At 70.7% G+C, this 53,040-nt stretch carries 58 protein-coding genes (2 of these 58 running past the window's edge); 29 read left to right on the forward strand and 29 right to left on the reverse strand.

What is annotated here, in order from left to right; genetic code table 11:
• Positions 1-1,429, forward strand: the 3' portion of a protein-coding gene (gene acnA, locus VIL67_RS03585; protein WP_332047470.1) for an aconitate hydratase AcnA. 1,259 nt of this gene lie to the left of the window's left edge; only the last 1,429 of its 2,688 coding nucleotides appear in the window; the start codon falls outside the window, past its left edge; it ends in the stop codon at positions 1,427-1,429.
• Positions 1,430-1,563: 134 nt separating this feature from the next.
• A complete protein-coding gene (locus tag VIL67_RS03590; protein WP_332047471.1) occupies positions 1,564-2,259 on the forward strand; it encodes a DUF1223 domain-containing protein in 696 nt (231 codons plus the stop codon).
• A 13-nt stretch (positions 2,260-2,272) separates the two neighbouring features.
• Here the strand turns inward: VIL67_RS03590 and VIL67_RS03595 are convergent, their stop codons facing one another.
• Positions 2,273-3,007, reverse strand: a complete 735-nt coding sequence (locus VIL67_RS03595) for a hypothetical protein (protein WP_332047472.1) — start codon at positions 3,005-3,007, stop codon at positions 2,273-2,275.
• A 375-nt stretch (positions 3,008-3,382) separates the two neighbouring features.
• On the opposite strand from VIL67_RS03595, the gene VIL67_RS03600 reads away from it, so the two are divergent.
• Positions 3,383-3,718 (forward strand): DUF2794 domain-containing protein, encoded by a 336-nt coding sequence (locus tag VIL67_RS03600; RefSeq protein ID WP_332047473.1) that lies wholly within the window; start codon positions 3,383-3,385, stop codon positions 3,716-3,718.
• A 114-nt stretch (positions 3,719-3,832) separates the two neighbouring features.
• Here the strand turns inward: VIL67_RS03600 and VIL67_RS03605 are convergent, their stop codons facing one another.
• Positions 3,833-4,585, reverse strand: a complete 753-nt coding sequence (locus VIL67_RS03605) for a Bax inhibitor-1/YccA family protein (RefSeq protein WP_332047474.1) — start codon at positions 4,583-4,585, stop codon at positions 3,833-3,835.
• Positions 4,586-4,781: 196 nt separating this feature from the next.
• Here VIL67_RS03605 and VIL67_RS03610 point away from each other — a divergent pair, with 196 nt between their 5' ends.
• Together VIL67_RS03610 and thpR are read left to right on the forward strand one after the other, a co-directional pair.
• On the forward strand, positions 4,782-5,429 hold the full coding sequence (locus tag VIL67_RS03610) for an arylesterase (protein ID WP_332047475.1): 648 nt from the start codon (positions 4,782-4,784) through the stop codon (positions 5,427-5,429).
• 9 nt (positions 5,430-5,438) lie between these two features.
• Complete coding sequence (thpR, locus tag VIL67_RS03615) at positions 5,439-5,975, forward strand: RNA 2',3'-cyclic phosphodiesterase (protein ID WP_332047476.1); 537 nt, start codon at positions 5,439-5,441, stop codon at positions 5,973-5,975.
• Position 5,976: 1 nt separating this feature from the next.
• On the opposite strand, the gene VIL67_RS03620 is transcribed toward thpR, so the two are convergent.
• Together VIL67_RS03620 and VIL67_RS03625 are read right to left on the reverse strand one after the other, a co-directional pair.
• Complete coding sequence (locus tag VIL67_RS03620; RefSeq protein ID WP_332047477.1) at positions 5,977-6,537, reverse strand: DUF6624 domain-containing protein; 561 nt, start codon at positions 6,535-6,537, stop codon at positions 5,977-5,979.
• A gap of 143 nt (positions 6,538-6,680) precedes the next feature.
• Positions 6,681-7,064: a DUF2237 family protein gene (locus VIL67_RS03625; RefSeq protein ID WP_332047478.1), complete on the reverse strand. Its 384-nt coding sequence runs from the start codon at positions 7,062-7,064 to the stop codon at positions 6,681-6,683.
• A gap of 62 nt (positions 7,065-7,126) precedes the next feature.
• On the opposite strand from VIL67_RS03625, the gene VIL67_RS03630 reads away from it, so the two are divergent.
• Positions 7,127-7,987, forward strand: coding sequence for an HpcH/HpaI aldolase/citrate lyase family protein (locus tag VIL67_RS03630; protein ID WP_332047479.1), 861 nt, complete (start codon positions 7,127-7,129; stop codon positions 7,985-7,987).
• Between the two features lie 4 nt (positions 7,988-7,991).
• Complete coding sequence (locus VIL67_RS03635) at positions 7,992-8,630, forward strand: hypothetical protein (RefSeq protein ID WP_332047480.1); 639 nt, start codon at positions 7,992-7,994, stop codon at positions 8,628-8,630.
• 2 nt (positions 8,631-8,632) lie between these two features.
• On the opposite strand, the gene VIL67_RS03640 is transcribed toward VIL67_RS03635, so the two are convergent.
• Complete coding sequence (locus VIL67_RS03640; RefSeq protein ID WP_332047481.1) at positions 8,633-9,052, reverse strand: HIT family protein; 420 nt, start codon at positions 9,050-9,052, stop codon at positions 8,633-8,635.
• Between the two features lie 108 nt (positions 9,053-9,160).
• On the opposite strand from VIL67_RS03640, the gene VIL67_RS03645 reads away from it, so the two are divergent.
• The gene (locus tag VIL67_RS03645; protein ID WP_332047482.1) at positions 9,161-10,147 is read left to right on the forward strand and encodes a malate dehydrogenase; all 987 of its coding nucleotides are present in this window, start codon (positions 9,161-9,163) and stop codon (positions 10,145-10,147) included.
• A gap of 73 nt (positions 10,148-10,220) precedes the next feature.
• Here the strand turns inward: VIL67_RS03645 and VIL67_RS03650 are convergent, their stop codons facing one another.
• Positions 10,221-11,078: a lysozyme inhibitor LprI family protein gene (locus VIL67_RS03650; protein ID WP_332047483.1), complete on the reverse strand. Its 858-nt coding sequence runs from the start codon at positions 11,076-11,078 to the stop codon at positions 10,221-10,223.
• 86 nt (positions 11,079-11,164) lie between these two features.
• Positions 11,165-12,412 carry a hypothetical protein gene (locus VIL67_RS03655; protein WP_332047484.1) on the reverse strand — a complete coding sequence of 416 codons (1,248 nt, stop codon included), beginning with the start codon at positions 12,410-12,412 and terminating at the stop codon, positions 11,165-11,167.
• A 67-nt stretch (positions 12,413-12,479) separates the two neighbouring features.
• Between VIL67_RS03655 and VIL67_RS03660 the strand changes: the two genes are divergently transcribed.
• Complete coding sequence (locus VIL67_RS03660) at positions 12,480-13,082, forward strand: GNAT family N-acetyltransferase (RefSeq protein WP_414696178.1); 603 nt, start codon at positions 12,480-12,482, stop codon at positions 13,080-13,082.
• Here the strand turns inward: VIL67_RS03660 and VIL67_RS03665 are convergent.
• The 5 genes from VIL67_RS03665 to VIL67_RS03685 form a co-directional block, all read right to left on the reverse strand.
• Positions 13,079-13,723 (reverse strand): response regulator transcription factor, encoded by a 645-nt coding sequence (locus tag VIL67_RS03665; RefSeq protein ID WP_332047486.1) that lies wholly within the window; start codon positions 13,721-13,723, stop codon positions 13,079-13,081. The two genes, VIL67_RS03660 and VIL67_RS03665, sit on opposite strands and share 4 nt — an antisense overlap.
• Positions 13,724-13,799: 76 nt before the next feature.
• On the reverse strand, positions 13,800-14,963 hold the full coding sequence (gene dnaJ / locus VIL67_RS03670) for a molecular chaperone DnaJ (protein ID WP_332047487.1): 1,164 nt from the start codon (positions 14,961-14,963) through the stop codon (positions 13,800-13,802).
• A 178-nt stretch (positions 14,964-15,141) separates the two neighbouring features.
• A complete protein-coding gene (gene dnaK, locus VIL67_RS03675) occupies positions 15,142-17,058 on the reverse strand; it encodes a molecular chaperone DnaK (RefSeq protein ID WP_332047488.1) in 1,917 nt (638 codons plus the stop codon).
• Between the two features lie 193 nt (positions 17,059-17,251).
• Positions 17,252-17,716: a hypothetical protein gene (locus VIL67_RS03680; protein WP_332047489.1), complete on the reverse strand. Its 465-nt coding sequence runs from the start codon at positions 17,714-17,716 to the stop codon at positions 17,252-17,254.
• Between the two features lie 49 nt (positions 17,717-17,765).
• Entirely contained in the window at positions 17,766-18,182 is a 417-nt protein-coding gene (locus VIL67_RS03685; protein ID WP_332047490.1) for a hypothetical protein, read from the reverse strand.
• A gap of 130 nt (positions 18,183-18,312) precedes the next feature.
• On the opposite strand from VIL67_RS03685, the gene VIL67_RS03690 reads away from it, so the two are divergent.
• Positions 18,313-20,739: a DNA translocase FtsK gene (locus VIL67_RS03690; RefSeq protein ID WP_332047491.1), complete on the forward strand. Its 2,427-nt coding sequence runs from the start codon at positions 18,313-18,315 to the stop codon at positions 20,737-20,739.
• A gap of 4 nt (positions 20,740-20,743) precedes the next feature.
• On the opposite strand, the gene VIL67_RS03695 is transcribed toward VIL67_RS03690, so the two are convergent.
• A complete protein-coding gene (locus tag VIL67_RS03695; protein WP_332047492.1) occupies positions 20,744-20,992 on the reverse strand; it encodes a UvrB/UvrC motif-containing protein in 249 nt (82 codons plus the stop codon).
• A gap of 103 nt (positions 20,993-21,095) precedes the next feature.
• Between VIL67_RS03695 and VIL67_RS03700 the strand changes: the two genes are divergently transcribed.
• Together VIL67_RS03700 and xth are read left to right on the forward strand one after the other, a co-directional pair.
• Positions 21,096-21,716: a LolA family protein gene (locus tag VIL67_RS03700; RefSeq protein WP_332047493.1), complete on the forward strand. Its 621-nt coding sequence runs from the start codon at positions 21,096-21,098 to the stop codon at positions 21,714-21,716.
• A gap of 230 nt (positions 21,717-21,946) precedes the next feature.
• Positions 21,947-22,753, forward strand: coding sequence for an exodeoxyribonuclease III (gene xth, locus VIL67_RS03705; RefSeq protein WP_332047494.1), 807 nt, complete (start codon positions 21,947-21,949; stop codon positions 22,751-22,753).
• A gap of 25 nt (positions 22,754-22,778) precedes the next feature.
• Here the strand turns inward: xth and VIL67_RS03710 are convergent, their stop codons facing one another.
• Complete coding sequence (locus tag VIL67_RS03710; RefSeq protein WP_332047495.1) at positions 22,779-23,462, reverse strand: response regulator transcription factor; 684 nt, start codon at positions 23,460-23,462, stop codon at positions 22,779-22,781.
• A gap of 56 nt (positions 23,463-23,518) precedes the next feature.
• Between VIL67_RS03710 and VIL67_RS03715 the strand changes: the two genes are divergently transcribed.
• Positions 23,519-24,028: a L,D-transpeptidase family protein gene (locus VIL67_RS03715; RefSeq protein ID WP_332047496.1), complete on the forward strand. Its 510-nt coding sequence runs from the start codon at positions 23,519-23,521 to the stop codon at positions 24,026-24,028.
• A 7-nt stretch (positions 24,029-24,035) separates the two neighbouring features.
• Here the strand turns inward: VIL67_RS03715 and VIL67_RS03720 are convergent, their stop codons facing one another.
• Complete coding sequence (locus VIL67_RS03720) at positions 24,036-24,713, reverse strand: YggS family pyridoxal phosphate-dependent enzyme (RefSeq protein ID WP_332047497.1); 678 nt, start codon at positions 24,711-24,713, stop codon at positions 24,036-24,038.
• 19 nt (positions 24,714-24,732) lie between these two features.
• Between VIL67_RS03720 and VIL67_RS03725 the strand changes: the two genes are divergently transcribed.
• Positions 24,733-25,329, forward strand: coding sequence for a thiamine phosphate synthase (locus tag VIL67_RS03725; protein ID WP_332047498.1), 597 nt, complete (start codon positions 24,733-24,735; stop codon positions 25,327-25,329).
• On the opposite strand, the gene VIL67_RS03730 is transcribed toward VIL67_RS03725, so the two are convergent.
• Complete coding sequence (locus tag VIL67_RS03730; RefSeq protein ID WP_332047499.1) at positions 25,326-25,709, reverse strand: NtrZ family periplasmic regulatory protein; 384 nt, start codon at positions 25,707-25,709, stop codon at positions 25,326-25,328. The two genes, VIL67_RS03725 and VIL67_RS03730, sit on opposite strands and share 4 nt — an antisense overlap.
• A 266-nt stretch (positions 25,710-25,975) precedes the next feature.
• Between VIL67_RS03730 and VIL67_RS03735 the strand changes: the two genes are divergently transcribed.
• The 5 genes from VIL67_RS03735 (at position 25,976) to VIL67_RS03755 (ending at position 31,854) form a co-directional block, all read left to right on the forward strand.
• Positions 25,976-26,440: a DUF3576 domain-containing protein gene (locus VIL67_RS03735; protein WP_332047500.1), complete on the forward strand. Its 465-nt coding sequence runs from the start codon at positions 25,976-25,978 to the stop codon at positions 26,438-26,440.
• 86 nt (positions 26,441-26,526) lie between these two features.
• Positions 26,527-29,127, forward strand: coding sequence for a leucine--tRNA ligase (leuS, locus tag VIL67_RS03740; RefSeq protein WP_332047501.1), 2,601 nt, complete (start codon positions 26,527-26,529; stop codon positions 29,125-29,127).
• Positions 29,127-29,633, forward strand: a complete 507-nt coding sequence (lptE, locus tag VIL67_RS03745; RefSeq protein WP_332047502.1) for an LPS assembly lipoprotein LptE — start codon at positions 29,127-29,129, stop codon at positions 29,631-29,633. The genes leuS and lptE overlap by 1 nt, the downstream gene beginning before the upstream one ends.
• A gap of 10 nt (positions 29,634-29,643) precedes the next feature.
• The gene (holA, locus tag VIL67_RS03750; RefSeq protein ID WP_332047503.1) at positions 29,644-30,696 is read left to right on the forward strand and encodes a DNA polymerase III subunit delta; all 1,053 of its coding nucleotides are present in this window, start codon (positions 29,644-29,646) and stop codon (positions 30,694-30,696) included.
• Positions 30,697-30,780: 84 nt separating this feature from the next.
• Positions 30,781-31,854: a hypothetical protein gene (locus VIL67_RS03755; RefSeq protein ID WP_332047504.1), complete on the forward strand. Its 1,074-nt coding sequence runs from the start codon at positions 30,781-30,783 to the stop codon at positions 31,852-31,854.
• A gap of 3 nt (positions 31,855-31,857) precedes the next feature.
• Here VIL67_RS03755 and VIL67_RS03760 read toward each other — a convergent pair whose 3' ends face one another.
• From VIL67_RS03760 to VIL67_RS03785, 6 genes are all read right to left on the reverse strand, one after another.
• A complete protein-coding gene (locus tag VIL67_RS03760) occupies positions 31,858-32,757 on the reverse strand; it encodes a ParB/RepB/Spo0J family partition protein (protein ID WP_332047505.1) in 900 nt (299 codons plus the stop codon).
• Positions 32,758-32,768: 11 nt separating this feature from the next.
• Positions 32,769-33,581: a ParA family protein gene (locus VIL67_RS03765; protein ID WP_332047506.1), complete on the reverse strand. Its 813-nt coding sequence runs from the start codon at positions 33,579-33,581 to the stop codon at positions 32,769-32,771.
• Positions 33,571-34,227, reverse strand: coding sequence for a 16S rRNA (guanine(527)-N(7))-methyltransferase RsmG (gene rsmG, locus VIL67_RS03770; protein WP_414696179.1), 657 nt, complete (start codon positions 34,225-34,227; stop codon positions 33,571-33,573). Before rsmG ends, VIL67_RS03765 begins: the two co-directional genes overlap by 11 nt.
• Entirely contained in the window at positions 34,205-36,055 is a 1,851-nt protein-coding gene (gene mnmG, locus VIL67_RS03775; RefSeq protein ID WP_332047507.1) for a tRNA uridine-5-carboxymethylaminomethyl(34) synthesis enzyme MnmG, read from the reverse strand. Before mnmG ends, rsmG begins: the two co-directional genes overlap by 23 nt.
• A gap of 159 nt (positions 36,056-36,214) precedes the next feature.
• Positions 36,215-37,552: a tRNA uridine-5-carboxymethylaminomethyl(34) synthesis GTPase MnmE gene (gene mnmE / locus VIL67_RS03780; protein WP_332047508.1), complete on the reverse strand. Its 1,338-nt coding sequence runs from the start codon at positions 37,550-37,552 to the stop codon at positions 36,215-36,217.
• Complete coding sequence (locus tag VIL67_RS03785) at positions 37,549-37,800, reverse strand: DUF6489 family protein (RefSeq protein ID WP_332047509.1); 252 nt, start codon at positions 37,798-37,800, stop codon at positions 37,549-37,551. Before VIL67_RS03785 ends, mnmE begins: the two co-directional genes overlap by 4 nt.
• 102 nt (positions 37,801-37,902) lie before the next feature.
• Here VIL67_RS03785 and VIL67_RS03790 point away from each other — a divergent pair, with 102 nt between their 5' ends.
• Positions 37,903-38,598, forward strand: coding sequence for a dienelactone hydrolase family protein (locus tag VIL67_RS03790; protein WP_332047510.1), 696 nt, complete (start codon positions 37,903-37,905; stop codon positions 38,596-38,598).
• A gap of 5 nt (positions 38,599-38,603) precedes the next feature.
• Positions 38,604-39,575 (forward strand): quinone oxidoreductase family protein, encoded by a 972-nt coding sequence (locus VIL67_RS03795; RefSeq protein ID WP_332047511.1) that lies wholly within the window; start codon positions 38,604-38,606, stop codon positions 39,573-39,575.
• A gap of 653 nt (positions 39,576-40,228) precedes the next feature.
• On the opposite strand, the gene rho is transcribed toward VIL67_RS03795, so the two are convergent.
• The 4 genes from rho to hemE form a co-directional block, all read right to left on the reverse strand.
• Complete coding sequence (gene rho / locus VIL67_RS03800; RefSeq protein WP_332047980.1) at positions 40,229-41,599, reverse strand: transcription termination factor Rho; 1,371 nt, start codon at positions 41,597-41,599, stop codon at positions 40,229-40,231.
• 500 nt (positions 41,600-42,099) lie between these two features.
• The gene (locus VIL67_RS03805) at positions 42,100-42,561 is read right to left on the reverse strand and encodes a CopD family protein (RefSeq protein ID WP_332047512.1); all 462 of its coding nucleotides are present in this window, start codon (positions 42,559-42,561) and stop codon (positions 42,100-42,102) included.
• Between the two features lie 18 nt (positions 42,562-42,579).
• Positions 42,580-43,596: a ferrochelatase gene (gene hemH, locus VIL67_RS03810; RefSeq protein ID WP_332047513.1), complete on the reverse strand. Its 1,017-nt coding sequence runs from the start codon at positions 43,594-43,596 to the stop codon at positions 42,580-42,582.
• 202 nt (positions 43,597-43,798) lie between these two features.
• The gene (hemE, locus tag VIL67_RS03815; protein ID WP_332047514.1) at positions 43,799-44,842 is read right to left on the reverse strand and encodes a uroporphyrinogen decarboxylase; all 1,044 of its coding nucleotides are present in this window, start codon (positions 44,840-44,842) and stop codon (positions 43,799-43,801) included.
• A 483-nt stretch (positions 44,843-45,325) separates the two neighbouring features.
• Here hemE and VIL67_RS03820 point away from each other — a divergent pair, with 483 nt between their 5' ends.
• From VIL67_RS03820 to dnaQ, 5 genes are read left to right on the forward strand one after another with little or no spacing between them, the layout of a single operon-like run.
• Positions 45,326-46,207: a pyruvate, water dikinase regulatory protein gene (locus VIL67_RS03820; protein ID WP_332047981.1), complete on the forward strand. Its 882-nt coding sequence runs from the start codon at positions 45,326-45,328 to the stop codon at positions 46,205-46,207.
• Positions 46,207-46,815, forward strand: a complete 609-nt coding sequence (locus tag VIL67_RS03825; protein WP_332047515.1) for a Maf family protein — start codon at positions 46,207-46,209, stop codon at positions 46,813-46,815. The genes VIL67_RS03820 and VIL67_RS03825 overlap by 1 nt, the downstream gene beginning before the upstream one ends.
• Positions 46,812-47,648 (forward strand): shikimate dehydrogenase, encoded by an 837-nt coding sequence (gene aroE, locus VIL67_RS03830; protein ID WP_332047516.1) that lies wholly within the window; start codon positions 46,812-46,814, stop codon positions 47,646-47,648. The genes VIL67_RS03825 and aroE overlap by 4 nt, the downstream gene beginning before the upstream one ends.
• A 3-nt stretch (positions 47,649-47,651) precedes the next feature.
• Entirely contained in the window at positions 47,652-48,275 is a 624-nt protein-coding gene (gene coaE / locus VIL67_RS03835) for a dephospho-CoA kinase (protein ID WP_332047517.1), read from the forward strand.
• A 32-nt stretch (positions 48,276-48,307) separates the two neighbouring features.
• A complete protein-coding gene (dnaQ, locus tag VIL67_RS03840) occupies positions 48,308-49,012 on the forward strand; it encodes a DNA polymerase III subunit epsilon (RefSeq protein WP_332047518.1) in 705 nt (234 codons plus the stop codon).
• Between the two features lie 79 nt (positions 49,013-49,091).
• On the opposite strand, the gene secB is transcribed toward dnaQ, so the two are convergent.
• Complete coding sequence (gene secB, locus VIL67_RS03845; RefSeq protein ID WP_332047519.1) at positions 49,092-49,577, reverse strand: protein-export chaperone SecB; 486 nt, start codon at positions 49,575-49,577, stop codon at positions 49,092-49,094.
• Positions 49,578-49,736: 159 nt separating this feature from the next.
• On the opposite strand from secB, the gene timA reads away from it, so the two are divergent.
• The 3 genes from timA to VIL67_RS03860 are packed head-to-tail and all read left to right on the forward strand — an operon-like array spanning position 49,737 to position 51,968.
• Positions 49,737-50,357, forward strand: coding sequence for a TIM44-related membrane protein TimA (timA, locus tag VIL67_RS03850; protein ID WP_332047520.1), 621 nt, complete (start codon positions 49,737-49,739; stop codon positions 50,355-50,357).
• Between the two features lie 13 nt (positions 50,358-50,370).
• Positions 50,371-51,459 (forward strand): MltA domain-containing protein, encoded by a 1,089-nt coding sequence (locus VIL67_RS03855; protein WP_332047982.1) that lies wholly within the window; start codon positions 50,371-50,373, stop codon positions 51,457-51,459.
• Positions 51,456-51,968 carry a Smr/MutS family protein gene (locus VIL67_RS03860; protein WP_332047521.1) on the forward strand — a complete coding sequence of 171 codons (513 nt, stop codon included), beginning with the start codon at positions 51,456-51,458 and terminating at the stop codon, positions 51,966-51,968. Before VIL67_RS03855 ends, VIL67_RS03860 begins: the two co-directional genes overlap by 4 nt.
• 98 nt (positions 51,969-52,066) lie before the next feature.
• Here VIL67_RS03860 and VIL67_RS03865 read toward each other — a convergent pair whose 3' ends face one another.
• Together VIL67_RS03865 and hisF are read right to left on the reverse strand one after the other, a co-directional pair.
• Complete coding sequence (locus VIL67_RS03865) at positions 52,067-52,390, reverse strand: phosphoribosyl-ATP diphosphatase (protein WP_332047522.1); 324 nt, start codon at positions 52,388-52,390, stop codon at positions 52,067-52,069.
• Positions 52,387-53,040: the 3' portion of an imidazole glycerol phosphate synthase subunit HisF gene (hisF, locus tag VIL67_RS03870; RefSeq protein WP_332047523.1), read on the reverse strand. Its footprint extends 117 nt past the window's final position; the window shows 654 of its 771 coding nt (coding positions 118-771); its start codon lies beyond the right edge, outside the window; it ends in the stop codon at positions 52,387-52,389. Before hisF ends, VIL67_RS03865 begins: the two co-directional genes overlap by 4 nt.

Genomic DNA, 53,040 nt, shown 5'->3' on the forward strand with positions numbered 1-53,040 from the left:
CTTCGACATCGGCAACGGCGACGTGGTGATCGCCGCCATCACCTCGTGCACCAACACCTCCAATCCCTCGGTCCTGATCGCCGCCGGCCTGGTGGCCAAGAAGGCGGTGGAGAAGGGCCTGCAGGTGAAGCCGTGGGTGAAGACCTCGCTGGCGCCCGGCTCGCAGGTGGTCACCGACTACCTCAAGGCCGCCGGCCTGACGAAGCACCTCGACGCCCTGGGTTTCAACCTGGTCGGCTACGGCTGCACCACCTGCATCGGCAACTCGGGCCCGCTGCCGGAGCCGATCTCGGAAGCCATCAGCAAGAACGACGTGGTCGCCGTCTCGGTGCTCTCGGGCAACCGCAACTTCGAAGGCCGCGTGAACCCGGACGTGCGGGCCAACTACCTGGCGTCGCCGCCGCTCGTGGTGGCCTACGCGCTCGCCGGCACCATGCTGAAGGACCTGGCCACAGAGCCGCTCGGCGAAGGCAAGGACGGCAAGCCGGTGTTCCTGAAGGACATCTGGCCGACCAGCGAGGAAGTCGCCGCCCTGCAGCGCAAGCACGTGACGAACAAGATGTTCGCCACCCGCTACGCCGACGTCTTCAAGGGCGACAAGAACTGGCAGGGCATCAAGGTGGCCGGCGGCCAGACCTACGCCTGGGACATGGGCTCCACCTACGTCCAGAACCCGCCCTACTTCCAGAACATGCAGATGGAGCCGTCGGCGGTCACCGACATCGTCGAGGCCCGCGTGCTGGGCGTGTTCGGCGACTCGATCACCACCGACCACATCTCGCCGGCCGGTTCGATCAAGGCCACTTCGCCGGCGGGCGTCTACCTTCGTGAGCGCCAGGTGCCGACGTCGGAGTTCAACTCCTACGGCGCGCGCCGCGGCAACCACGAAGTGATGATGCGCGGCACCTTCGCCAACATCCGCATCCGCAACAAGATCACCCCCGACATCGAGGGCGGCGTCACCCGCCACTTCCCGTCGGGCGACACCATGTCGATCTACGACGCGGCCATGCGCTACCAGGCCGAAGGCCGGCCGCTGGTGGTGTTTGCGGGCAAGGAATACGGCACCGGCTCGTCGCGGGACTGGGCGGCCAAGGGGACCAAGCTGCTGGGCGTCCGCGCGGTGGTGGCCGAGAGCTTCGAGCGCATCCACCGCTCGAACCTGGTCGGCATGGGCGTGCTGCCGCTGCAGTTCACCCAGGAAGGCTGGCACAAGCTCGGTCTCACGGGCGAGGAGATCGTCACGATCCGCGGCCTCACGGACCTCGCGCCGCGCAAGCAGCTGATCGTCGAGATGTACCGCCCGAGCGACGGCCGCATCGCCCGGTTCCCGGTCCGTTGCCGGATCGATACCCCCACCGAGCTCGAGTACTTCAAGCACGGCGGTGTCCTGAACTACGTGCTGCGCAGCCTCGCCCGCCAGGGCTGATCCGCCGCGCGCGCGACACGGCAGGGGCTCCGGGCTGCGGTCCGGAGCCCTTATCGTTTGGGGCTCGCGTCCCGCGCGGGTCTCACGCCTTGTTGTAATTTACAGGCGAGGGAACACCCCTTAAGTCGGCCTCGATGCGGAAGGCCGCGCTCCTCAGTCTGCTGCTGCTGCTCGCACCCGCGGCCGCGTTTGCGCGACCGCCTGTGGTTGTGGAGCTGTTCACCGCCCAGGGCTGCGGCTCCTGCGGCGAGGCCAATGCGCACGTGGCGAAGCTCGCGGAGCGCCCCGGCGTCCTGCCGCTCACCTTCTCGGTCGACTACTGGGACTACCTCGGCTTGGAGGACACCTTCGCCCGGCCGGAGTTCTCCGAGCGGCAGAAGGCGTATGTGACGAAGCTGAAGCTGCGCGAGCCCTACACCCCGCAGGTGGTGGTCGACGGCCGCGCCCAGGCCGCCGGTCGCCAGAGCGGCCGCGTCGACCAGCTGGTGCGGGAGGCCGCCCGCGCTCCGTCCAACGCACCCGACATCCGGTTCATGAGCCCGCGGCGCGTAGACGTGGGCTCCGGCCGCGTCCCACGCGGCGGCGCCGAGGTCTGGCTGGTGCGCTACGACCCCCGCGAGCAGGGCGTGACGGTGAAGAGCGGCGACAATCGGGGCGACACGATCGTCCACCGCAACGTGGTCCGCGAGCTGGTCCGCCTCGGCGCCTGGCGTGGCCGGCCCACCGCCTACCGCATCCCCGCCGCCGAGGAGCCAGGGCTCGCCGTCGTTGTCCTGGTGCAGGGCGCCAAGGGCGGCCGCATCCTGGGCGTCGGCCAGCCCAAGGACTGAGCGGATCGCCGGATCAGAAGCCGCGGATGATTTCCGCCGCTTCCTCGGGCGGGCGCTTCTGCAGGTTGCGCAGGAAGCCGATCGTGAACTCGCATCCCACCCGCTGGTCGGCGCTGTCGGTCGCCTTGCTGAAGTCGCCGCCCAGCGCCATGAAGCGCTTGCGGCTGTCGTCGCTCGGCAGGCCGTCGTAGGCGGCGATGGCCAGGGCCTCCATGGTTGCTGCGTCAGGCGTCCGGACACCGGGGTTGGGCCGGTAGGGACGCTCGGCCGTCTGCTTCAGCAGGGTCGCGCCCCAGGCCAGCTCCCGCGCCGCCAGCTCCGATGACAGCACCTCCTGCGCGACGATCTCCATGGGCTGCACGCCCAGTAGTCCCAGGCACGTCCGCGGGTCATCGACGAGGGTCTCGGCCTGGTCGGTGGCGATGTCGATGCTCTCGAGAAGGTTGCGCGGATCCGCCCTCGGACTCTGCGCCTTCACCAGATCGAGGTAGATCGCCCTCGCCTCTCCCTGGATCGCCGCCATGGGACGCCCGGTGGCCATGCCCCGGGTGATAACCTCGACGATCTTGGCGTAGGTCTCGGGGTAGTGCTGCTTCATCACCACGTAGACCGGCATGGTCAGCAGCCCGGCCTCCACCGCGGTCCGGTCCTCGGCGGGCGGTCCGGCGGGCTGAGCCCGCACCAAGCCGGAGCCGAGGCTCGCGGCCGCGAGCAGGGCTATGGCGGCGCGGCAAAGCGGCTTGATCATCGGCGTCCCTCCCCGGCCGCAGCTACCGTGGGCGAGCGCCCGCAGGCAAGCCGAAACCAGGATCCCGCGCCGCCCAGACACACGAAAGCCCCCGCGGCTGGAGAGGTCCGCGGGGGCTCGTCGGGGGATCAGTGCAGTGTTGTGTGTCGGTTGGCCAGGCCGCCGATCCAGGGGGGCTGGGGGGGCTGTTCAGGATCCGGGACCGCCGTCTCTGTCCAACCGACACATCCTATAAACCCATCGGCCTTGTCCCTGGCGGGACCGAAATAAGGTCATTGTGGGGCGGGTGGCGCCGGTTGTTCCTGGACCTAGGGAACCCATCTCCTGCGGCTTGCGCTCGCAAATGCGCGAAGAGTCAGTCTAGGTTTTCTTTCGATGGCATTCGATCCGCCCCATGCGGCGCCCCGCCCCGGGCGAATCTTCTTCGAGCGGCGCGAGCTTGAACGCCTGCTGAGCCTCTACGGGCGCATGGTGGCCGCTGGCGAATGGCGCGACTACGCCATGGACGGCCTCTCCGACGCCGCCGTCTTTTCGGTGTTCCGCCGCTCGAGCGAACAACCCCTCTATCGCATCGAGAAGCGCCCCGCGCTGGCCCGCAAGCAGGGCGCCTGGGCGATCATCGGCGAGGGCGGCATGATCCTGCGCCGCGGCCACGAGCTGGAGCAGGTGCTGCGCTTCTTCGACAAGGGCCGCTTCAAGGTGGTGGACTAGACCACCCGAAGCCGCGGCAGCATCGAAGCGACGTCGCCTCTTCGCCCCCCCAACAAAGAAAAACCCCGGCGGTCTCCCGCCGGGGCTTCCCGGATCCTGCGATCCCTGTCGCGCTTATCGGCGGTTGCCGAAGATGCTGAGCAGGAATTGGAACAGGTTGATGAAGTTGATGTAGAGGCTCAGCGCGCCGTAGTTGGTCGCCACGCCCATGGCGGCCTGGTCGCCGCCCATCTCGTAGTACGTCATCTTCAGGCGCTGGGTGTCGTAGGCGATCAGGCCGGCGAAGATGAACACGCCCAGCACGCTGATGATGAAGTTCATCGCCGAGTTCTGCAGGAAGATGTTCACCACCGAGGCGATCACCAGGCCGATCAGGCCGACGAGCAGGAAGCTGCCGAAGCCGGTCAGGTCCTTCTTGGTCGTGTAGCCGAACAGGCTGAGCCCGCCGAAGGCGGCGGCCGTGATCAGGAAGGTCGAGGCGATGGAGGCCCCGGTGTAAACGAGGGTGATCGCACCCAGGCTGGCCCCCATCAGGGCCACGATCGTCCAGTAGAAGATGCCCGAGCTGCGCGGGGTGGCGTTGCGCATGCCGAACATGCCGAACATCATCACCGCCAGGGGGCCGAAGGCCACGACGTAACCCAGCGGCTGGAAGCCGGCCAGGCGGCCGTCGGCGGTCACGCGGTAGAGCAGTTGCTGCACCGGCTCGACCTGACCCGTCACGTAGGCCAGGGCGGCGGAGAGCACGAGACCCAGCGCCACCTTGTTGTAGACGCCGAGCATGAAGCTGCGCAGACCCGCGTCCACCGACATGTCGGCGCGATCGGCGGGGATCGTGCGCGCGTAGCCGCGGTTGAAGTCGCTCATCTGAGACAAAGCCCTTGTCTTTTCCGTCCGGATTGGACGCAGCCCCAAATATCGGGGCCGTACCCGCGCTAAGCAAGGCCTTGGTTCGTAAAGAGTTCCTGAAAATCCAGCAGCAACTCTGCACTTCGCGCCTGCAGCAAATCTCCGTCGCCAAAGCGGTTGGCGTGCAACCCGCCGCACCTAAATATCAGAAATCATGAGCACTTCAGACGCCTCGCGCCGCGCCGTTCTGGCCGCGGCCGCCGCCCTGACCGCAACCGCAGGTCTTCCCACCGCATCGGAGGCGGCCGCCGCCCCGCGCGTCGCCGTGCTGGGCGACTCCATAACCGCTGGCTACGGCCTGCCCTCCACTCAGGCCCTTCCCTCTCGCCTGCAGGCCGAACTGGCCCGGATCGGGGCTCCGGCCAGGGTGCTGCCAGCGGGCGTCAACGGCGACACCACCGCCGGTGGTCTGGCCCGCCTCGACCGCGCCGTCCCGGCCGGGGTCGACGTGTGCGTCGTGGCGCTCGGCGGCAACGACCTGCTCCGCGGGGCGGCTCCGGCCGCGATCCGGGACAACCTCGACCGGATCGTGCGCCGTCTGAAGGCCCGCAACGTCACGGTCATTCTGGCCGGCGTGCAGGCGCCCCACATTCTGGGCGGCAGCTATGCCCGCGAGTTCAACCAGGCCTTCGCCAGCGTCGCCCGGGCCCACCGCCTGCTATTCCTGCCCAACATGCTGGAGGGGGTGGCGCTGAACCCCGATCTCAACCAGCGCGACGGCATCCATCCCAATGCGGCCGGCGTCACCCTGATCGCCCGGCGGCTCGCCCCGGTCGTGGCGCGGGGGCTGCAGGCCGGCTAAGGGGAGGGGATGATCCGCCTCTTCGCCGCCGTCGCCATCCCCGAGGAGATCGGCCGCGCGCTCCAGGCCCGGCAGAAGGACGTGGAGGGCGCCCGGTGGCGACCCCTCGAGGCGCTGCACATCACCCTCAGGTTCTTCGGCGACCTGCGCGAGGACGTCGCCCGGGATCTCGACACCGAGCTCTCCGCCGTCGGCGGGCGTCCCTTCGAATTGGCCCTGGAGGGCGCGGGCGCGTTCGGCGACGGCGGCGACATCCACGCGATCTGGGCCGGCGTGCAAGAGAACCCTGAGCTCCGCCACCTGGCCAGGGCCTGCGAGACGGCCGCCCGGCGCGCCGGCCTGAAGGCGGAGAGCCGCCACTACCGGCCTCACGTGACGCTCGCCTACACCCGGCGACCCAATCCCGACGAGGTGGCCCGCTGGATCCAGGCGAACAACCTCCTGAAGAGCCCCGGCATCTGGGTGGACCGCTTCGGCCTCTACTCCAGCCGCCAGACCAAGGAAGGTTCGGCCTACCGCCTTGAGGCGGAGTACCCGCTGGGGTGAGCTAGCAGGGCTGGCCCACCTTCAGTCGCGCCTCGGTCTCAGCACGCGTCTCACTATGACCGACCCTGGCCCGCAGCGCGTCGACACGGCCGAGATCCTCCACGTCGCCAAACGAGCGTGCGCCGGCGCGGCACGACACCTGGGTCGCGAAGCGTTGCGGCCGCCCCTCTCGCTGCGCCACACGATCGTAGAGCTTGGCGAAGTCGCCCCCAGCCATCAGCGCCGTGCCGGCCAGTGGCTCAACGCGCCCTAGCACCTCCTTCTGGAATTCCCAGTGATCGGTGTGCTGGGCGATGTCCCAGGCCTCGTGCGAGAGCGTGGCGTCCGAGAACCAGCCCCGCGCGGGAAGGGCCCGTCGAAGGGCCTCGGTGTTGTCGGCGTCGATCTTGGCGAGCTCGTTCCAGACCACGGCGAGGATCCAGCCACGCTCCTGCGGAGGAGAGGCCAGGATGGGCGACAGCGCCAGCCTCGCCTCTCGCTGGAGCCGGTTACGCCGCGCGAAATCCTCCACGAGCGAGCCTGCCGGAGGCAAGGCGGCGATCTCACGGCGCACAGTCGCCACGCGCGCAGCCCAAGCGTCCGCAAGGGACTGGCCCTCCGGCGAGAGGGGTCGGGTTAGAAACGGCGGTTTCGCGGGCTGAGGCGCCGCCGGCCCGCCCGCAGCCAGAGCCAGCAGGATCCCGACGCTGATCGCAACGCCCCGCATCAGGCCTCCGCCGCGTGGTCCTTGAGGATCCCAAGCGGCACGATCGCCAGGGTTTCCTCGTGGGTCGCCTCCAGCACCACCTGCGGCGCCGCGCCGGCGTCCAGCGCCTCCTTCCAGCGCGGGGCGCACAGGCACCAGCGGTCCCCAGGCTTGAGCCCCGGGAACATGGCGTCGGGGACGGGCGTGGAGAGGTCGTTCCCCACCGAGCGCGAATAGGCCAGGAACTCGGCGGTCATCACGGCGCACACCGTATGCATGCCCCTGTCGTGGTGGTCGGTCTCGCAGCAGCCGTTGCGGAAGAAGCCGGTCATCGGTCGGGTGGAGCAGGGCTGCAGCTCCCCGCCCAGCACGTTGCGGGCGTCCGGGTCATAGCGTGTGGTCATGCGCCCATCCTAACCGCTAAGACGAGGCGTCCGCCACGCGCCAAGGAGCCAGGAGGCCCAGCATGGTTCGTCCCCGCCGCAGCGCCCTTTACCTCCCGGCCTCCAACCCTCGCGCCTTGGAGAAGGCTCGGACCTTGCCGGCCGATGTGGTCATCCTGGACCTCGAGGATTCCGTCGGCCCGGAGGCCAAGGACGACGCGCGGATCCTGGCCGTCCAAGCGGTCCGCGGCGGCGGCTTCGGCGGCCGAGAGCTGGTGGTGCGCGTCAACGGCCTGGACACGCCCTGGGGCCAGGCGGACCTTGCGGCGGCGGCCGAGGCTTCGCCCGACGCGGTGCTGGTCCCCAAGGTCGGCGGCCCCCATGACCTTTCCCGTTATGCCCAGGCGCTGGGCGGCGCCTCGCGCCTGTGGGCGATGATCGAGACCTGCCGCGCCGTCTTCCGCCTGGACGCCATCGGCGAGGCGAGCGTCGACACCGGCTGCGATGTCTGGGTCATCGGCGCCAACGACCTGGTGAAGGAGATGCGCTGCCGGCCGGGGACTGACCGGGCCCCTCTCCTGCCGGCTTTGTCCTTGAGCGTCATGGCCGCCCGCGCCCACGGGCTGACCGTCCTCGACGGCGTCTACAACGCCATTCCGGACCTCGACGGCCTGGCTCGGGAGTGCGCCCAGGGCGTGGACCTCGGCTTCGACGGCAAGACCCTGATCCACCCGACGCACATCGAAACCGCCAATCGCGCGTTCACCCCCGACGAGGCGGAAGTCGAATGGGCGCGCGCCGTCGTCGCCGCCTTCGATCTGGCCGAGAACGCGGGCAAGGGGGTTCTGAAGGTGGAAGGACGAATGGTCGAAAGGCTGCATCTGGACCAGGCTCGGCGTCTGATCGGCGTCGCCGACGCGATCGCCGCTCACGAGGTCGCCTGACGCGATGAGGCGCATCCCCGCCGCCGCCCTAGTGATCGCCGCGCTGGCGGTCCCGGCCTTCGCCCAGCCCGCCGATCCGATCGGGGCGCTTCTGGCGCAGCCTCCTGCCGCGCAGGCGGACCCGGAGGAGCCTGACACCGCCGCGGAGCCGTTGGCGCCGGCGCCGGAACCCGAGATCGCCCTCCCCGCCACGCCGCAACCCTACGCCCCGCCGCCCCCGCGGCTCACCGCGCCGGTGTTCGTGGATCAAACCGGCAGGAATCCCGACGCGCCGCCGAGCGTGCGGGACCTGGCCTACGAGTCGCGCCTGCGCGCCTCGTTCGCGTCGGCGCAGTCCTTCCTGGGGCCGCTGGACGGCGCCTGGACGCTCGCGGGTCCGACGGGCGGGCTCTACGAGCTGAAGCTGGTCGACCGTGGGAACGGCGTGGTGGAAGGCGCCTGGCGCGACCTGCGCCGTCCAGGGGCGCTCAACGCCTCAGGGTTCGTGACGGAGATCCGGCGCGACGCCGGCCAGCTCGCCCTGCGCTTCGGACCGGCCAGCGCCACCTTCACCGGCGGCTACGGCGGCGCCTGGACCGGCGAATTGACCGAGGCCGGCCAGCGGCGCGCGGTCACCCTTCGCAAGGCGCCGCCCCAGCCCTGAGGCTAGAGGCCGAGCGCCCCGCGCGCCGTCGCCAGGGCCAGCTTCAGGTCTTCGGCGCGATAGGTCTGGGCGGCGCCCTGCCCCCAGACCGGGCCCGGCCACGCCGGATCGTCCGGCCGGCGGCCGACCACATGCACATGCAGCTGCGGCGTCACATTGCCCAGCTGGCCGACATTGAGCTTGGCCACGGGACGCGCCAGGGCCGCGCCGATCGCCCGGACGGCCACGCCGGCGCGGACGATCTCCTCCATCAGCACGTCGCGCTCGCCAGGGGCCAGGTCCTCCAGCTCGCGGGCGCCGACGGCCTTGGGGATCAGCACCAGCCACGGATAGCGCGCATCCCGCTGCAGCCTCACATGGCTGAGCGCCAGCTCGCCGAGGGCTTCAGAGGTGGCGGCGAAGGCGGGATCGAGCTCGGTCATGGCGCCTTGCGGCTCTGCGGCATTGCAGCATGGCCGTCAATTGGCTACGGACCCCGCGACCCCCGGCCCCAGCGCCGTTTCCGTACGCCTCATTCTGGAGAGTGACCCATGGCGAAGTCCCCCATCCGCGTGGCGGTGACCGGCGCGGCCGGCAACATCGGCTACGCCCTGCTCTTCCGGATCGCCTCGGGCGAGATGCTCGGCAAGGACCAGCCGGTCATCCTGCAGCTGCTCGAGATCCCCGCCGAAGGCCCGCAGAAGGCGCTCAAGGGCGTCGCCATGGAGCTGGAAGACTGCGCCTTCCCGCTGCTGCAGGACATGGTGCTGACCGACGATCCGAAGGTCGCCTTCAAGGACGCCAACTGGAACCTGCTGGTGGGCTCCAAGCCCCGCGGCCCCGGCATGGAACGCGCCGACCTCCTGAAGGACAACGGCAAGATCTTCATCGCCCAGGGCCGCGCGATCGACGAGGTGGCCGCCGACGACGCCCGCGTGGCGGTGGTCGGCAACCCCTGCAACACCAACTGCATGATCGCCGCCAGCCAGGCCAAGCGCCTGACGCCGGACCGTTTCACCGCCATGGTGCGCCTGGACGAGAACCGGGGCCGGGCCCAGCTGGCCAAGAAGGCCGGCGTGTCGATCAACGACGTCAGCGAGCTGTTCATCTACGGCAACCACAGCCCGACGATGTTCGCCGACTTCACCCACGCCAAGATCGGCGGCAAGGCGGCGGCCGATGTCATCAACGACCGAGCCTTCCTCGAAAACGAGTACCTGCCCACCGTCGGCAAGCGCGGCGCGGCGATCATCGAGGCCCGCGGCCAGAGCTCGGCGGCGTCGGCGGCCAACGCCCTGATCGATCACGTCCGCGACCTGTTCACCCCGGGCGCCGTCCACTCGGTGGCCGTGAATTCCGAAGGCCGCTACGGCTTCGCCGAAGGGGTCTGGGCGGGCATGCCGGTGCGCACCACCGCCCCGGGCGCCTACGAGGTGGTGACCTCGTACGAGATGGACGACTTCGCCAAGTCGAAGATCAAGATCACCAACGACGAGCTGGTCGGCGAGCGCGACACCGTGAAGGACATGCTCGGCTGAGCCGGACGGGCGGCCTTAGGCCGCCCTCTCCACAGCACAATAGCCTGAGACCCTCTCCGCCGGAGAGGGTCTTTCAGTATTGGCTCTCGGCCAGCTCGTTCAGCTCCTGGATCCGCTGTTCGTAGACGCTGGCGACGGCGCGCGGCGAGCGCCGGGCGGCCTGCTCCCGGATCGACAGCCAGTCGTCCTGTTCGGCCCGCAGTTCGCGGGCGGGGATGCCCGCGGCGACGGCCCGGTTGTAGGCCCTCGCCAGGCGGCGATCGGCGGCGGCGAGTTCGGGGTCGCTGCACACCAGGCGCTCCGACGGGGAGCGGGCGTAGCGGCAGTTGAAGCTGGGCGTGACCCGATCCGGCGGCGGCGCAACGTAGGGCGGCGGCTCCGGCGCGCGCGCCACCACGGGGGCCGCCGCCTCGGGCGCGGACCTCGGCACGACAGCCGGCGGCGGCGGCGCCTGGGCCACCTGCACCGGGGGCTGAGCACGCGGTGCGGTGGGCGCGGTCCGGGTTACGGTCGGCAGGCGTTGGGGCGGCGTCGGCGCAACCACCTGCGGCAGCCTCTCAGGCGGCGCCTCGGCGAGTTCCGGAGGCAGGACTTCCAGCGGCCCGTCGGCGACAGGGACGGGCGCCGGCGTGGGGCGGGCGACTTCCACCGGCATGGCGGGCGTCTGGGTCGCCTCGGCGGGGACGGGGCGCATGGGACCGCGATCGCGGTCGTCCTCGCCGAACTGCGGGCGCGCCCAGAGGCCGAACACCAGGCCGAGCGCCACGGCGCCCGCGACCCCGCCGATCAGCAGATTGCGGTTGCGGGTTCCATGCGACGGGGCGGAGGGTGGGGCATGCGGGTGAGGGGCGGCCGCCTGCTGGGCCGAATGACCGGCGAAGCCATTGTATGTGCTTCCCGCCCAGGATTCCCCGATCGGGTCCTTCGGCATGTCGATGTCGTCTCCAGCGCGTCCCCCGCGCCGCCCTAACCCATTCGCCGGCTTCGCCGTTGCAACAGCGAAGCTGGTTCGGGGCGCTAGAACTCGCGCCGTGCGTCGCGGGTCTGGTCGTCCAGCTCGGCGATCCGCGCCTCGTAGACGTCACGCACCGCCCAGGGCGCCTCGCGCGCCGCCTGCGCCCGCGCCGCGAGCCATCGCTGCTGCTGGCGGGCCAGCTGGGCGGCCGAGACGCCGGCCGCCTCCGCCTGCTGGTAGGCGCGGGTCAGTTGGCGGTCGGCGGCGCCGAGCCGCGGGTCGGCGCAGACCAGGGCCGCGCCGGGATCTTGCGAGGCGCAGCGGTTCGAGGCCTTGCGGACGGGGTTGTCCCTGGTCGGCTTCGGCAGCTTGGGGGCAGGCTTCGGCGTCGCCGCCACCGGCCTGACCGGCTTCCTGAGGGCCGCCTTCTCCACCCGGGTCTTCGCGGCTCGCGCCTTGGGCTTCTCCGCCTTCGGCTTGGGGACTTCGGCCAGCCGCACCTTGGAGGCCGTGGCGGCCTGCTGCACCTTTTTCGGCGCCACCTTCGCGAGCGCCCGCGAAATCCGGCTGGGCGCTTTCCGGGCCGTCTTGGTCGTGTCCGCCGTCTTCTTCGTCTTTTCGGGCTTCACCTCGGCCTTCGCCAGCTTGACCGGCTTCTCCGCCTTGGCCGCCTTTGTCCGGCGCGGCGGATCGGCCTTGGCAAGCGCCCGCTCGGGCGCGACCTTCGCCCGGCGGGCAGGGGCGACCTTGGCCGACCGCTCGCTTGGCTGAGCCCGCTCAGCGGTCGCAGGCTTCGGCTTCGCCGCTGCTTCGGAGCGCGCGACCCGGGTCGGCGGCCGGGCGGGCTTCGATTCCGCCCGCGCTGGCGAAGCGGCCGGAGCCGGAGCCGGAGCCGCAGCAGGCTCGACCTCCGCCGGCGCCACCGCCTGGACCCGCACCAGGCCGACCGGCGGGCGGGTGGGCGCAAGCGGCGCCCGCTCGGCCGACGGCGGGACCGCAGGGGCCAGGATCGTCGGCCCCTGGACGCGGCCGGTCACAGCGGGCAGCACCTCGATCGGCGCGCCGAGCGGGGCCGGCCCGTCCTCGACCACGATCTCCAGAGTGCGCGACGTCTTCGGGGCTTCGGCGACCTTCGCCGCGACAGGCGCAGTGGCGCGGCGCTCCGCCTCGTGGGGGCGCGCCCACAGCCCGGCTCCGACCCCGAGCGCACAGGCGCCCACGACGCCGGCGAGCAGCATCGGCTTACCCAGCCCGCCGCCGGAGGCGACGAGGGGCGGCGTGTTGTGCTCGTTGGACGTATCTCGCGTCATGGGGCCACCGTCTGAGGTCCACCCCTCGAAGGCCAGGGCGCCAGGCCGCGCAGCCGCGCCCACGGCTGTGCTACAAGCCCCTTCGCCCCGACCTCTCTCCCGCCGCTACAATGAGGCCAGATCCTTGAATCCACCATCGCCCCGGCTTGAGACAGATCGCCTCATTCTCCGGCCGCCGACCGCCGAGGACGTGGCGCCGTGGATGGACTTCCTGGCCGACGCCGAGGCCCAGCGCTTCCTCGGCTGCGCCCAACCCCCGCCGCTTGCCTGGCGGCAGATCTGCACCATGACGGGCGCGTGGACGGTGCGCGGCTTTTCCATGTTCTCGGTGATCGAGAAGGCTACGGGCCGCTGGGTGGGCCGGCTGGGACCATGGCAGCCCGAGGGTTGGCCCGGCACCGAAGTGGGCTGGGGATTGGTCCGCGACGCCTGGGGCAAGGGCTACGCCACCGAGGGCGCCGCTGCGGCGATCGACTGGGCGTTCGACGTCCTTGGCTGGGAGGAGGTCATCCACACCATTGAGCCCGCCAATGTGAACTCCACCGCCGTCGCCCGACGCCTGGGCTCGGAGATCCTGCGCCAGGCGGTGCTTCCCGCGCCCCTCAACCTTGCCGTGGACGTGTGGGGCCAGAGCCGCGCGCAGTGGTGGCGGACCCGGCGCAGCGCTTAGGTCGGGTCCTGCTCGGCCAGGGGCGCAACCCCTGCGGCGAGCGCCAGTCGAACGGCGGCCGAGACGCTGCGGACGCCGAGCTTGTCCATCATCTTGCCCCGGTAGATCTCCACGGTGCGCACGCTGAGGTCGAGTTCGTGGGCGATGACTTTCGACGCCATGCCGGCCAGCAGGCCCTGCAGGACCTCGCGTTCGCGGGTCGACAGAGAGCCCACCTTGGCGACAGCTTCGGCGCGCCGGGCGGCGTCTTCGTTGGCGGCTTCCAGGCGCTCGAAGGCGTCCCCCAGCACCGCGAGCAGGGCCTCGGGCTCGATCGGTTTCTGGAGGAACTCGAACGCGCCCTGCTTCATGCTTTCCACCGCAAGCCGCACCTCATTGGCGGCGGTCAGCACGACCACCGGCCATTCGAACCCGCGGCCCTTGAAGGCCTCCTGCACCTCTACGCCGCTGAGCCCGGGCATGTGCATGTCCAGCAGCACGCAGGCCGGTTCCGCGGGATCCAGGGCGGCCAGGAAGGCGGCGCCGTCGGTGTGGGGATGAACGACGTACCCCGCCCCTTCCAGCGTCAGGGCCACCGTGTCGCGCAGGATCTCGTCGTCGTCCACGACATGGACCCGCCGCCCGGCACTCGTGTTACGCATCACGCCAGCTCTCAACCCTCAGGCGAGCGATCTTGGACGCGGGCGGCGATGGGCGCCAGCCCCCGAGGGTCAAACGTCAGGCGCCGGTGACTTCATCCCAGAAGCGCTTGGCCTTGCCGAGGAAGCTGGCCTGCTTGGGATGCTGCTGTTCGGAGCAGCTGCCGGCGAACTCGCGCAGCAGCTCCTTCTGCCGGGCGGTCAGCCGGGTGGGGGTCTCCACGAACAGCTCGACCACCAGGTCGCCGCGCTCGCGAGACCGCAACGACGGCATGCCACGCCCCTTCACCCGGACCGTGCGGCCGGTCTGGGCGCCTTCGGGCACCTTGACGGTCAGCCTGCACTCGCCGTCGCAGGCTTCGCCGCCCAGCAGGCAAGGCGCCTCGATCTCACCGCCCAGGGCGGCGACCGCCATGGGCACCGGCACGGTGCAGAGCAGGTCCAGCCCGTCGCGCTCGAAGAGCTCGTGCGGGCGAACCGACAGGAAGATGTAGAGGTCGCCGCGGGGTCCGCCCCGCGCGCCGCCGTCGCCTTCGCCGGCGAGGCGGATCCGCGCCCCGTCGTCGACGCCGGCCGGAATGCGAACGGAGAGCGTGCGCTCGCGCCGCACCTGCCCCTGGCCGCGGCAGTCCGAGCAGGGGTCCAGGATCATGCGCCCTGAGCCGCCGCAGCGGGGGCACGCGCGTTCGATCGAGAAGAAGCCCTGCGTGGCGCGCACACGACCGGCGCCGCCGCAGCCGGTGCAGGTGGTCGGGCTGGTTCCGGGCTTCGCCCCGGAGCCTTCGCAGGTCTCGCAGGTCATGGCCGCGGGCACGGTGATCTCCACCTCGGCGCCGGCGTAGGCCTGCTCGAGGCTGATCTCCAGGTCGTAGCGAAGGTCCTGGCCGCGCGCCGGGCCGCGGCTCTGGGGTCCGCGGCCGCGGCCGCCGAACATGTCGCCGAAGACGTCGCCGAACACCTCGTTGAAGATGTCGTGAACGTCGTGGAACTGGGCGCCGCCCGGCCCGCCGCCCATGCCCCCGCCGTTCACACCGGCGTGGCCGAAGCGGTCGTAGGCCGCCCGCTTCTGCGGGTCCGACAGCACCGAATAGGCTTCGTTGAGTTCCTTGAACCGGGCCGCAGCCTCCTCGCACCCGCCGTTGCGGTCGGGGTGGTGCTCCATGGCGAGCTTGCGGAAGGCGGACTTCAGGGCCGCCGCGTCGCAGCCGCGCTCGACGCCCAGGATCTCGTAATAGTCCCGCATCAGAGGCTCAGGCGCTCAATTATCAAACTGTTAGGAGGGAGGTGGGATGACCCCCGCCCGACTGCAAGGCTCGACGCCGAGCGGGCGGGGGTCCCCTGTCGTGCAGCAGAAGCGGCGGCGACGTCCCCAATGACGAACCCTTCGCATCCGAGGCTCGGGGTCGCCATGGGGCGCGATGTCACGCCGACTTCTTCTGGTCGTCCACTTCCTCGAACTCGGCGTCCACGACGTCGTCGCCGGCCGCGTCCGAGGCTTGCTGCTGGCCGCCGCCGACATCGTCGCCGCCGTCCTGCTGGGCCTTGTACATGGCCTCGCCAAGCTTCATCGAAGCCTGGATCAGGGCCTGGGTCTTGGTCGCGATGGCTTCGGCGTCATCGCCTTCCATGGTCGACTTCAGCTCGTCGAGCGCCGTCTGGATGGCGGTCCGATCGGCTTCGCCCACCTTGTCGCCATGTTCCTTCAGCGCCTTCTCGGCGGCGTGCACCGCGGAGTCGGCCTGGTTCTTGGCGTCGACCAGGCCCTTGCGCTTCTCGTCGGCGGCGCGGTTGGCCTCCGCCTCCTTCACCATGGCGTCGATGTCGCTGTCCGAGAGGCCGCCGTTGGCCTGGATGCGGATCGACTGTTCCTTGGCCGTCGCCTTGTCCCGGGCCGAGACGTTGACGATGCCGTTGGCGTCGATGTCGAAGGTGACCTCGATCTGCGGCACGCCGCGCGGCGCCGGCGGGATGCCCACCAGGTCGAACTGGCCGAGCATCTTGTTGTCCGCCGCCATCGGGCGCTCGCCCTGGAAGACCCGGATGGTCACGGCCGACTGATTGTCATCGGCCGTGGAGAAGGTCTGGCTGCGCTTGGTCGGAATGGTCGTGTTGCGCTCGATCAGCGGGGTGAACACGCCGCCCAGGGTCTCGATGCCCAGGGTCAGCGGGGTCACGTCCAGCAGCAGCACGTCCTTGACGTCGCCCTGCAGCACGCCCGCCTGGACCGCGGCGCCCAGCGCCACGACCTCGTCGGGGTTCACGCCCTTGTGGGGCTCGCGGCCGAAGAACTCCTTCACCACCTCGACGACCTTGGGCATGCGGGTCATGCCGCCGACCAGGATCACCTCGTCGATGTCGGACTTCTTCAGGCCGGCGTCCTTCAGCGCGTTCTCGCAAGGCCCGATCGTGCGGTTGATCAGGTCTTCCACCAGGGCTTCGAGCTTGGCGCGCGACAGCTTGATGTTGAGGTGCAGCGGGCCCGAGGCGTTCATCGAGATGAAGGGAAGGTTCACCTCGTACTGGGCGACGCTCGACAGCTCCTTCTTGGCCTTCTCGGCTTCTTCCTTCAGCCGCTGGAGGGCGAGCTTGTCCTTCCGCAGGTCGACGCCCTGCTCCTTCTTGAACTCGTCCGCCAGGTAGTCGACGATCCGCAGGTCGAAGTCCTCGCCGCCCAGGAAGGTGTCGCCGTTGGTGGACTTCACCTCGAAGACGCCGTCGCCGATCTCCAGGATCGACACGTCGAAGGTGCCGCCGCCGAGGTCGTAGACGGCGATCTTCTTGCCGTCGTTCTTCTCAAGGCCGTAGGCGAGCGCCGCCGCGGTGGGCTCGTTGATGATGCGCAGGACTTCCAGGCCGGCGATCTTGCCCGCGTCCTTGGTGGCCTGGCGCTGGGCGTCGTTGAAGTAGGCCGGGACGGTGATGACCGCCTTTTCGACCTTCTCGCCGAGGTGCTGCTCGGCGGCTTCCTTCATCTTCTGCAGGATGAAGGCGGAGATCTGCTGGGGCGAATAGTCCTTGCCGTGGGCGCGCACCCAGGCGTCGCCGTTCGGGCCCCTGACGATGTCATAGGGCACCATCCCCTTGTCCTTCTCGACCATCGGGTCGGAGAACTGGCGGCCGATCAGGCGCTTGATGGCGAAGAAGGTGTTCGAGGGGTTCGTGACCGCCTGGCGCTTGGCCGGCTGGCCCACCAGACGCTCGGCGTCCTCCAGGAAGGCCACCACCGAGGGGGTGGTCCGCGCGCCTTCGGCGTTCTCGATCACTTTCGGCGTCTTGCCGTCCATGATGGCGACGCACGAGTTCGTGGTGCCGAGGTCGATGCCGATGATCTTGCTCATTGAGAGTCTTGCTCGCTCCTAGTTGGCGGACGCCGCGGGTTGGCCTTCGAAAGAAGCGCCTCGGTTGCGACGCCCCCGGTCGATCAATCTCCGCGAAGTTTCCCGGGAGGGAAGCCTCGCGTCGCCAGCCGATATGGGAAAAATCGCCAAGCCTGCAAGGGCGAATGTCCCCAATGACCTCAGGGACATGGCGTCACCCTCGCCGCAGCACGGACTTCACGTTTGCATATAGCTCGGCCGGATGGGGAGTCCGGCCGCCGCGGGCGGCCAGGAAGGCGTGCTGGACCACCATCGCCTGCTGCTCGATGTTCAGCCGCGCGAAGTCCGAGACGCCAGCCAGGTCGTAGGCGTAGCTCGCCTGGCTGTCGCCGGCCCGCAGCTTGGCGAGCAGCAGCGTGACGCCGTTCTGCGCCTGCCAGACGTGGGTGAGTTCATGCACGAAGACCGCCTGCTGCCCAAGCGAGGCGCGGCTGAAATCCTCCGGCAAGTGGCCCGCCGGCCAGACGATCAGGCGAGGCCCGGCCACGAAAGCTCGGTTCCAGAACGGAATGGTGGCGATCCGCACCCGCTCCGGATCGATGCCCGCGCCGAACATCTCGCGCGCCAGCTCCCGCTCTCCGGGGGTGAGGGGGCGAACACTGAGACCGAAGCGCGCCATGCGCCTTCAACGCTCAGGGGGCGCGGAAGGACGCCGCGGCCGCCGTGTCTCAGAACGGCGGGTCCTCGGCGGGGGGCGGAGGCTGCGGCGGCGGACTGGCCAGCAGGTCCCCGACCCGGTCCGGCGCCGGGACCTGGGCTCCGGCGTCGGCCTTGGGCGCCGGGTTCTGCTCGGCGGCGAGCTTCGCCGCGGCGGCGGCCGCCTCCTTGGCCTTCTTCTCGGCCTCAAGCTTAGCCAGCTCCTCAGGCGTCGGCTCCGGCGGCGGCGGCGGGCCCTCGATCCGCTCCTGGCTGAGCGGCGTCGCCTCGACGGCCTGCACCACCGCCGCGCCGCCCTCGGCGCGCTCTCCCGGCAGCCGGCCGCGCGCCGGCGCCGTCGCGACGCCAAGGCTGAAGGAGCCGAGCGCGATCACGCCGATGACCGCGGCGACGACCTTCAGCACGGGGCGGGGCATGGTCCAGTTCATGGCGCGGGACCCTAATGCGGCGCGCGCGACGGCGGAAGCGCCATCGCGCCGCAAGGCCTGCAGGGTAAACGCCCGTTAACCCCGTCGGCCCCAAAGATGGCCCTCGATCAACCTGAGGCAGAGGGACGGCATGGCGCGGGCGGCGCGTAAGACGGGCATGGAGCTCTTCTGGCACATCGCCGGGCTGGCCTGGTCGCACCCTTCGACCGCGCGCCTGCGCGGCGGGTTCACGGCGGCGGCGGGCGTCGCCGCGGCGGTGGCCTTCGCCACCTACAACGCCGCCGATCCCAGCCTGAACGCCGCCACGGCGGCGGAGCCGAAGAACGCCCTGGGCGGCGTCGGGGCGGTTGTGGCGGACCTGGGCGTGCAGTCCCTGGGCCTCGCCTGCGCCCTGGCCGCGCTGCTTATGGTCGTGTTGGGTCTTTCGCGGGTCACCGCCGCCGAGCCGGATCAGACGCGGGGCCACATCCGCCTGCGCGCCGCCGTCGGCGCCGCCGGCGTGCTGGCGTTGGCCGCCGCCCTGGCCCTGCCGGCCCCGCCGGCGGCCTGGCCGCTGGCCAAGGGGCTGGGCGGCTTCTGGGGAGACGGGCTGCTGCACGCCCTCGCGGGTCTGATGGCCTGGGCGCACATCCCGCTGGCCCAGCCGGTCGCAGGCCTCCTGTTCGCGGCCGGCGCCCTCGTCGCCCTGGGGTACGGCGTCGGCCTCACCCGCCGCGACCTCCGGGGCGCGGGCGAATGGCTGCAGGCGGCGCTGCAGCCGCAGCCGAAGATCGCCTTGAAGGTGGCGAAGCCGGAAAAGGCGCCCAAGGCTGAAAAGGCGCCGAAGCCTCCGAAGCGAAGCAAACTGCGTGAGACGGGCATTCCGGCGAGCGCCCTGGACACGGCGGCGTCGACGCCGGCCATGGACGCCGATGACCAGGATTTCGAAACCGACGACGACGACGCCATGCCGGCCCCGGCGCGGCAGCTGAAGGTGCGCGCGCCCAAGCCGGCGCTGAAAGAAAGCGTGCGCGAGCAGCGCGAGGCGCAGGCCACCTTCGACTTCGCCCAGACGGGCGGGTTCCGCCTGCCCGAGCTGTCGATGCTGGCGAAGCCCAAGCCGCGCGCGGCCCAGTTCGACGAGGGCGCCCTGCGCCAGAACGCCCAGCTGCTGGAGAACGTGCTGGCCGAGTTCGGCGTGCGCGGCTCGGTGGACCAGATCCGCCCGGGCCCGGTGGTCACCCTCTATGAGCTGGTGCCGGCCGCCGGGGTGAAATCGGCGCGCGTGGTGGCCCTGGCCGATGACATCGCCCGGTCCATGAGCGTCGCGGCCTGTCGCGTCTCCGTGGTGCCGGGGCGCAACGCCATCGGCATCGAGCTGCCGAACTCCAAGCGCGAGACCGTCTACCTGCGCGACCTGCTGGCGGCGCCGGAGTACGAGCGCGGCGGCCAGACCCTGCCGATGGCGCTCGGCGAGACGATCGGCGGCGAGCCCTACATCGCCGACCTGGCCAAGATGCCCCACCTGCTGATCGCCGGCACCACCGGTTCGGGCAAGTCGGTGGGCGTGAACGCCATGATCCTGTCGATCCTCTACAAGCTGCCGCCCGAGCAGTGCCGGATGATCATGATCGACCCGAAGATGCTGGAGCTCAGCGTCTACGACGGCATCCCGCACCTGCTCGCGCCGGTGGTGACCGAGCCCAAGAAGGCCATCGTCGCCCTGAAGTGGGCGGTCCGGGAGATGGAGGACCGCTACCGCCGTATGTCGAAGATCGGCGTCCGCAACGTCGCCTCGTACAACGAGCGCGCCAAGGAGGCCCTGGCCAAGGGCGAGCACTTCGAGCGCACGGTCCAGACCGGCTTCGACGAGGCCGGGCGGCCGATGTACGAGAGCGAGAAGATCCTGCCCGAGCCCATGCCCTACCTGGTCGTGATCATCGACGAGGTGGCCGACCTGATGATGGTCGCGGGCAAGGACATCGAAGGCGCCGTCCAGCGTCTGGCGCAGATGGCCCGGGCCGCCGGCATCCACGTGATCATGGCCACCCAGCGGCCGTCGGTGGACGTCATCACCGGCACGATCAAGGCGAACTTCCCGACCCGGATCAGCTTCCAGGTCACCTCGAAGATCGACAGCCGCACCATCCTGGGCGAGCAGGGCGCCGAGCAGCTGCTGGGCCAGGGCGACCAGCTCTACATGGCCGGCGGCGGCCGCATCACGCGCCTGCACGGCCCGTTCGTTTCCGACGGCGAGGTGGAGGCGGTGGCCAAGTTCCTGCGCGAACAGGGCCAGCCGCAGTACCTGGAAGAGGTCACCGCCGGCGGCGACGAGGAGGGGGACGAGGGGCCGAACCTGGGCTTCGGCGGCGACACCGGCGACGCCAACGACCTCTACGACCGTGCCGTGGCCATCGTCACCCGCGACGGCAAGGCCTCGACCAGCTACGTCCAGCGCCGCCTGCAGATCGGCTACAACCGCGCCGCCTCGCTCATCGAGCGGATGGAGCAGGAGGGGGTGGTGGGTCCCGCCAACCACGCCGGCAAGCGCGAGATCCTGGTGGCCCCGCCGCCCTGACGCCTCAGCCGCGCCGTCGCCCGCCCGGCTTGTGGCCCTTGGTCATGGGGTCGGGCTTCTTGGGCGGCGGCTTGGCGCCTTCAGTGGCGTAGCGTTCCTGGCTGGAGCCGAGGCCCATGCGGCCCGGCTGCTGCACCTGAATGCCGCTGTCGCCTCGCTTCATGCGGTCGATGGCGTCGCGCAGCAGGATGGCGGTCTCGAAGTCCTCCTCCGCGACAGCCTTCCTCAACCGGGCCTCGAGATCCTCGATCATGGGGCTGGAACGCGCCGCAAAGCTTGGGCGTTGCCGCCCGACATGTTCGCGCCCTAATGGCGCCCCCCGTCCGGGTTAGTCTGAACCCATGTCGGAGCCCAAGATGAGCCTCACCCGCCGCACCCTCGCGCTCGCCCTGGCCGTCGCGCCGCTGGCGACCACGCAGGCCGCCGCCCAGGCGCTGGCCCCCGCCGACAAGGCGCTGGTGGACCGCGCTGTCGCCTACCTCGAGGGCCTGACCGAGGCCAAGGCGCGTTTCGTGCAGACCGACGCCCGCGGCGCACGGTCCAGCGGGACGGTCTTCATCAAGCGACCCGGCAAGGCGCGGTTCGCCTACGATCCCCCGTCGGGCCTGCTGGTGGTCTCGGACGGCGGCAACGTCGCCGTGCAGGACAGCCGCCTCAAGACCTTCGACCGGTACCCGCTGCAATCCACGCCCCTTTCGCTGTTCCTGGCCCGCAACATTCGGCTGGATCGCGGCGTGACCGTCACCCGCGTCTCGCGCATGCAGGGCGGCTTCGCGATCACGGCGCGCGACGGGAGCCGCAAGACCGCCGGCCAGATCACCCTGACCTTCACCGACGCCCCGCTGGCGCTCGCCGGCTGGACCGTGGTGGACGCCCAGGGCCGCTCCACGCGGGTGCAGCTGCAGGGCCTGCAGCGCGCCTCCGGCCTCGGCGGCGACCTGTTCGTGCTGAAGAACCCCTACCGGGCCCGGGCGTAACCGCCGCGACACAGGCAAGGTTTATCCTTTGATGGGTTGAAGTTTTCCGGAGGCGTGGCCATAATGACACTACGTCGGAAGCGCGAGGCTCGCGCGTCCGGGTCCGTGCCGGAACCTATCCCCTCCCGGCGGCGGCATGAGAGACCACTGCAACGCCCGGCGCTCTTCCAGAGCCCGGGCGTTTCTTTGCCGCGTTGGCCCGGGGCGTCCGACCGGTCTATGGAGCGGCCATGCGCCTTCGGATCTGCACCTGGAACGTCAACTCCGTGCGCCTGCGCCACGAGCAGGTCGCCCGCTTCGTCCGCGAGCATGATCCGGACGTGCTGTGCCTGCAGGAGATCAAGTGCCGCGAGGGCGAGTTTCCGCGCGCGGCCTTCGTGGAGATGGGCCTGCCGCACCTGAGGATCGCCGGCCAGAAGGGTTGGCACGGGGTGGCGATCGCATCCCGCATCCCGCTCGACGCCGCAGCCCCGCTCGATGTCTGCCGCGAGGGGCATGCGCGCTGCGTCGGCGCCAGTGTCGCCGGGATCGAGATCCACAACTTCTACATCCCGGCGGGCGGGGACGTGCCGGACCGGGAGCAGAACCCGAAGTTCGACCACAAGCTGGACTTCTACGAGAAGCTCACCGCCGAACTGGCCAAGCGCGACCCCAAGGCGCCCCTCGCCATCGTCGGCGACCTGAACGTGGCGCCCGGCGAGTTCGACGTCTGGAACCACAAGTACATGTCGAAGATCGTCAGCCACACCCCGGTGGAGGTGGAGGCCTTCGGCAAGCTGAAGGCGTCGCTGAACTTCATCGACCTGCCGCGCGAGACGACGCCGGAGCCCGAGAAGATGGCCTCGTGGTGGAGCTATCGGGCGCAGGACTTCCGCGCCTCGAACCGCGGCCTGAGGCTGGACCACATCCTGGTCAGCCCCGGGCTGCGCGACGCCGCCTTCCGCCTCGGCTCGTGCGCCAGCCGCGTGCATGACGACGTCCGCGCCTGGGAACGGCCCAGCGACCACGCGCCGGTCACCGCGGACCTGGTGCTGTAGAAACCCTCCCCGGCGGCGACGGCTTCTAGGGCGCCAGCTTGTAGCCGCCCGCCTCGGTGAGCAGCAGCTTCGCGTTCGCGGGATCGGGCTCGATCTTCTGGCGCAGGCGGTAGACGTGGGTCTCCAGCGTGTGGGTGGTGACGCCCGCGTTGTAGCCCCACACCTCGGCCAGCAGCTCCTCGCGCGACACCGGCTTCTCGCCGGCGCGGTAGAGGTACTTGAGGATGTTGGTCTCCTTCTCGGTCAGCCGGATCTTCTTCTGGCTATCGTCGATCAGGAGCTTGGCGGCCGGGCGGAACTCGTAGGCCCCCAGCCGGAACACCGCGCCCTCGGAATGTTCGGCGCTGCGCAGTTGGGCGCGGATGCGGGCCAGGAGGACGGCGAACTTGTACGGCTTGGTGACATAGTCGTTGGCCCCGGCGTCGAGCCCCATGACGGTGTCCTCGTCGGCGGCCGCGGCGGTGAGCATGATCACCGGGGCGGCGACGCCCTTCTGACGCATCTGCCGGCAGGCCTCGCGGCCGTCCATGTCGGGCAGGTCCACGTCGAGGAGGACCAGGTCGGGCCGCCGTTCGACCGCCAGGGCGACGCCCTGGCCGGCGGTGTCGGCTTCCACGGTGGTGAAGTCTTCGGCCTGGAGCTGTTCGGCGACCGCGCCGCGCAGGTCCGCGTCATCGTCGACGATGAGGAGGGTCTTGCGTTGAGGCATGGTCAAGACCATGCACCGTAAAGAGGGCCAGGGGCAAAAACATTTCCGGAGCCGACGTGATCTTCACCGCCACGCCTGACGGGTTCCTCGATCTCGGCGACGGCCGCCGGGTGCGCTGCGCCCTAGGCCGGTCGGGCGTCACGCCGGCCGCCGACAAGCGGGAGGGCGACGGATATTCCCCCGCGGGCGTGTGGCCGATCCGCAAGGTGCTCTACCGGCCGGACAAGGGGCCTCCGCCCCAGACCGAACTGCCCATGGCCGCCATTGCGAAGGCGGACGGCTGGTGCGACGCGCCGGGAGACCCGGCCTACAACCGCCCCGTCACCCTGCCCTACCCGGCCAGCGCCGAACGCATGTGGCGCGACGAAGACGACGTCTACGACGTGGTTGTGGTGCTGGGTCACAACGACGATCCGGTGGAGGACGCCATGGGCTCGTGCATCTTCCTGCACCTGCGCAAGCCCGGCTACCTGCCCACCGAGGGCTGCGTCGCCGTGGCGCCTGAGGACATGGCTGCGTTCCTGGCAGCGGCGAAGCCGGGGGACGCGGTGGAGATCCGGTTGTAGCGGTCGCCTAGGCGGTCGGCGGCCTCACCCCGAACACCGCCGAGCCGACGCGGACCGACGTGGCGCCGAAGCGGATCGCCGTCTCGAAGTCGTCGCTCATGCCCATGGAGAGCTTCTGAAGGCCGTTGCGCTCGGCGATCTTGCGCAGCAGGGCGAAGTGCGGGCCGGGCGGCTCGTCCACCGGCGGGATGCACATCAGGCCCTCCGGCTGCAGGCCGAAGGCTCCGCGGCAGCTCGCGATGAAGGCGTCGGCCTCCGCGGGAATCACGCCGGCCTTCTGCGGCTCCTCGCCGGTGTTGACCTGGACGTAGAGCCGGGGCGCGCGGCCCTGCCGCTGGATTTCCTCGGCGAGCACGCGCGCGAGCTTCTCGCGGTCCAGGGTCTCGATCACGTCGAAGAAGCCCACCGCCTCCTTCGCCTTGTTGGTCTGCAAGGGACCGATCAGATGCAGTCGCAGGCCGTCGGCCCGGTTCTCCCAGCGGGCCATGGCCTCCTGCACCCGGTTCTCGCCGAACACCCGTTGGCCGGCCTCGAGCACAGGCTCAACCGCCTCCCAGGGCTGTTGCTTCGAGACGGCCACCAGGGTCACGTCCGCCGGATCGCGCCCGCAGGCTTGCGCGGCGGCGGCGATCCGGGCCACCACGTCCCGGTAGGCCTGGGCGGGATCTGGCGGAGGGGCGGTCATTACGGTTGGGTTCTGGACCTTGCGGCGGACGGCTGGCCTCTTAAGCCGGCGCGCGGCCGCGCGGAAGGCCCTGCCCCCGCTGCTGTTCTTCACCGACCCGGTGCGGACGCCGGACCCCGAGGCGGTCGCCCGCACCTTGCCAGCCGGTTCGGCCATCGTGTTCCGGGCGTTCGGCGCGCCGGACGCCGAGGCGCGCGGCCGCCGGCTGCTGGCGGTCGCCAAGACAAGACGCCTGAAGCTGTTGGTCGGCGCCGACCCGGCCCTGGCGGCGCGGATCGGCGCGGATGGGGTCCACCTGCCGGAGCGGCTGGTCCATCGGGCGCGGGCGCTCAGGACGGCGCATCCGGGGTGGCTGGTCACCGCCGCCGCCCATTCGCTCTCGGCGGCGCGCCGCGCTCATGCCTGCGGCGCTCACGCTGCGGTGGTCTCCGTCGCCTTTTCCAGCAACAGCGCCTCGGCCGGGCGTCCGCTCGGGCCGATCAGGATGGCCCAGCTCGCCCGCGCGGCCGGCGGGCGCATCTACGCGCTAGGCGGGATCAACAACAAAACGGCCCGTCGTCTGAAGGACGCGGGCCTGGTCGGTTTGGCGGCGGTGGAAGGGCTGGCGGAGCCCTAGAACTTGAAGTTGGTCTCCAGCCGCACGCGCGGCTGGCCCTTGGCGGCTTCCGGCTTCTTCGGGCCGGGCGCCAGCTGCTCCTCGCCGAGCGCGACGGCGCCGCCGACGCGGATCGACGGCGTGATGCGGTAGTAGGCGCCCGCCTCGACGTCGTTGAGGGTCGACGGGCGAACCGCCGGTTGCTCGAGGTTCAGCGTCAAGCCCCAGCGGCCCTTGCGGGCGTCCCACTTCATGGTTTGGGAGGCGTTGGGCTGGATCGGCGAGGCGGCTTCCTGACGGACGGTGAAGTCCATCTTCTTGTCGGCGGCATGGGCCGCGCCCGCGCCCGCGCCGAACAGCGCGGCCGTGGCGATCACCCCCATGATCCGACGAGCCGTCATACCCAACATATAGCCCCTGAGCCCCGCGTCCGCACCCGCTTGCACGGACGCCGACGTGTCAGAGCCGATTAAAGAACCGCTTCCGCCTGGGTCAATCGCAAGACTGTGACAGAAGGTCCCGCGCCGTGCGAATCGTCGGCGCCCTGTGTCTGCAGAGCCACGCGATTTCGGTTTGGCGGCGGCAGGCCGGTTGTTATAGAGGGCGCGGCGCGGGGCGGCGCCGTAGCGCTGCGACAGCGCTCGGATATCATTTGGAGCGGATGCATATGCCGTTTGTGCGCGGTTCTTGGGTGCGTGGCGTTTCGGCGGGCGTGCTGGCGCTGAGCCTGGTCGGGCTGACCGCTTGCGGCACCCCCCGGATCTTCGGCCGCGGCCAGGAGGCCCAAGCCGCCGCCGCCCAGACGGGCATCGGCGTGAACGGCTATCTGTGGCGCGCCACGCTGGACACCCTGTCCTTCATGCCGCTGGCCTCGGCCGACCCTTACGGCGGCGTGGTGATCACCGACTGGTACACCAATCCCGAGAAGCCGGACGAGCGCTTCAAGGCCACCGTCTACATCCTGGACGCGCGCCTGCGGGCCGACGGCCTGAACGTGGCGGTCTTCAAGCAGAACCGCGACGCCGGTGGGAACTGGGTCGACTCCGCCCCGGCCACCCAGACCGAGACGGACATCGAGAACGCCATCCTGACGCGGGCCCGCCAGCTTCGACTTTCGAACATCCGCGGCTAACCCCCGCGCGAGCTTCGACAGTCGACGGCGCGTGACGCGATCCGCCGTTGACCGGACCTCCACATCCAGTCCAAAGGCGGCCCGTCATGGCCCGTTACAATCCCAAGGAAACCGAGCCCAAATGGCGTAAGGCCTGGGCCGAAGCGGACTCGTTCCGCGCCGTCATCGATCCGAACAAGCCCAAGTACTACGTGCTGGAGATGTTCCCGTACCCGTCGGGACGCCTGCACATGGGCCACGTGCGCAACTACTCGCTGGGCGACGTGATCGCGCGCTTCAAGCGGGCCCGGGGCTTCTCGGTGCTGCATCCCATGGGCTGGGACGCCTTCGGCCTGCCGGCCGAGAACGCGGCCATGGAGCGCGGCGTCGACCCGAAGGGGTGGACCTACGACAACATCGCCCGGATGCGGGACGAGCTGAAGCAGCTGGGCCTGTCGATCGACTGGTCGCGCGAGTTCGCCACCTGCGACGTGGAATACTATGGCCAGCAGCAGGCCTGGTTCCTGGAGCTGTTCAAGCGCGGCCTGGTCTATCGCCGCGAGGCCACGGTGAACTGGGATCCCGTGGACCAGACCGTGCTGGCGAACGAGCAGGTGGTCGACGGCCGCGGCTGGCGCTCCGGCGCGGTGGTCGAGAAGCGCAAGCTGAACCAGTGGTTCCTGCGCATCACCGACTACGCCGACCAGCTGACGGACGACCTTGCCGAGCTGGACCGCTGGCCGGAGAAGGTCCGGGTCATGCAGGAGAATTGGATCGGCCGGTCCAAGGGCCTGCGGATGACCTGGCGGTGGGCCCAGGGGCCGGAGACCGGCTTCGAGGACGGGGTCGAGGTCTACACCACCCGCCCGGACACCCTCTACGGCGCCTCCTTTGTCGGCATCGCGCCCGATCACCCCCTGGCCGAGCAGGTGGCCGCCAAGAGCGCCGAGGCCCGCGCCTTCATCGAGGAGTGCAAGAAGGGCGGCGCCAGCCAGGCCGAGATCGACACCGCCGAGAAGAAGGGCTTCGACACCGGCCTGACGGTGAAGCATCCCTTCGACCCGAGCTGGGAGCTGCCGGTCTGGATCGCCAACTTCATCCTGATGGACTACGGCACGGGCGCGATCTTCGGCTGCCCGGCCCACGACCAGCGCGACCTGGACTTCGCCCGCAAGTACGGCCTGCCCGTGCGCGCCGTGGTCCTGCCGCCGGGGGAAGACGCCGCAGCCTTCACCGCCCACATGGCCGATGAGGCGACCGAGGCGTACACGGGCCCGGGCGTGATCTTCAACTCGCACTTCCTGGACGGGCTGGAGGTGGAGGCCGCCAAGTCCGCCGCTATCGATCGCATCGAGGCGCAGGGCGACGGCCAGGGCGCGACGGTGTTCCGCCTGCGCGACTGGGGCGTCGCCCGCCAGCGCGGCTGGGGCTGTCCGATCCCGGTGGTCCATTGCCCGCAGCACGGCGTGGTCGCCCTGCCCCGCGACCAGCTGCCGGTGGCGCTGCCCGCCGACCTGGAGTTCGGCAAGCCCGGCAACGCGCTCGCCCGCCACCCGACCTGGAAACACACCACCTGCCCGCAGTGCGGCGGCCCGGCCGAGCGCGAAACGGACACGCTGGACACCTTCGTCGACAGCTCCTGGTACTTCGCCCGCTTCGCCAACCCGGACGCCGCCGAGCCCATCGACAAGGCGGCCTGCGACTACTGGCTGCCGGTGGACCAGTACATCGGCGGCATCGAACACGCGGTCCTCCACCTGCTCTACGCCCGCTTCGTCACCAAGGCGCTGGCGGACGAGGGCATGCTGTCCGTCCGTGAGCCGTTCGCGGGCCTGTTCACGCAAGGGATGGTCACCCACGAGACCTATCGCCGGCAGTCGGGCGAGTGGGTCGAGCCGGGGGACGTGGAGCTGGTCGCCGAGGGCGCCACGCGCCGGGCGCGCATGGTGTCGACAGGCGAGCCGCTGGTGATCGGCGACGTCGAGAAGATGTCGAAGTCCAAGCGCAACACGGTGGCGCCCGAGGAGATCTTCGACGTCTACGGCGTCGACGCCGCGCGCCTGTTCGTGCTGTCCGACAGCCCGCCCGAGCGGGACACCCAGTGGTCCACGTCCGGCGTCCAGGGCGCCTGGCGGTTCGTGAACCGGGTGTGGGATGAGTTCGACAGCCAGCCGGCGGTCCCGGCCGGCGCGGCGGTCGCCGGCGACGCCGGCGCCGAGGCGCTGCGGGTGGCCACCCACAAGCTGGTGAAGCAGGTGACCGAGGCCATCGACACCTTCCGCTTCAACTCCGGCATCGCGCGGCTCTACGAGTTCCTGAACCTGTTGAAGTCCAGCCCTGCCGCCGGTGCGACGCCCGCCATGTTGGCCGCCCGCCAGGAGGCGCTCCTCGCGTTCGCCCGGCTGATCGGGCCGTTCGTCCCGCACCTGGCGGAGGAGTGCTGGTCGCGGATCGGCGGCCAGGGCATGGTGGTGGACGCCGAATGGCCGACATTCGATCCCGCGCTCACGGAAGACGCGGTGAAGGTCCTGCCGGTGCAGGTGAACGGCAAGCGCCGGGGCGAGATCTCCGCGCCCGCCGGCGCCGAGCCTTCCGAGGTGGAGAAGATCGTGCTTGACGATCCTGAGATCGCACGGCGCCTTGAGGGTCTGACGATCCGCAAGGTCATCGTGGTGAAGGACCGCATCGTCAACATCGTGGCCGCCTGATGCGCAAAGCCAAGACCTCCGCCCTCCTCGCCCTGGCGCTCGCCGGCGCCGGCCTTTCCGGCTGCGCCGGCTTCCAGCCGCTGTACGGCGCGCCGCAGGTGGTCTCGAACCTGGCCGCGATCGACGTGATCGCGCCGGAGGGCCGCACGGGCTACCTGATCCGTCAGCACCTGGACGACGCCTTCGCCAAGAACCACACGGCCTCGCCGGCCTACCGCATGGACCTGCAGCTGAACGAGGCGCGGTACCCGCGCGGGGTGCGGATCGACAACGTGGCGACCCGCTACGAGTACGTGCTGACCGCCAACTATGCCTTGGTCAGCCTGCCCTCCGGGGCGCCGGCCAAGGCGGGGTCGGTGCGGGTTGAATTGACCTACGACTCCGCCGACCAGCCCTACGCCTCCATCGCCGCCCAGCAGGACGCCCAGGACCGCGCGGCCGAGGAGGCCGCCCGGCGGATCCAGCTGGAGCTCGCCGTCTGGCTGGCCAACGGGGGCCGGTCGTAGGGGGTCGGCCGTGATCCTCTCCAAGCGACCCGACATCGAGCGCTTCCTCAGGCAGCCGGACCCGGCGATCCGGGCCGCGGTGATCTATGGCCGCGACATCGGGGTCGTGCGCGACCGCGGACACCAGCTGGCCCGCAAGGTGGTCGACAATCCCGACGATCCGTTCGATGTGGCCCAACTCACCGACGGTGATCTGGATGCCGACGCCGGTCGCCTGGAAGGTGAGCTGGCCGCTCAGTCCCTGATGGGCGGCCGCCGGCTCGTGCGCCTGCGTCTCACCACGGAGAAGGCGGGGCCGGACAAACTCGCGGCCGAGGCCCTCGTACGTCACGCCGCCGGCGAGCTGAACCCCGACGCGTTCCTGATCGTCGAGGCGGGCAACCTCGACCGCAACTCGGCGCTCCGCAAGGCCGCCGAGAAGGCCAACGGCGCGGCCGCCATCCCCTGCTACGAGGACGAGCCCGGCGACGTGGCGCGCCTGGTCCGGGAGACCCTGGCGCGGGACCAGGTCAGCCTGAACCCGGACGCGCTGTCCCTGTTCGTGGCCCGTCTGCCCAAGGAGCGCGGCGTCGCACGCGCCGAAATCGAGCGCCTGGCCCTGTACCTCGGGCCCGGCAGCGGAACGACGGCCACGCCCGCCGACCTCGAGGACTTCCTGGGCGTGGAGCCCGAGGCCTCCCTCTCCGACGCCGCGGCCGACGCGTTCGGCGGGCGGCTGGCGGAGGCCCAGGCCGGCCTGCGCCGCGCCGCACAGGAAGGCGAGGCCGGGCCTGCCGCGGTCCGCGCCATCGGCATGTATCTCGGGCGCCTGCGTCGCGCCTTGACCCTGCACAAGTCGGGCGCAGGCCTGCCGGAGGCGGCGAAGGCCGCTGGCGTCTTCTGGAAGCAGGAGCGTGAGTTCCTCCGCCAGGCGCGCAGCTGGACGCTCGATGAGCTTGACCGACTCCAGCCCGAGGTGCTCGCCGCGGACAAGGCGTGCAAGACGGCGGGCTCCCCCGACCAACTGATCGCCCAGCGCCTGGCGCTCACCATCGCCGGCCGGGCCCGTCGGCTCGGGCTGTAGGCTCGGCCCGCGGGCCGCAACAATGTTTGGCGAAGCTCTCCCAAGACCTTAAGCTTTCGAAAAAAGGGTTTGGGAGGACCTCGGATGAAGCGGTTTATTGCGGCGGCGCTGGCGCTCGCCCTGGCCTCGCCAACTCTCGCCGAGGCGCCACGCCCGGCCCCCAACGGCTACCAGCCGCCCCGCGCGGCGGACGGCCGTCCGGACCTGCAGGGGACCTGGACCAACGCCAGCCTCACGCGCCTGGAGCGCAGCGCCAGGTTCGGGGAGGCGCTGATCCTGACCGAGGCTCGCGCCGCGGAGTGGGAGGGGCGCAACAAGGCGCTGCTGGAGCTTGGCGCGCGCCCCACCGACCCCAACGCCCAGGTCAAGGACCTGCCCGCTGACTGCTCCGACGGCCGCGGGCGCGACTGCAACTACAACTCCGCCTGGACGGACCCCGGGGCGACGGTGATGCGGGTCGGCGGCAAGCCGCGCTCCGGCTTCATCACCTCGACGGCGGACGGCAAGGTCCCGCCGCTCACGGCCGAGGGCCGGCGGCGCCTGCAGGCCGCCATGGCGGTGCGCGCTTCAGGGCGCATGAACGACAATCCCGAGACCCGATCGCTGGGCGAACGCTGCCTGCTCTCGTTCGGCTACAGCGCCGGGCCGGTGATGCAGCCCCTGCTGTACAACAACGTCTACGAGATCGTGCAGACGAAGGACCACGTGGCCATCGTAGTCGAGATGGTCCACGACGTGCGGGTCGTCCGCCTCGACGGCCAGCGTCAGCCGCCACAGATCCGGCCCTGGATGGGCGACTCGGTAGGCCATTGGGACGGGGACACCCTGGTCGTCGAGACCACCGGCTACCACCCGGCCCAGACCTTCCGCGGCGCCTCGGCGAACCTGAAGGTCACCGAGCGCTTCACCCGCGTGGCGGCCGACCGCCTGCACTACGGCTTCTGGGTGGAGGACCCGACCACCTTCACCCAGCCCTGGGGCGGTGAGTATGAGTTCGCCCGCAGTTCTGGCCCGCTCTACGAATACGCCTGCCACGAGGGCAACTATGGCTTGGCCAACATTCTGGCCGGCGCGCGCGAAGAGGAGCGGACCGGCGTGAAGACGGCCCCAACCAACATCGACCAGGGCGGCGGCGAAGGCGGCGAGGAGGAAGGCTGAGCGTCAGACGCGGGTCAGGCGCCTGCAGATCTCGTCGAGCTGCTCAAGGCTCGCGTAGCGGATCCGCAGCTCGCCGGCCCCGCCGCGGTCGGCGATGTCGACGCTCATCCCGAGCACGTCCTCGAGATCGGCCTCCAGGGCGGCGGTGTCGGTGTCCTTCTGCGGCTTGCGTGGCCCGGAGCCCTTCTTGGGCCCGGCGGCGCGGGCGCGGACCAGGGCCTCGGCGTCGCGCACCGAAAGGCCGCGCGAGACGATCTGTTCGGCCACCGCCTCCTGGTCATCGGAAGCCAGGATCGCCCGCGCATGGCCGGCCGTCAGCCGGCCGTAGAGCACATGGTCCTGAACCGTGTGGGGCAGCTGCAGCAGCCGCAGGGTGTTGGCCACGTGGCTGCGGCTCTTTCCGACGGCGTTGGCCGCCTGCTCCTGGGTGTACCCCATCCGGCCCATCAGGCTCTCGTAGGCCTTCGCCTCTTCCATCGCGTTCAGGTTCTCGCGCTGGACGTTCTCGACGATCGCGATCTCGTAGGCGACGTTGTCGTCCAACGTGCGGACCAGCGCCGGGATGGAGCCGACGCCGGCCCGCTGCGAGGCTCGCCAGCGGCGTTCCCCGGCCACGATCTCGAACTCGCCCGGCCGCTCTGGCGAGGGCCGCACCAGGATCGGCTGCAGCACGCCCGAGGCGCGGATCGAGGTCTCGAGCTCGGCGAGCTCGGCCTCGGAGAAGTGCTGGCGCGGCTGGTTCGGGTTGCGGTGGATCAGCTCGATCGGGATCTCACGGACCCCGTTGGCCGTCGGACCGCCCTGCCCCGGCTGGTCCGGCGCTTCGCCGGTCAACACCGCCTCGTCGGCCTCTCCCAACAGGGCCGACAGGCCGCGACCGAGGCCTCTCCGGTTCTCCGCCATCTTGTCCTTCCCTATGCCGCTGTGGCGCGACGCTCGCGCTCGCGCAGCACCACCTCGCGGGCGAGCTTCAGATAGGCCTGGCTGCCCGCGCACTTCAGATCATAGACCAGCGCCGGCTTGCCGAAGCTCGGCGCCTCGGAGACCCGCACGTTGCGCGGGATCACCGTCTGGTAAACCGCCTGGCCGAAGTGGGAGCGCACGTCGCTGGCCACCTGTTCGCTCAGGCTGTTGCGCCGGTCGTACATGGTGAGCACCACACCCTGGATTTCCAGCTTCGGGTTGAGGCTGCCGCGCACGAGGTCGATGGTGCGCATCAGCTGCGTCAGCCCCTCGAGCGCGAAGAATTCGCACTGCAGCGGCACCAGCACGGCGTCGGCTGCGGCCATGGCGTTCACGGTCAGCAGGTTCAGCGACGGCGGGCAGTCGATCAGCACATAGGTGTAGTCGCCGGCGCTCCGCAGGGGCTGCAAGGCGTCGCGGAGCTTGAACGACCGCCGCGACTGCTGCCCAAGCTCGAGCTCCACGCCGGAGAGGTCCGGGTCCGCGGGCACCAGGTCGAGGCCCGGCAGGGCGGTGTGCACGACCGCGTCGGCGACGGCGCGCTCGCCCATCAGGACGTCATAGAGGGTGGTCTTGCGCTGGGCGCGGCCGACGCCGAGGCCGGTGGAGGCGTTGCCCTGGGGGTCCGAGTCGATCAGCAGGACCTTCTCGCCCACCGCAGCGAGCGCAGTGCCCAGGTTGATGGCCGTGGTGGTCTTGCCCACCCCGCCCTTCTGGTTGGCGATGACCAGCACGCGCAGCGGGCGTTCGGCATTACCGGGCACGACCGAGCCTCCTCACCCGCACGATGCGTCCTCTCTCATCACTGGAGGACGGGATGATCTCCGCCTCGAACTTCCAAGTTCTTGTAGCCTCCTCCAGCTCGGACGCAACATCTTGTCCCTTGAGGAACAGACCTGTCGCACCCGCCTGGAGGTAGGGCCGGGCATACCCGAGCAGGCGGGACAGCGGGGCGCAAGCCCGGGCGGTAACGACATCCACAGGCAGCTTCAGGTTTTCCGCACGGTCGTTGTGCACGGTGGCCGGCAGCGCGAGCTCGTCGACCACCTGCTGCAGGAACCGACAGCGCTTGGCCATGCTCTCCACGAGGTGGATGTGGACGCCTTCCCGGCCCTTGCCGAGGATCGCCAGCACCAGGCCCGGGAAGCCGGCGCCGGCGCCAAGGTCGGCCCAGGTCCTCGCCTCGGGGGCCAGCGGCACAAGCTGAGCGGAGTCCCAGGCGTGGCGGTTCCAGAACTCCGGCAGGGTCTTGGGCCCCACCAGGTTCATCACGGCGTTGCCGGCCTCGAGCATCGCCAGGAACCGGCCGAGGTCTTCCATCTGCTCCGGCGTGGCTCTGGCCGCGGCGGCGAATGACTCCGCGTCGCTAACAACCACAGGCAGGGGCTCAGGCCGCGCGGCGGCGGACATGGGCGAGCAGCGCCGTCAGCGCGCCAGGGGTGACGCCTTCGATCCGCGCCGCCTGGCCGAGCGTCAGAGGGCGCACGGCGGCGAGCTTGTCGCGCACCTCGTTGGAGAGGCCGCCGATGGCGGCGTAGTCCAGGTCGGCTGGAAGCCGCAGGTCTTCGTCACGGCGGAAGGCAGCCGCGTCGGCCGCCTGCCGGTCGAGGTAGCCGGCGTAGCTCGCGTCGATCTCGATCTGCTCGCGGACCTGGGCGGGCCAGGCGGAGATCTGCGGCCAGAGCCTCGCCAGGTCGTCAAAGCCGATCGACGGATAGGCCAGGAGCTGGATGAGGTCGCGTCGCTGGCCGTCGGCCTTCACCGGCAGGCCGGCCTTGTGCGCCTCGGCCGGGGTGAGGGTCAGGGCGGCGGCTTGCGCGCGGGCGGCGGCGAGGGCCTCCCGCTTGGCGCCCCAGGCGGCGGCGCGGGCCTGGCCAACCACACCGAGCGCGATCCCCTTGTCGGTGAGGCGCTGGTCGGCGTTGTCGGCGCGCAGGGTCAGCCGGAACTCGGCCCGGCTGGTGAACATCCGATAGGGCTCGGTGACGCCGCGGGTCACCAGGTCGTCGATCAGGACGCCAATGTAGGCCTCGTCGCGGGCGAAATGGGCCGGCTCCAACCCCGAAGCGGCGTGGGCGGCGTTCAGGCCCGCCACTAGGCCCTGGGCGCCAGCCTCCTCATAGCCCGTGGTGCCGTTGATCTGGCCGGCGAGGTAAAGGCCGGGCAGCGCCTTGACCTCCAGCGAGGGGAAGAGCTCCCGCGGATCCACGTAGTCGTATTCGATCGCGTAGCCGTAACGGCGGACCTCGACCTTCTCCAGGCCCGGGATGGTCCGGAGGAACAGGTCCTGGGTCTCCGCGGAGACCGAGGTGGAGATGCCGTTCGGGTAGACGGTGTCGTCGTCGAGGCCCTCCGGCTCCAGGAAGATCTGGTGGCTGGTCTTGTCGGCGAAGCGGACCACCTTGTCCTCGATGGACGGGCAGTAGCGGGGTCCCCTCCCCGTCAGCTTTCCGCCGTAGACGGCGGACTCGCCCAGCCGCTCGGCGATGATCCGGTGGGTTTCCGCGGTCGTGTAGGTGATCCCGCAGGCGATCTGCGGCACCTCGATCCGGTCCGTGAGGAAGGAGAAGGGGACGGGATCATCGTCGGCCGGCTGCATTTCCAGCCGGTCCCAGCCGATGGTGGAGCCGACCAGGCGCGCGGGAGTTCCGGTCTTCAGGCGACCCATGCGCAGCCCCAGAGCATAGAGCCGGTCGGATAGGCCGATCGCCGGCTGGTCGCCCACCCGGCCGGCGGGGATCCGCTCCTCGCCGCGGTGGATGACGCCCTTCAGGAAGGTGCCGGTGGTCAGCACGACACCGCCGGCGCGGTAGATGGTCCCTTGGGCGTCGATGGCGCCGGCGACGCGGCCGTCCTCCACCAGCAGGTCCTCGACGGCGGCGGCGCGGACCTCGAGACTCGGCGTCGTACTCAGTTCGGCCTGCATGGCCTCGCGGTAGAGGCGGCGGTCGATCTGAGCGCGGGGGCCACGGACCGCGGCGCCCTTGGAGCGGTTGAGCATCCGGAACTGGATGCCGGCCTTGTCGGCCAGGCGGGCCATGAGGCCGTCGAGGGCGTCGATCTCGCGGACCAGGTGGCCCTTGCCGAGGCCGCCGATGGCCGGGTTGCAGCTCATCTCGCCGATGGTTTCGAGCTTGTGAGTGAGCAGCAGGGTGCGCGCGCCGAAGCGGGCGGCTGCGGCGGCCGCCTCGCATCCGGCGTGTCCGCCGCCGATGATGATCACGTCCCAGCTGGACAAGGCGCAGGCTCTCTAAGCACGGACGCCCCCGGATGAGCGGGGGCGAGGGCTCCTCATATAGTGCAAGCGGCCGGTTCGCGCGAGGTCAAGCGGCGGGCTTGGCCATGACCGCGGTGTTTCACGTGAAACAGTGTCGCAGCTAAGGGTGGCCGACGACCCTCACTTGCCGATGCAGAAGGTGCTGAAGATCTTCCCCAGCACCGCCTCGGGATCGATGCGGCCGGTGATCCGATCGAGCGCCCGCGCGGCCAGGCGCACGTCCTCCGCGGCGAGCTCGAGGGCATCGGCCTCCGTCAGGGCCTGGCGCAGCCGATCCGCGGCGTCGTTGAGGAGTTCCTGGTGGCGCAGGCGGGTGGCGGCGGGGGGCTCGCCGCCGGCCAGGGCGTCGACCACTCGTTCTCCCAGGGTCTGCTTCAGCCAGGCGATGTCGCCTGGGCCCTTGGCGGTCACCTCGGCGACGGAGAGGCCAAGCCGCTTCGCCTGCCCCGCCGCCCAGGCGCCGGCCGCCCCGTTCGGCTGGTCCCGCTTGGTCACCAAGCAGAGGTCTCCAGCCCGCAGCTCCATGGGCACGTTCGGCGTCTCGTCGGACGAGCCATCCACCAGCCAAAGGCGGAGGTCAGCGCCGGCGGCCCAGGTCCGCGCCCGGCGCACCCCCTCCGCCTCGATCTCATCGCCGGTCTCGCGTAGGCCGGCGGTGTCGGCGAGCAGCGCCTTGTAGCCCGCCAGCACCATGGGGACCTCGATGATGTCGCGCGTAGTGCCGGGCGTTGCGGTCACGATGGCCGCGTCGCGGTCCGCCAGCGCATTGAGCAGGGTGCTCTTGCCGGCGTTCGGGGCGCCGATGAGCGCGATGCGGAAGCCCTCGCGCACCCGCTCGCCGCGCTCGGCGTCAGCCGCCGCAGCCTCGAGCTCGGCGACGAGGCGCTGCAGCACCGGCCGGGCGCGGGCGGCGACGTCCTCCGGCAGCTCCTCGTCCGGGAAATCGACGGCCGCCTCGAACATGGCGAGCGCTTCCGTCAGCGCCTCGCGCCAGCGAGCCTGCACATTGGACAGCCGGCCGGACAGCTGCTCCAGCGCCTGGCGCCGCTGCTGCTCGGTCTCGGCGTCGATAAGGTCGGCGACGCCCTCCGCCTGGGCAAGGTCGAGATGGCCGTTCTCGAACGCGCGGCGGGTGAACTCCCCGGGCTCGGCCAGCCGCAGGCCAAGCGCCGCCAGGGCTTCCACGACGGCGTTCACCACGGCCGCGCCGCCGTGGATGTGGAACTCGGCGCAATCCTCGCCCGTGTAGCTGCGTGGGCTAGGGAACCAGAGCACCAGCGCCTGGTCGAGCACCAAGCCCTCGGCGTCTCGGATCCGGCGCAGGGTGGCGCGACGAGGCTGCGGGACTTCGCCGGCCAGGGTCTTCACCGCGATGTCGGCCCGCGGACCGGACACCCGCACCACCGCCACGGCCGCGCGGCCCGCGGCGGTGGCCGGCGCGAAGATGGTGTCGCTCATCCCTTGGGCGTCGCCCCGCCGGCGCCGGCCATGCCGGCTTCCATCAACTTGCGGAACTGCTCCTGAGCGCCAGCCCCGAAGGCCGTCCAGTTCTTCATGAACTCCTCGGGTGAGAGCAGGTTGACGTTCGCCTCGATCCGCTTGCCCATCTCAGCGACGAGCTTGTCGTTCAGGGCGGTGACATCCGGCAGGCCCATGAAGCGCCGCGCTTCTTCCGGCGTGCAGTCCACCTCGATCGTCATCTTCATGGCTCAGGCCTCTCGAACTCGGGCGAAAGTTATGGCCCTGCGACAGGGCGCCGCGCTAGTAGCCGATCCCATCAGGCCCCGGGAAAAATCAAGGAGACCGCCATGGGTGAACGCATCACCATCACCACCGCCGACGGATCGTTCGAGGCCTATGTGGCGCGGCCGGCGCAGACCCCCGCGGCCGCCGTGGTGGTGATCCAGGAGATCTTCGGCGTGAACCAGGTGATGCGCGACATCACCGACGGCCTCGCGGGCCAGGGCTATCTCGCCGTCTGCCCCGACCTGTTCTGGCGCATCGAGCCGGGGATCGACATCACCGATCAGTCGGACGCCGAGTGGAAGCGCGCCTTCGAGCTGTTCAACGCCTTCGACGTCGACGCCGGGGTGCAGGACATCCAGGCGACCATCGACGAGATCCGCAAGCACCCGGACTGCAACGGCAAGGTGGGCGCCGTGGGCTTTTGCCTGGGTGGGCTGCTGGCGTTCCTGACCGCCACGCGCACCGACGCGGACGCCTCCGTCTCGTACTATGGGGTCGGCATCGAGAACCGGACGGCCGAGGCGGAGAAGCTGGCCCGTCCGGTGCTGCTGCACATCGCCGAGGAAGACCAGTTCGTGCCCAAGGAAGCGCAGGCGGCGATCAAGCAGGCGCTGGCCATCCACCCGCAAGTGACGATCCACACCTACCCTGGCCGCGACCACGCCTTCGCCCGCATGGGCGGCGCCCACTACCACGAGGGCGACGCCCGCGCCGCCGGCGAGCGCAGCCTCGCCTTCTTCAACCAGCACCTGGGCTGAGCGGCATGCGCGCGATCCGTTTCGAGCAGACCGGCGGCCCCGAGGTCCTGCAGTTGGTGGAGGTGGAGACCCCCTCCCCCGGCCCGGGCCAGATCCTGATCCGCCACCAGGCGGTGGGCGTGAACTTCATCGACACCTACCACCGCACCGGCCTCTACCCGGTGAAGCTCCCGTCCGGTCTGGGCGGCGAGGCGGCGGGCGTGGTCGAGGCGGTGGGCGATGGCGTCACCCGCTTCCAGCCGGGCGACCTCGCCGCCTACGCCGGCGGCGTGATGGGCGCCTATGCAGAGTACGCGGTCGTGGCGGCCGAGCGGGCGGTGAAGCCCCCCGCCGGCGTGGACGCCCGGCTGGCGGCGGCCGCCCTGCTGAAGGGCATGACCGCCGAGTTCCTGGTCCGGCGGTGCGCGCCGATCCAGGCCGGGCAGCCCGTGCTGATCCATGCCGCCGCCGGCGGGGTCGGCCAGATCCTGGTCCAGTGGGCCAAGGTGATCGGCGCGGAGGTGATCGCCACCGTCGGCTCGCAGGACAAGGCCGAGCGAGCTCGCGCCCTGGGCGCCGAACACGTGATCCTCTATCGCGAGCAGGACGTGGCCGCCGAGGTGAAGCGCATCACCGGCGGCAAGGGCGTGCCGGTGGCCTATGACAGCGTGGGCAAGGCGACGTTCGAAGGGACGCTGGGGTCCATGGCCCGGCGCGGCGTCTTCGTGAGCTTCGGCAACGCCTCCGGGCCTGCTCCGCCGGTGGACCCGATCCGGCTGATGCGCGGCGGCTCGCTGTTCTTCACTCGGCCGACCATGTTCGACTATGTGGCCACCGTGGAGGAGCTGGACGACAGCGCCGGCGCGCTCTTCGGGCTGATGGCGGCGGGCCGGATCAAGGTCGAGATCGGCCAGGAGTTCCCGCTGGCCGATGCGCGCCGGGCGCACGAAGCGCTCGAGGCCCGCGAGACGGTCGGGGCGAGCTTGTTGATCCCGTAGGCGGTGGAGCCTCGAGAAGCGCGGCGGTCTTCCCCCTCTCCCGGCCGCGAAGCGGGTGGGAGAGGGCTGGGGTGAGGGCGGCTCGGTCGGATGGGCGGGGGCGCTCCGGTGGGAACAGGGGGCACGGGTCCAACGCCGCGACGGGGCGAAATTCGGCGCCGCCCTCACCCTGCCCTCTCCCGCTGGGCGGGAGAGGCTAAGCGATGGGCCCTACCGGCGCGGGGCCGCATAACGCGTCAGACGCGGTAGTGTTTCACGTGAAACACTGCTTTTTTCGTTTTACTGAAAAGCGAGAGAAAACAGCGCCATCCCTGGTGGCGCCAGGCGCTACCGGTAGAACTATCCACAGTTCTGTTCCTGAATAAGCTGTCGGAGTGTCGCAGGCGCGCGGGAGAGCCGGCCGGGACTGGCGGTAGCGTCTTACCGGAGGCTGCTGGAATTCGCGCCAGGCGCGAGCCGTTTCCCCTCGGAGAGGGGCTGTGGAAAACTTGGGGCGCTAAGCTTGTTTCACGTGAAACGGCGCGACGCGGAAATACAGTAGAAGCCAAGAAAAAGCCGGCGACCTGCTGAAGGCCGCCGGCTGGTTCTTGTCAGCATCCTCGCGCAACTTGCCGCGGGTCAGCTTGGGCCCGGCTTTCGCCGGGATGAGCAGGTTACGTGTTCATCGACTGGAAGAAGTCGTCGTTGCTCTTCGACTGGCGCAGCTTGTCGAGCAGGAACTCGATCGCGTCCTGCGCGCCCATGGGATTGAGGATGCGCCGCAGGATGTAGGTCTTCTGCAGGTGCTCCTTGGGGGTGATCAGCTCTTCCTTGCGGGTGCCGGACTTGAGCACGTCGATGGCCGGGAAGATCCGCTTGTCGGCGACCTTGCGGTCGAGGACCAGTTCGGAGTTACCGGTGCCCTTGAACTCTTCGAAGATCACTTCGTCCATCCGGCTGCCGGTGTCGATCAGGGCCGTGGCGATGATGGTCAGCGAGCCGCCTTCCTCGATGTTCCGGGCGGCGCCGAAGAAGCGCTTGGGGCGCTGCAGGGCGTTGGCGTCGACACCGCCGGTCAGCACCTTGCCCGAAGACGGCACCACGGTGTTGTAGGCGCGGCCGAGCCGGGTGACGGAGTCCAGCAGGATCACCACATCGCGCTTGTGCTCGACCAGACGCTTGGCCTTCTCGATGACCATCTCGGCCACCTGGACGTGGCGGGTCGCCGGCTCGTCGAAGGTCGAGGAGATCACCTCGCCCTTCACCGTGCGCTGCATGTCGGTGACTTCTTCCGGCCGCTCGTCGATCAGCAGCACGATCAGATAGCACTCGGGGTGGTTCTTCTCGATCGACTTGGCGATGTTCTGAAGCATCACCGTCTTGCCGACCCGCGGCGGGGCGACGATCAGGCAGCGCTGGCCCTTGCCGAGCGGGGCGACGATGTCGATCACGCGGCCGGAGCGGTCCTTCAGGGTGGGATCGTCGATCTCCATCCGCAGGCGCTCGTCCGGATAAAGCGGCGTCAGGTTGTCGAACAGCACCTTGTGCCGCACGTTCTCCGGCGGCTCGAAGTTGATCTGGTCGACCTTCACCAGGGCGAAGTAGCGTTCGCCCTCACGTGGCGCACGGATGCCGCCCACGACGCTGTCGCCGGTGCGCAGGCCGAACTTCCGGATCTGCGAGGGGCTGACGTAGATGTCGTCCGGGCCCGGCAGGTAGTTGGCTTCCGGCGAGCGCAGGAAGCCGAAGCCGTCCTGCACCACCTCGAGCGTGCCCGACCCCGAGATCTCCACGCCTTCCTCGGCGAGGGTCTTCAGGATGCCGAACATCATGTCCTGCTTGCGCATGGAGTTCGCGTTCTCGATCTCCAGCGTCTCAGCGAGCGCCAGGAGGTCGGCCGGCGACTTGTCCTTCAGCTCCTGCAGGCTCATGCGGGTGAGCCCCATGGCCGCAATGGCGGCGGCCAGTTCGGAGGGCTCGTCGTCCCCGGCGTCCTGGCCGGCGTCGGCCAGACCCTCGCTCTCGGCCGCGGCGGTGGTGTCCATGGAGGCGTCCACGGCCGACTGCTCGAGGACGTCTTCGGTCGGGGCGTTGGTTTCGTCTTGCATAGGTCTACTCGTGTGCGCCGCGCCGGACGGACGCCGGGCGCGGTCTTGAGGTCGTGATGAAGGCGCAGAGGGCCGCGCCGGGATGTCTGTTTCGTCTCGGGAGCCGGCCCGGGCGGTGCGCTCGCGGGCCGGAGATAAGGCGGGGCGCGCCGGAGTTTCCGACGCGTGGGCTCAGCGGAACCACGGTTGGGGGTGGAGGTCAAGCGCGGCTGGCGCCTCACCCTCTCCCGCGCGCCAACAGCGCCCGTCGCTCCTCTCCCCCCGCGAAGCGGAGAGGGAGAGGGTAGGGTGAGGGCGGCGGAGGAGGATCGGGCGGGCGCTCCGGTGGGATCCGGTCGCTTCGGGTCCAACGGTGGCGCGAGCCGCCCCTCGGAGCCGCCCTCACCCTGCCCTCTCCCGCGAGCGGGAGAGGGGAAGCAGCGAGCGGGAGAGGGAGATCAGCGCGAGCCGAATTCCAGGGTGACGGCGAGGACGGCGACGATGGCGAGGAGGAAGGGGATCTCGTTGGTGGCGCGCCAGAACTTGGCGCTCTTGGGGCGTTCGCCGGCGGCGAACTGGCGGCGCGCCTTGGAGAGGACGCCGTGCCAGCCGGAGAGCGCGATGACCGCGGCGAGCTTCACCAGCATCCAGGGTTGGGCGAGGAAGCCCCAGCCCCGCTCCGCCACGACGATGTGGAAGTAGAGCAGGCCGAGGCCCAGCACCCAGGTGAGGGTCATGGCCGGGTTGATGATGATCCGGAGCAGCTTGTGCTCCCAGACCTGAAAGTGGGCGTCGAACTCGGTCCCGGGGGGCGCCGTCTCCGTGTGGTAGGCGTAGAGCCTGGGCAGGTAGAGCATGCCCGCCATCCAGGCGATCACCGCAAGGATGTGCAGGCCGCGCAGCAGATCGTACCCGTTCATCGTCGTCCCCCTTGGTGGTCAGGCCGCTCGGCAGGCGCAGCCGCCGAACCCCGCCGGGCACAGCCAGCCGCCCTCCGGCGCGATCGTCCCCTTCCCTAGCGCTTCGCGCACCGCCCTGGCGAGGGTGTCGATGTAGGGGCCGCGCACGCCGGGGGTAGGCGCGCGCAGGTAAGGCAGCGCCAGCACCTCGCGGGCGAGCTGGTGGTACTCGTGGTCGAGCTCAACCAGGGTCTCCACATGCTCGGAGACGAAGGCGATGGGCGAGACCAGCACGCCCTTCTTCTCGGCCCCCGCCCGCCGGACTTCGTCGTCTGTGGAGGGAGCCAGCCACTTCAGCGGCCCGACCCGGCTTTGATAGCAGACGCGCCAGTCGGGAAACTCGGGCAGCCGGGCGGCGACGGCCGCGGCGGTGGCCTGCACCTGAGCCTGGTAGGGATCGCCGGCGTCGACCACCTTCTGCGGCAGGCCATGGGCCGAAAACAGCAGGCGCAGGCCCGGCGGCCGGCCGGCCTTGTCCCAGGTCTCGCGGATCGCCTCGGCGTGGGCCTCGATGAGGCCGGGCGCATTGGGATAGCAGCAGACGGTGTGGACCAGGCCGGGGCCCCTGTAGGCCGCCGCCCAGTCCTTCAGCGAACTGGCCGTGGTGGTGGTGGAGAACTGCGGGTAGAGCGGCAGGAGGATCACCTGGTCGGGCGCGAACGCCGCCACCTCACGCGCCGTCTCGCCGGCGAACGGCTTCCAGTAGCGCATGGCGATGAAGCAGCGGGCGTCGATCCCCTCCCCCTGCAGCCGCGCCTCCAGCGCGCGGGCCTGGGCCTCGGTCTCCGGCAGCAGGGGCGAGCGGCCGCCCATGATCGCGTAGTTGGCCTGGGCGGTCTTCTCCCGGCTGCGGGAGATGAAGGCGGCGAGCGGATAGCGAGCGACGGCCGGCAGGCCGATGATCGCCGGATCACGGAACAGGTTGAACAGGAAGGGGCGGACGGCCGCGGGGGAGTCCGGCCCGCCCAGGTTGAAGAGGACGACGGCGGCTTTCATCGCGCGGACCTTGGCCCTGCCTCCCACGTCCCGAAGAGGACGGGGGAGGGGGACCGTCGGCCGAGGGCGCGCCCCGCGCGGCCGGAGAGCCGAGGGTGGAGGGGGCGCAGGATGGGCAGAGACCGGGGCTCGCCCCCTCCACCCCCCGCACTGCGGCGGGTGGTCCCCCGCCCCCGTTCGCTGCCGCTCACAGGGCAGGCGATCACGCGCTCACCCGCTTGCCGGTCACCCGCTCCACGACGCGGGCGATGTGGGGGATGGGGGTGTCGGGCAGGATTCCGTGGCCGAGGTTGAAGATCCAGGGCCCCTGCCCCCACTGCGCCAGCAGCTGGTCCACGCGGGCGTCCAGCGCCGGACCGCCTTCGCGCAGCAGCAGGTTGTCGAGCGCGCCCTGGATGGTCTTGCCCTGGGCCTGCAGCGTGCGGCCGAGCTGGGCGGTGGCCTGGGTGTCGAGGGCGACGCCCTCCACCGCAACGGCCTCGGCATAGGTGTAGACCTGGGCGCCGGCTCCGCGCGGGAAGCCGATGAAGGGGACGTCGACGCCGGCCGCCCTCACCTTCTCGACGATGGCGGCGTGCGGCCGGACCACCAGGCGCTCGAACATGTCCTCGGGAAGCCCCTCGGCCCAGCTCTCGAACAGCTTCAGCACCTGGGCGCCGGAGCGGGCCTGCATGACGAGGTAGCGGGCGGTGCTTTCCACCAGCACGTCCAGCAAGGCGTCGAGCTTGTCGGGCTGGGCGTAGGCGAAGGCCCGCGCCGCCTCGCGATTCGAGCCGCGGCCCTCGATCATGTAGGTGGCCACCGTCCAGGGACCGCCGGCGAAGCCGATCAGGGCGCGCTCGGGCTCGAGCTCGGCGCGGACGCGCTGCAGGGTCTCGCCAATCTCGGACAGCCGCCCGGTGGAGGCCTCGATCTGGTCGGCCAGGGCCTGGACCTCGGGCAACGGGCCGAGCCTTGGACCCTCCCCCGCCTCGAACCACACCTCCTGGCCGAGCGCCCGTGGGATCAGCAGGATGTCGGCGAAGACGATGGCGGCATCCAGCGGGAAGCGGCGCATGGGCTGGAGCGTCGCCTCCGCGGCCATCTCGGGATCGTGGCAGAAGGCGATGAAGTCCTTCGCCCGGGTGCGGAGCTCCCGATACTCGGGCAGGGACCGGCCGGCCTGCCGCATGAACCAGATCGGCGGGCGCTCGAGGGTCTCGCCAGCGAGGGCGCGGAGAAGCCGGGGCGTTTCGGGGAAGCTCATGACCCAGCCTTGAACCCGAAAGGCCCGCCCGGCTCAAGGGCCCGCGACCTCGCCCGATCCGCGCTTCCCTCCTTCAATCCTTAAGAGAAAGAAAATGGATTGGGGAAGAAGGCGATAGGGCCTGTCGAGGACGTGGATAAGTCGGCGGCGCCTGCGACACCTCGCACCTTATCCCCAGACGGCGCACAGGCGGCGGTGGATCGCGCACAGGGGTGTGGATCGCGGGGACGCCGCCGGAAGCCCGCTGAAGCCATTAAACTTTCATTAAGGAACGGCGGGGGTAGGGCCGGGACTACCGCCGGTCATACCCGGCCTTTGGACGCCGCGCCTGTTTTGGGGGCCGGTCGGGCCGCCCTGTTGGTTAAGAGGGCGTAAACGGGCCGATCCATACAGCCCGTCCACCGGGCCGCGGGATCTACGGCCAATCCACGGGATCTATCCCCATCGGCGCTCCCGTTCGCTAAGAGGGAGTCCACAGGTTTCATCCCCAAGTGCATTTCGACGCAGGCCCCCTTGCCGACCACCGCCCTCAGGCTCGCCACCTATTTCCACGTGCATCTCGTGTCGGACTCCACCGGCGAGACGCTGAACGCCATGGCCCGCGCCGTGTGCGCGCGCTTCGACAACGTGCTGCCGATCGAGCACATCTACGCCCTGGTCCGCTCGCAGCGGCAGCTGGACCGGGCGCTGGGCGACATCGAGGAGGCGCCGGGCGTCGTCCTGCACACCATTGTCGATCCCAAGCTGCGCGACGCGCTGGAGGAGGGGTGCCGGCGGCTGGACATGCCGTGCATCGCCGCGCTCGATCCGCTGGTCAGCGCGCTCAGCCGCTACCTGGGGGCCTCGACCACCAGCCGGGTGGGCGCGCACCTGCGGCTGGACAACGACTACTTCAACCGCATGGACGCCCTGAACTACGCCATCGGCCACGACGACGGCCAGGGCGGGCAGGACCTCGACCAGGCCGACGTGGTGCTGGTGGGGGTGAGCCGCACTTCCAAGACGCCCACCTGCATCTACCTCGCCCACCGCGGCGTGCGGGCCGCCAATGTGCCGCTGGTGCCGGGCCGGCCCCTGCCGGAGCGGCTGTTCCAGCTGAAGAACGCGCTGGTGGTCGGGCTGACCATCGCGCCGGACCGGCTGATCCAGATCCGCCGCAACCGGCTGCTCTCGCTGAAGGAGAACCGGGAGAGCACCTACATCGACACCGACACCGTGCGCGACGAGATCGTCCAGGCCCGGCGGCTCTACGAGAAGATGGGCTGGCCGACCATCGACGTCACCCGGCGCTCGGTGGAGGAGACGGCGGCGGCGGTGCTGAACCTGCTGCACGGCGGGCATGGGCAGGTGGAGGTCCTGGGCTGATGGCGGGCGCGACAGGTCCTGGCGTCATCCTGGCGTCCAAGAGCGCCGCCCGGCGCGCGGTGCTGGAAGGCGCCGGCGTGCCGTTCCAGAGCCTGGTGGCGGGGGTGGACGAGGACGCGGTTAAGACGTCGCTGCTGGCCGAGGGGGCCAGCGTGCGCGACATCGCCGACGCCCTGGCCGAGCTCAAAGCGATCCGCGTCTCGCGGGGGCGGCCGGACTTCGTGGTCGGGGCCGACCAGACGCTGGAGTTCGAGGGCCGGCTCTATGACAAGGCCGAGACCCTGGCCGAGGCCCGCGACCGGCTGAAGACCCTGCGCGGCAAGCCGCACAAGCTGCACTCGGCGGTGGTGGTGGCCAAGGACGGGGCGCCGATCTGGCGCGAGGTGGCCACGGCAACCCTGACCATGCGCGAGTTCTCGGACGGCTTTCTCGACGACTATCTGCGGGTCGAGGGGCAGGAGGCCCTGGGCTCGGTGGGCTGCTACCGGCTGGAGGGGCCCGGCGCGCAGCTGTTCTCGAAGATCGAGGGCGACTACTTCGCGATCCTCGGCCTGCCGCTGCTGGGCCTGCTGGACCTGCTGCGCCGCCACGGGGTGCTGGCGGCATGATCACCGGAAGGACGGTGGTGGCCGGGGTGGCGGGGAACCCGGTGGCCCATTCGCTGAGCCCGCTGATCCACAACGCCTGGCTGGCGAAGGCCGGCGTGGACGGGGTCTATGTGGCCTTCTCGCCGCCGGCCGACGGGTTTCGCCGCTTCGCCGAGGGGCTGAGGGGCGGGGCGGTGCGCGGGCTGAACGTCACCGTGCCCTTCAAGGAGGACGCGTTCGCCCTGGCCGACCGGCTTAGCCCGAGGGCCAAGGCGGCCGGCGCCGTGAACCTGCTGGTGTTCGAGGCCGACGGGACGATCGCCGGCGACAACACGGATGGGGAGGGGCTGCTGGGCGCGCTGGCCCGCCAGGCCGGGTTCGACCCGACGAGCGGGCCGGCGGTGATCCTGGGGGCCGGCGGCGCGGCGCGCGGCGCGGCGACCACCCTGGCGGCGGCGGGCTCGCCCGAGGTGCGGATCGTCAACCGGACGCTGGCGCGGGCCGAGGCGATCGCCGGACTGGCCGACGGGGTGGCCTTCCCACTCGACAAAGTGGCGGCGGCGCTGGACGGGGCGGCGGTGGTGATCAATGCGACGACGGCGGGGCTCTCGGGCCAGGCGGCGCTGGACGTGCCGCTCGGACGCGCGCCCGACCACGCGGTGGTCATGGACATGGTCTACAAGCCGCTGGTGACGCCGTTCCTGCAGCAGGCGAGGGATCGGGGCCTGCGCACGGTGGACGGGCTGGAGATGCTGATCCGCCAGGCGGCGCCGTCGTTCGAGGCCTTCTTCGGCCGGCCGCCGCCGCAGGACGTGGACGTGCGCGGGCTGGCGCTCGCGGCGCTGGAGGGCTGAGGGATGCTGCTGATCGGACTGACCGGCTCCATCGGCATGGGCAAGTCGACCACCGCGGCCATGTTCCGCGAGGCGGGGATCCCGGTCTACGACGCCGACGCTGCGGTGCACGACCTGTATGACGTGGGCGGCGCGGCCGTGGGCCCGGTGGGCGAGGCCTTTCCGGGCGTGGTGAAGGACGGACGGGTCGACCGCGAGGAACTCCGCCAGCGCGTGCTCGGTCAGCCGGACGAGCTGAAGCGGCTGAACGCCATCGTCCACCCGCTGGTGGGCAAGGACCGCGTCGGCTTTTTCGACCAGGCCAAGGCGGCCGGCGCCGACATGGTGGTGCTGGACATCCCCCTGCTGTTCGAGACCGGCGGCCACGCCAACATGGATGCGGTGGTGGTGGTCAGCGCGCCGGCGGAGATGCAGCGCGAGCGGGTGCTGGCGAGGCCCGGCATGACCCCCGAGCGGCTGGACGCCATCCTCGCCCAGCAGATGGCCGACGCCGAGAAGCGGGCCCGCGCGCACTTCGTGGTCGACACCAGCCGCGGGCTCGAGGTCGCGCGCGAGCAGGTCCAGGCGATCATCGCCGTGATGCGTGATCCACAACGAAGACCGGCCCGCGACCGATCGCCGGGTTGAGGAAAGCCCGCGACGCAGGGCATGAGTAGGCCATGGCGCGCGAGATCGTCCTCGACACCGAGACCACGGGCTTCGACCCGCTGACCGGCGACCGGCTGGTGGAAATCGCCTGCCTGGAGATCGAGGACTTCATCCCGACGGGGCGCAGCTTCCATCGCTACATCGACCCCTGCCGCGACATGCCGGAAGAGGCCGAGAAGGTGCACGGGCTTTCCGCCGCCTTCCTGCGTGGCAAGCCCCGCTTCGAGCATCCCGAGGTCGTGGAGGAGTTCCTCGATTTCGTCGGCGACGCCCCGATCGTGGCGCACAACGCCGGCTTCGACCGCAACTTCGTGAACTACGAGCTGCAGCTCTGCCAGCGCGACCACCTGCACGAACACCGCTGGGTGGACACCCTGGCGCTGGCCAAGCAGCGCTTCCCGGGGATGCACAATTCGCTGGATGCGCTCTGCAAGCGCTTCAAGATCTCGCTCAACGAGCGTGAGAAGCACGGGGCGCTGATCGACGCCAAGCTGCTGGCCGCGGTCTATCTGGAGCTGAAGGGCGGCCGCGAGCGCCGCCTGGAGCTGACCAGCGCCGCCATGGTCACCGCCGTGGCCGCCGCGACCCGCAACGAGTACGGCCAGCGCCCGCGCCCGCTGGGCCCCCGCTCCAGCGAGGAAGAGCGCCAGCTCCACGCCAGCTTCATCCGCGACGTGGTGAAGTCCGACGACCTCTGGAAGAAGTTCGGGATCTGAGAGCCCGCGCCGTTAGGGCGCAGAGGAAAACCACGGACGATCGACGGCGCGGCAGGCGCGCCGTCTGAAGGGTCAGCCCTCAGGCGTGGCCGACCTGTTCGCCTTCCTGGGCCTTGCGCGCCGCGTAGACGCCGGCGAAGTCGATCGGGTCGAGCAGGAAGGGCGGGTAGCCGCCTTCCGACGTGACGTCGGCGATGATCCGGCGGGCGAAGGGGAACAGGTAGCGCGGGCACTCGATCAGCAGCACCGGCTCGAGGTCCTCGGCGGGCACGCCGCCGATCTGGAACACGCCGCCGTAGAGCAGCTCGACCACGAACAGCGGACCGTCCTCGCGCTGGGCGCGGGCCGAAAGCTTCAGATCCACCTCGAACAGGCCGTCCTCGCGGCCGCGGGCGTTCATTTCGACGCCGAGGTCGATCTGCGGCTGGGCGGCGCCGCCGCGCAGGGCCTCGGGCGCCCGCGGATTCTCGAAGGAAAGGTCGCGGATGAACTGGGCGAGGATGCGGATGCCCGGGCCTTCGGAAGCCTGGTCGGGCGCGCCGGCGCCAGCGTCGATGTCGGTCATGAGTGCGGCCTGAATTCGGAATGGGACGCCGGAAAGTCGCGTCCGTCGCGGCGAGCGGCTAACACGGGGTCTGGCCAGATGCAACGACGCCCCTGACGGGGGCGTTCCCTCGTCCTATATTGCCAGGTCTAAGCTAGTCCGGAACGTCAGCAGGCGCCCTTGCAAGTCCTTGAGCTCATCATCTTCGCGGGTCTCGCCGCCATCGTGCTCTACCAGCTCTATTCGGTGCTGGGCCGGCGCGTGGGGCGCCAGCCGGAGGACAACGCCGCCGCCGATGCGGCGCGCCCGCCCGTCCGCGCCCCCGAGCGCCCGCCGGAGCTGCCGGAGGAGGGCGTGGCGCTCACCGGCCTGGCCGCCGTCAAGGCCAAGGACCCGACCTTCGACGTCTCGCGCTTCCTGTCCGGCGCCCGCGGCGCCTACGAGATGGTGGTCAAGGCGTTCGCCGCCGGCGACCGCGCGACCCTGCGCAACCTGCTGGCGCCGAATGTCATGGCCAGCTTCGACACCGCCATCGCCCAGCGCGAGGCCGAGGGGCGTACGGAGACGGTGGAGTTCCTGCACAGCCCGCGCGCCGACCTGGAGAAGGCCGATATCGTCGGCACGTCTGACCTCGCGCGGTTGACGGTGCGCTTCCTGGCCGAGTTCCGCGCCCGGTCGAAGGGCCCGGAGGGCGAAGCCGTGGACGACCGCCGCACCGCCGAGCTCTGGACCTTCGAGCGCAACCTCAAGAGCCGGGATCCGAACTGGATCCTGGTCCACGTCGACGCCGCCGAGGCCTAGCGGTCCCTTGCCGATGCGAGCCGCCGGGGCGGCGCTGCTGGCGCTTTCGCTCGCCGCCTGCGCAACGCCGAGATACGCGCCGGCTCCGGGACCGGCCGGCGGGCCGCCGCCGCCCTTCACGCCGCCAGGCCGGCCGCAGCCCGAGCCCCCGCCGCTGCGGGTGATCGAGGTGGCCCAGCTGCCCGGCTGGGCGGCCGACAACCATGCGGAGGCGTTCGCGGCCTTTCGCGCCACCTGCCAGGCGGCCAAGGAGCCGGCCATGGCGCAGGTCTGCCGCGCGGCCAAGGCCTCGCCGCTGCTGTCCGCCCAGGAGGCCCGCCGGTTCTTCGAGACCCGGTTCCGGGCGCTCGAGACGCCGGGGGAGGGGGTGCTGACCGCCTACTTCGCCCCCGAATATCCCGCCCGCACCCAGCCCGACGGGACCTTCTCCGCCCCGGTGCGCCCGAAGCCGGCCGACCTGGTGAACGGCCAGCCCTACGCGCCGCGAGACGAGATCGAGGCCCGCCCGGCTGACGACGCCATCGCCTGGATGCGGCCCGAGGACCTGTTCTTCCTGCAGATCCAGGGGTCGGGCGTGCTCACCTTCGAGGACGGCCGGCGGATGAAGGCGCTCTATGCGGCCAACAACGGCCAGCCGTTTGTCGGGGTCGCCAATCCGATGCGCGACCGCGGCCTGCTGGAGCGCGACAACACCTCGGGCGAGGCCATCCGCCGCTGGCTGGCCGACCACCGCGGACCCGAGGCCGACGAGATCATGCGCCTGAACCCGCGCTATGCCTTCTTCCGCCTCGCGCCAGACGACGGGAAGCAGCCGGTGGGCTCGGCGGGCGTTCCCCTGCCGCCCGGCCGGGCGATCGCGGTGGACCTCTCCCACCACGCCCACGGCGAGCTGCACTGGATCACCGCCGAGGCGCCTGTCCTGAGGGGCGCGTTTCCCAGCTACCGGCGGCTGGTGACGGCCCTGGACACCGGCGGCGCCATCAAGGGCGAGGTCCGCGCCGACCTCTATCTCGGCCTCGGCGCCGAGGCGGGGGCGGAGGCCGGCCGCGTGCGCCACACCTTGCGCATGTACCGGCTCATGCCGCGCGGAGCGGCGCCGTGAAGCGGCCGCTGCGGCCCGACGAGATGCGGGTCTGGGGCCTGGTGGCCGGCACGGTCCACCCGCTGCCAGGGCGAGCCGCGCCGAAGCCCTCGCCGGAGATGAAGGCGAGCGAGGTGCCCGCCCGCATCCCCGTGGCCGAGCTGGCCGGGAAGCTCCCCGCCGCGCCCAAGCGGGAGGGGAGGGACCCCATCGAGCCTCGCCGCAAGCACCGCATCGCCCGTGAGCGGGAGCCGATCGGGGCGCGGCTGGACCTTCACGGCCTGGACCAGGACCGCGCCCGCCCGGCGCTCGAGGCCTTCCTGCAGCGCGCCTGGGACGAGGGCTACCGCGCCGTGCTGGTGATCACCGGCAAGGGCGTGCAGGGCGATGGCGTGCTCCGCCGCCGCACCCCTGAATGGCTGGCCGCCCCGCACCTGGCGCACATCGTCGCCGGCATCTCGGAAGCCGCCCGCCACCACGGCGGCGCCGGCGCGCTGTACGTGGCGCTGAAGCGCAAGCCGCGCGGCTAAACCCGCACATCCCGGGGAAAGCCGGGACCCAAGCGGCTCTTCCATCCGAACTGACCTCGGCTTGGGCCCGGCGCTCGCCGGGGTGAGCGGTTGGGTGTTCAGGTCGCCCTGGACGCCTTCTCGGCGAGGCCGGACGTCCCTTCGCGGGCTTCCAGCTTCTGCGCCACCTCGTCGAGGCTGACGCCGGCGCCGGCGAGGACCACGAGCCAGTGGTAGATCAGGTCGGCGCTCTCGGCCGCGAGGCTGTCGCGGTCGGCCACGGCGGCGATGGCGGCCTCAAGGGCTTCCTCGCCGAGCTTCTTGGCGGCCTTGGTCGGGTTGGCGAGCAGCTGGGCGGTGTAGCTGGACGCCGCATCGGCGCCCTTGCGGCTCTCGATGGTGGCGGCGAGGCGGGCCACCACCTCGGCGAACTGGGCGCTCATGCGGCGGCCTCCGTGATGCGGACCGGCAGGCCCTCGGCGGCCATGGCGGCCTTGACCTCGCCCACCGAGACCTCGCCGAAGTGGAAGATGGAGGCGGCGAGCACCGCATCGGCGCCGCCCTGCTTCACCGCGTCGACAATGTGCTGCGCATTGCCGGCGCCGCCCGAGGCGATCACCGGGACGTTCACCGCGGAGGTCACCTGCCGAAGCAGTTCGACGTCATAGCCGGTCTTCGCCCCGTCGCGGTCCATGGAGGTCAGCAGGATCTCGCCCGCGCCGTGCTTCACCGCATCGACGGCGTAGTCGACCACGTCCAGGCCCGTGTCCTCGCGCCCGCCGTAGATGAACACCCGCCAGCGATCGCCCACACGCTTGGCGTCGATCGCCACCACGGTAGCCTGGCTGCCGAAGGCGTCGGCGCAGCCGCTGATCAGGGCGCGGTCCTTCACGGCGGCGGTGTTGATGCTGATCTTGTCGGCCCCCGCCAGCAGCAGGCGGCGCGCGTCCTCCACCTGGCGGATGCCGCCGCCCACCGACAGGGGCATGAAGCAGACCTCGGCCGTGCGGGCCACCACGTCGAAGATCGTCCCGCGGTTCTCGTGGCTGGCGGTGATGTCGAGGAACATCAGCTCGTCGGCGCCGGCGGCGTC

The organism is Phenylobacterium sp. (assembly GCF_036563385.1).
Taxonomy (GTDB): domain Bacteria; phylum Pseudomonadota; class Alphaproteobacteria; order Caulobacterales; family Caulobacteraceae; genus Phenylobacterium.

Excerpts from the sequence above, each read along its gene's own strand:
- VIL67_RS03590 (WP_332047471.1), top strand. The coding sequence starts at position 1,564 with ATGCGGAAGGCCGCGCTCCTCAGTCTGCTGCTGCTGCTCGCACCCGCG.
- VIL67_RS03595 (WP_332047472.1), bottom strand. The coding sequence starts at position 3,007 with ATGATCAAGCCGCTTTGCCGCGCCGCCATAGCCCTGCTCGCGGCCGCG.
- VIL67_RS03600 (WP_332047473.1), top strand. The coding sequence starts at position 3,383 with ATGGCATTCGATCCGCCCCATGCGGCGCCCCGCCCCGGGCGAATCTTC.
- VIL67_RS03605 (WP_332047474.1), bottom strand. The coding sequence starts at position 4,585 with ATGAGCGACTTCAACCGCGGCTACGCGCGCACGATCCCCGCCGATCGC.
- VIL67_RS03610 (WP_332047475.1), top strand. The coding sequence starts at position 4,782 with ATGAGCACTTCAGACGCCTCGCGCCGCGCCGTTCTGGCCGCGGCCGCC.
- thpR (WP_332047476.1), top strand. The coding sequence starts at position 5,439 with ATGATCCGCCTCTTCGCCGCCGTCGCCATCCCCGAGGAGATCGGCCGC.
- VIL67_RS03625 (WP_332047478.1), bottom strand. The coding sequence starts at position 7,064 with ATGACCACACGCTATGACCCGGACGCCCGCAACGTGCTGGGCGGGGAG.
- VIL67_RS03630 (WP_332047479.1), top strand. The coding sequence starts at position 7,127 with ATGGTTCGTCCCCGCCGCAGCGCCCTTTACCTCCCGGCCTCCAACCCT.
- VIL67_RS03635 (WP_332047480.1), top strand. The coding sequence starts at position 7,992 with ATGAGGCGCATCCCCGCCGCCGCCCTAGTGATCGCCGCGCTGGCGGTC.
- VIL67_RS03640 (WP_332047481.1), bottom strand. The coding sequence starts at position 9,052 with ATGACCGAGCTCGATCCCGCCTTCGCCGCCACCTCTGAAGCCCTCGGC.
- VIL67_RS03645 (WP_332047482.1), top strand. The coding sequence starts at position 9,161 with ATGGCGAAGTCCCCCATCCGCGTGGCGGTGACCGGCGCGGCCGGCAAC.
- VIL67_RS03650 (WP_332047483.1), bottom strand. The coding sequence starts at position 11,078 with ATGCCGAAGGACCCGATCGGGGAATCCTGGGCGGGAAGCACATACAAT.
- VIL67_RS03655 (WP_332047484.1), bottom strand. The coding sequence starts at position 12,412 with ATGACGCGAGATACGTCCAACGAGCACAACACGCCGCCCCTCGTCGCC.
- VIL67_RS03665 (WP_332047486.1), bottom strand. The coding sequence starts at position 13,723 with ATGCGTAACACGAGTGCCGGGCGGCGGGTCCATGTCGTGGACGACGAC.
- dnaJ (WP_332047487.1), bottom strand. The coding sequence starts at position 14,963 with ATGCGGGACTATTACGAGATCCTGGGCGTCGAGCGCGGCTGCGACGCG.
- dnaK (WP_332047488.1), bottom strand. The coding sequence starts at position 17,058 with ATGAGCAAGATCATCGGCATCGACCTCGGCACCACGAACTCGTGCGTC.
- VIL67_RS03680 (WP_332047489.1), bottom strand. The coding sequence starts at position 17,716 with ATGGCGCGCTTCGGTCTCAGTGTTCGCCCCCTCACCCCCGGAGAGCGG.
- VIL67_RS03685 (WP_332047490.1), bottom strand. The coding sequence starts at position 18,182 with ATGAACTGGACCATGCCCCGCCCCGTGCTGAAGGTCGTCGCCGCGGTC.
- VIL67_RS03690 (WP_332047491.1), top strand. The coding sequence starts at position 18,313 with ATGGCGCGGGCGGCGCGTAAGACGGGCATGGAGCTCTTCTGGCACATC.
- VIL67_RS03695 (WP_332047492.1), bottom strand. The coding sequence starts at position 20,992 with ATGATCGAGGATCTCGAGGCCCGGTTGAGGAAGGCTGTCGCGGAGGAG.
- VIL67_RS03700 (WP_332047493.1), top strand. The coding sequence starts at position 21,096 with ATGAGCCTCACCCGCCGCACCCTCGCGCTCGCCCTGGCCGTCGCGCCG.
- xth (WP_332047494.1), top strand. The coding sequence starts at position 21,947 with ATGCGCCTTCGGATCTGCACCTGGAACGTCAACTCCGTGCGCCTGCGC.
- VIL67_RS03710 (WP_332047495.1), bottom strand. The coding sequence starts at position 23,462 with ATGCCTCAACGCAAGACCCTCCTCATCGTCGACGATGACGCGGACCTG.
- VIL67_RS03720 (WP_332047497.1), bottom strand. The coding sequence starts at position 24,713 with ATGACCGCCCCTCCGCCAGATCCCGCCCAGGCCTACCGGGACGTGGTG.
- VIL67_RS03730 (WP_332047499.1), bottom strand. The coding sequence starts at position 25,709 with ATGACGGCTCGTCGGATCATGGGGGTGATCGCCACGGCCGCGCTGTTC.
- VIL67_RS03735 (WP_332047500.1), top strand. The coding sequence starts at position 25,976 with ATGCCGTTTGTGCGCGGTTCTTGGGTGCGTGGCGTTTCGGCGGGCGTG.
- leuS (WP_332047501.1), top strand. The coding sequence starts at position 26,527 with ATGGCCCGTTACAATCCCAAGGAAACCGAGCCCAAATGGCGTAAGGCC.
- lptE (WP_332047502.1), top strand. The coding sequence starts at position 29,127 with ATGCGCAAAGCCAAGACCTCCGCCCTCCTCGCCCTGGCGCTCGCCGGC.
- VIL67_RS03755 (WP_332047504.1), top strand. The coding sequence starts at position 30,781 with ATGAAGCGGTTTATTGCGGCGGCGCTGGCGCTCGCCCTGGCCTCGCCA.
- VIL67_RS03760 (WP_332047505.1), bottom strand. The coding sequence starts at position 32,757 with ATGGCGGAGAACCGGAGAGGCCTCGGTCGCGGCCTGTCGGCCCTGTTG.
- rsmG (WP_414696179.1), bottom strand. The coding sequence starts at position 34,227 with ATGTCCGCCGCCGCGCGGCCTGAGCCCCTGCCTGTGGTTGTTAGCGAC.
- mnmE (WP_332047508.1), bottom strand. The coding sequence starts at position 37,552 with ATGAGCGACACCATCTTCGCGCCGGCCACCGCCGCGGGCCGCGCGGCC.
- VIL67_RS03785 (WP_332047509.1), bottom strand. The coding sequence starts at position 37,800 with ATGAAGATGACGATCGAGGTGGACTGCACGCCGGAAGAAGCGCGGCGC.
- VIL67_RS03790 (WP_332047510.1), top strand. The coding sequence starts at position 37,903 with ATGGGTGAACGCATCACCATCACCACCGCCGACGGATCGTTCGAGGCC.
- VIL67_RS03795 (WP_332047511.1), top strand. The coding sequence starts at position 38,604 with ATGCGCGCGATCCGTTTCGAGCAGACCGGCGGCCCCGAGGTCCTGCAG.
- rho (WP_332047980.1), bottom strand. The coding sequence starts at position 41,599 with ATGGACACCACCGCCGCGGCCGAGAGCGAGGGTCTGGCCGACGCCGGC.
- VIL67_RS03805 (WP_332047512.1), bottom strand. The coding sequence starts at position 42,561 with ATGAACGGGTACGATCTGCTGCGCGGCCTGCACATCCTTGCGGTGATC.
- hemH (WP_332047513.1), bottom strand. The coding sequence starts at position 43,596 with ATGAAAGCCGCCGTCGTCCTCTTCAACCTGGGCGGGCCGGACTCCCCC.
- hemE (WP_332047514.1), bottom strand. The coding sequence starts at position 44,842 with ATGAGCTTCCCCGAAACGCCCCGGCTTCTCCGCGCCCTCGCTGGCGAG.
- VIL67_RS03825 (WP_332047515.1), top strand. The coding sequence starts at position 46,207 with ATGGCGGGCGCGACAGGTCCTGGCGTCATCCTGGCGTCCAAGAGCGCC.
- aroE (WP_332047516.1), top strand. The coding sequence starts at position 46,812 with ATGATCACCGGAAGGACGGTGGTGGCCGGGGTGGCGGGGAACCCGGTG.
- coaE (WP_332047517.1), top strand. The coding sequence starts at position 47,652 with ATGCTGCTGATCGGACTGACCGGCTCCATCGGCATGGGCAAGTCGACC.
- dnaQ (WP_332047518.1), top strand. The coding sequence starts at position 48,308 with ATGGCGCGCGAGATCGTCCTCGACACCGAGACCACGGGCTTCGACCCG.
- secB (WP_332047519.1), bottom strand. The coding sequence starts at position 49,577 with ATGACCGACATCGACGCTGGCGCCGGCGCGCCCGACCAGGCTTCCGAA.
- VIL67_RS03855 (WP_332047982.1), top strand. The coding sequence starts at position 50,371 with ATGCGAGCCGCCGGGGCGGCGCTGCTGGCGCTTTCGCTCGCCGCCTGC.
- VIL67_RS03865 (WP_332047522.1), bottom strand. The coding sequence starts at position 52,390 with ATGAGCGCCCAGTTCGCCGAGGTGGTGGCCCGCCTCGCCGCCACCATC.